Origin of the sequence: Micromonospora saelicesensis, from assembly GCF_900091575.1 — a bacterium.
Lineage (GTDB): Bacteria > Actinomycetota > Actinomycetes > Mycobacteriales > Micromonosporaceae > Micromonospora > Micromonospora saelicesensis.
Map to the genome: position 1 here is coordinate 56,120 of NZ_FMCR01000005.1, position 56,563 is coordinate 112,682.

Consider the following 56,563-nt stretch of genomic DNA (forward strand, 5'->3'; position numbering starts at 1 on the left):
TGCCGGTGCTGCTCTGCGACGCCCGGCAGCGTGAGTCCAGCAAGGAAGTGCTCGTCACGCTGATGGAGCACGCCATGAAGACCCGCGAGGCCCGTCGCCGCGCTGCCAGCGGAGACTGACCGAAGTTTTTCGGGGGAGGGTGTCCGGAACACCGCGGGCCGATCGTCATGCTGGCGACACCCCGAGAAACCAGGGAGCGACCAGATGAAGTACATGATGTTCGTTTGCAGCGACACCCAGCCGGACACCGACCCCACCGAGCTACCCGACATCGAGAAGTGGGTGGCGGAGAACGACTCTCGGGGCCGCCGCCTGACCGGCAACGTCTTCGCGTCGCCCAGCGCGGCCACCACCGTCCGTGTTCGCGACGGTGAGCTGCTCGTGTCCGAGGGGCCGTTCGCGGAGACCGCCGAGGTGATCGTGGGCTTCGACCTGCTCGACTGCGCCGACCTGGACGAGGCGATCGAGGTGGCCCGCACCCACCCGATGGCCCGCAACGGGCGACTGGAACTGCGTCCGTTCGCGGACCTGTCCGACTGACGAGGTTGTCCACCTCGCAGCGCCGGTCGGTGCGCAACCCGGCACCGGCCGGCGCGGCGGCGGCGGAGGCCGTCGCGGAAGCCAGCCTCGAGGCGTACCCCCGGATCGTCGCGACCCTGATCCGGGTGACCGGGGACTGGGCGTTGGCCGAGGACTGCGCTCAGGAGTCGTTGACCGTCGCGCTGGAGCGTTGGCCCACCGACGGTGTGCCGGCCAACCCGGGCGGCTGGCTCATGACGGTGGCGCGCAACCGGGCGATCGACGTGCTGCGCCGGGCCACAGTGGAGCGGCGCAAGCTGCACGACCTGGCGTTGCTCACGCCAGACGAGGCGCAGCCCGAGCCCGAGGCGGGGCAGGACGTGGTGGACGACCGGCTGCGTCTCATCTTCACCTGCTGCCATCCGGCGCTCGCGATCGAGGCCCGGGTGGCGTTGACGCTGCGAACGGTCTGCGGCGTGCCCACCGCCGACATCGCGCGCCTGCTGCTGGTCAGCGAGTCGACGATGACCCGCCGGTTGACCCGGGCGCGCACCCGCATCGCCCAGGCCGGCATCCCGTACCGGGTGCCGAGCGGGCCGGCGCTGACCGAGCGGCTGCCCGGCGTCCTCGCCGTGCTGTACCTGCTGTTCACCCGGGGCTACGTCGCCGACGGCGAACCGGCCTTCGCCGACGAGGCGGTCCGGCTGGCCCGGCTGCTCGACCGGCTGATGCCCGACCAGTCCGAGGTCGCCGCGTTACTGGCGCTGTGCCTGTTCCAACACTCCCGTCGGGACGCCCGCCGCGACGCTGCCGGCAACCTGCTCACCCTGGAGCGGCAGGACCGTGACCGGTGGGACCGCGCCGCCATCGCCGAGGGCCTGGCCGCCCTCGATCGGGTACGCCACGACGGGCCGTACGCGTGGCAGGCCCGGATCGCCGCCTGCCACGCCACCGCCGCCTCGGCCGACGAGACCGACTGGCCGACGATCGCGCGAGCCTACGACGCGCTCGCCGACCTCCGCCCCTCACCGGTGATCGCGCTCAACCGTGCGGTCGCACACGGGTACGCGTACGGGCCGGCCGCCGGGTTGGTAGTGCTCGACGCGGCGCGCGCCGGGGGCGGCCTGGATGGCTATCCGCTCGCCGTGGCGGTGCAGGCCGATCTGGTGGCCCGGCAGGGCGACCGCCTGCGTGCGGAAGGGCTGTTCCGGGAGGCGGCGGCAGCGGTGGGCTCAACCGCCGAGCGCCGTGCGCTGCTCGACCGGGCCGACGAACTCGCCCGGTAGGGCAGTGGGGGGTCAGCCGCGCTTGGCCAACACCAGGAACCGGGCCCAGGCCGCCGGGTCGAAGGCGAGCGCCGGACCGGCCGGGTCCTTCGAGTCACGTACGCCGATGACGCCCGCGAGGTTGTCGGCCACCTCGACGCAGTCGCCGCCGTTGTTGCCACTCTTGCTGCTCTTGCGCCACCGAGCGCCGGTCAGGTCCATGATGCCGCCGCTTCCCTGATGAGATTGAGGGACTGCGCGCGCGACAGGGCGCCGTCGCGAATGCGTTCCCACCGTCGGTCGAATGTAGCAACGTCGGCTACCTTGTCGATGAGCTGTGCTTGGGCCTGGCTGTCGACGTGCGCGACCCGCGCTCCGTCCGGCATCTCGGCCACTGTGAACGGGCCACCGAGGCCCGGATACATGCCGACGTCGGCGGGCACGACGAACAGCGACACGTTCGGCAGCGCGGCCTGCTCGGCCAGCCGCTCGCACTGCTCCCGCATCATGGCCCGGTCGCCGCCGAGGGTGCGCCGCAGGACTCCCTCGTCGAGGACCGCGACGAGCAGCGGCGGGCGTTCCCGGCGCAGGATTGCCTGCCGGCTCAGCCGCGCCTCGGCGAGGTCGTCGGCCTCGGCCGGTGTCAGCGCCTCACCGACCAGTGTCGCCAGCGCGTACGCCTTGGTCTGAAGGAGGCCCGGTATCCACGCGAGCTGAAACGACCGCAGCGACAGTGCCTCGCGCTCGATCTCGGCCCAGGGCCGGAACCAGGCCGGCGTCCGGCGCTTCAGCGCGTCCGGCCACAGCTCATCGACGTTCCGGCCGAGCAGCTCGGCGACCCGCGCGCGATGACGAGTCTGCGGAATTCGTCCCGTGCTCGCCCACTTGGCGGCCGTCTTCGGATCGACACCAATCTGAGCAGCGAGACTGTCCGCCGTGTGGCCCCTCTCGGCCATCGCCGCCTGTACGGCTCGATTCATCTCCAGCCCCTCCAGAACGTTCCAGACGTCGGAAGGAAATACTTCTACGCGGTGTGATCGTTTGGCAACCCTCGGCAGGGTGCTGTGTAGACAGCATCGACGAGGGAGCACCGGATGGCCGAGGACAGGTCCTGCAACCGCCCACACCGGCCGGGCAATCGACCGGGCCAGCCGGCCTCGCTCCGCGCGAACGTCACCGGCCCGACCGGGCCACGACACCCTCCGTACCGTGGTCCCGGTCGCGCGGAGAACGTCGTACCCGAATCACGCTGGCGGTCCCGGTGCGTCCCGCCGGTCGCGCACACCGCCGACGGCCCGCTGTGGACGTGCGACGCCTGCGGTCAGGACTGCCCTGCCCGGCGCTGCGAGCGACCCCGACGGACGCTGCCCGTCGCGCGACCCTGATCCCCGAGTTCTCCCGGATCACCCGCCGGGCGATCCGCGACCTGCGCGGCCAGCCGGGCGGCCCCGATCCGGTCGCGATCGTCCGCCGCTTCCTCTGGTTCCTACCGCTCACCGACGAGGAGGCCCGAGCGGTCGCGCTGCGGCTGCGCTGAGCGCTCACCCCTGTCCCGCACCCCTGCCGGCGCAGCGGCTATCGATATGGTGGCCGCATGGCGTTGCCGTTCGTCGTTGCCCTGCGCGGTTATGACATGCGTCAGGTCGAGACTCTCTTCGCCGAGGTCGATGGGGCTCTGGTCGCCGAAAGCGCTGCGTCACGGGCTGCCGCGCGAGACGCGCTTCGGGCGACCACCCTGCGGCGGCGGATACGGGGTTACGCTCCCCGGGACGTGGATGCGGCGATAGCCCAACGGCTGGCTGCACTCGCGCTCCCGGCACCCCGGAGCGGCGCGGTACGACCACCTGCCATCACGCCGTTGTCGTTCGTGGTGACTCTGCGCGGTTACGACATGCGTCAGGTCGAAAGTCTCTTCGCCGAGGTCGATGGGGCTCTGGCTACTGACAGCGCTGTGTCACGGGCTGCCGCGCGAGACGCGCTGCGGGCGGTCAGCCTGCGACGACGGTTACGTGGCTACGAAGTCCAGCAGGTAGATGCGGCGATAGGCGAGCGACTCCGGGCGCTCTGACCGCAAGCCCTCTTCGGTGGACGGCGAAGGCCGCCCCCGCCGAAGCGGGAGCGGCCCTCGACCAGCCGTACGCGATCAGTTGGCGATCATGCGGCGCAGCACGTACTGCAGGATGCCGCCGTGCCGGTAGTAGTCCGCCTCACCGGGGGTGTCGATCCGCACCACGGCGTCGAACTCCACGCCGGTGTCAGTGCTGACCTGCACGGTGCGCGGGGTCTCACCGTCGTTCAGGGCGGTCACCCCGGTGATGGTGAACGTCTCGGTGCCGGTCAGGCCGAGCGACTCCGCGGTGACGTCCACCGGGAACTGGAGCGGCAGCACGCCCATCCCGATCAGGTTGGAGCGGTGGATCCGCTCGTACGACTCGGCGATGACCGCCCGGACGCCCAGCAGCATCGTGCCCTTGGCCGCCCAGTCGCGCGACGAGCCCGAGCCGTACTCCTTGCCGGCCAGCACGACCAGCGGGATGCCGGCCTCCTGGTAGGCCACCGAGGCGTCGTAGATCGAGGTCTGCTCGCCGGTGAGGTGGTTGACGGTGAAGCCGCCCTCCACCCCGGGCACCAGCTGGTTGCGCAGCCGGATGTTGGCGAAGGTGCCCCGGATCATCACCTCATGGTTACCCCGGCGGGAACCGTACGAGTTGAACTCGTGGCGCGGCACGCCGTGCTCGGCCAGGTACGAGCCGGCCGGGGAGTCCGCCTTGATCGCGCCGGCCGGCGAGATGTGGTCGGTGGTCACCGAGTCACCCAGCTTGGCCAGCACCCGGGCAGCGGAGATGTCGACGACCGGGCTCGGCTCCTGCTGCATCCCCTCGAAGTACGGGGGCTTGCGCACGTAGGTGGAGTCGTTCTCCCAGGCGAAGGTGTCGCCGGTCGGGGTCGGCAGCGACTGCCACCGCTCGTCGCCGGCGAAGACATCGGCGTACGCGGCGCTGAAACCGGTGGCGCCGATCGCCTGGGCGATGACGTCCTGGATCTCGGCGCTGTTCGGCCAGATCTCGCGCAGGTAGACCGGGTTGCCCTCGGAGTCCTCACCGATCGGCTCGTTGGCCAGGTCGATGTCCATGGTGCCGGCCAGGGCGTAGGCGACCACCAGCGGCGGCGACGCCAGGTAGTTCATCTTGACGTCCGGGTTGATCCGGCCCTCGAAGTTCCGGTTGCCCGAGAGCACCGAGACCACCGACAGGTCGTGCTCGTTGACCGCGGCGGATACCTCCTCGGGCAGCGGGCCCGAGTTGCCGATGCAGGTGGTGCAGCCGTAGCCGACCAGGTTGAAGCCGAGCTTGTTCAGGTACGGCGTGAGGGCGGCCCGCTCGTAGTAGTCCATGACGACCTTCGACCCGGGCGCCAGGGTGGTCTTCACCCACGGCTTGCGGGTCAGGCCCTTCTCCACAGCGTTGCGGGCCAGCAGCGCGGCACCGATCATCACCTGCGGGTTGGACGTGTTGGTGCAGGAGGTGATCGCGGCGATCACCACGGCGCCGTGGTCCAGCTCGTACTCGACGCCGTCCGCGCCGGTGACGCGGACCGGGTTGCTGGCCCGGCCACCCGCGCCGACCGCGGCGGTCTCCAGGTCACGCGGCTCGTCGGCCGGGTCGCTGAACTCGTTGGCCGGCGGGTCGCTGGCCGGGAAGGACTCGGCGCTGGCCTCGTCGGCCGGGCCGTTGGCGCCGCGCGGCAGCTCCTCGCGGGGGACACCCGGCTTGAGGTCGCGCTCGCCGACGGAGTCGTCGGCCACGTAGTCGGTCAACGCGGAGCGGAACAGCGTCTTCGCAGCACCCAGCGGCACCCGGTCCTGCGGGCGCTTCGGGCCGGCGAGCGACGGCTCGATGGAGCCGAGGTCCAGCTCCAGGCGCTCGGAGTAGTCCGGCTCGGCGTCCGGGTCGTGCCAGAGGCCCTGCTCCTTGGCGTACGCCTCGACGAGCGCGACCTGCGCCGCGTCGCGGCCGGTCAGCTCCAGGTAGCGGATCGTCTCCGCGTCGATCGGGAAGATCGCCACGGTGGAGCCGTACTCCGGGGACATGTTGCCGATGGTGGCGCGGTTGGCCAGCGGCACTGCGCCCACGCCGGGGCCGTAGAACTCGACGAACTTGCCGACCACACCGTGCTTGCGCAGCATCTCGGTGATGGTCAGCACCAGGTCGGTGGCGGTGGTGCCGGCCGGCATCTCACCGGAGAGCTTGAAGCCCACCACCCGGGGGATCAGCATGCTGACCGGCTGGCCGAGCATCGCGGCCTCGGCCTCGATGCCGCCGACGCCCCAGCCCAGCACACCCAGGCCGTTGACCATGGTGGTGTGCGAGTCGGTGCCGACCACCGTGTCCGGGTACGCCTGGCCGTTGCGCTCCATGATCGTGCGGGCCAGGTACTCGATGTTGACCTGGTGCACGATGCCGGTGCCCGGCGGGACGACCTTGAACTCGTTGAACGCGGTCTGACCCCAGCGCAGGAACTGGTAGCGCTCCTTGTTGCGCTCGTACTCCAGCTCGACGTTGCGGGCGAACGCGTCCTCGCGGCCGAACAGGTCGGCGATGACCGAGTGGTCGATGACCAGCTCGGCCGGGGCGAGGGGGTTGACCTTGCTGGCGTCGCCGCCCAGGTCACGTACGGCCTCGCGCATGGTGGCCAGGTCGACCACGCAGGGCACGCCGGTGAAGTCCTGCATCAGGACCCGCGCCGGGGTGAACTGGATCTCCACGCTCGGGGCGGCGGTGGAGTCCCACCCGCCGAGCTGGCGGATGTGGTCGGCGGTGATGTTCGCGCCGTCCTCGGTCCGCAGCAGGTTCTCCAGCAGGATCTTTAGGCTGTACGGCAACCGCGCGTGGCCGTCCACCTTGTCGATCTTGAAAATCTCGTAGCTCGCGTCTCCGACGCGTAGCTGGGTCTTCGCACCGAAGGTGTCGAGGCTCGCCACGTCGTACTCCTTCACACCAGCGACCGTGAGTAGTCCTGAGCAGTCTGTCGCACCGGTCGGGGTGCCGCCGAGGTTAGGTGACACTTACCGCCCGATTCCGCTTCCAACAAAACCGTACGTCCGTCTTGCTATCTACGCAACCTGGCGTCACGGGTCGGGTGACCCACGACCGCGCCGCGCCGTCGGCTCGGCGGGGTAGGGTCGGGGCCGATTCGGAAGGGGTGCCGAGTGATCGACGTTCAGCACTGGCTCTCGGCGCTGCCTCCGGGCGTGGTCTACCTGCTCGTCGCCGGCGTGATCGGCGTGGAGAGCATGGGCGTCCCGCTGCCCGGCGAGATCGTCCTGGTCAGCTCCGCCCTGCTCGCCGCCACCGGAGTGGTGGAGCCGGAGTGGGTGGCCAGCGCTGCGGCGTTCGGCGCCATCGTCGGCGACTCCGTCGGGTACGCCGTCGGCCGACGCGGCGGTCGCCCGCTGCTCGCCCGGCTGGGCAGACGGTTCCCCAAGCACCTGGGCCCGGCGCAGCTCGCCCGTGCCGAACAGAGCTTCGCGCGGCACGGAGTCTGGGCGGTCTTCTTCGGTCGGTTCGTGGCACTGCTGCGGATCCTGGCCGGGCCGCTCGCCGGGGCGCTGCACGTGCCGTACCGCCGCTTCCTGGTGGCGAACGCGGCCGGCGGGTTGGTCTGGGCCTTCGGCACGACATACCTGCTCTACTCCGTTGGCCGGGCGGCCGAACACTGGCTGAAGGACATCTCCTGGGCCGGGCTGGTCCTCGCGGTGCTCGCCGGGCTCGGCAGCACCTGGTGGCTGCGCCGCCGCGCGCACCGCGTCGCGTCGGCCGACGGCGCTGCCGACATGACGGCGGCCGAGGTGCCTTCCGGCGGTCAGTCTGCCGGGGCGGCTTCGGTCGGTCAGTCTGCTGCGGCGCCTTCCGGCGGTCAGGCGGCTGTGGTGGCCCCCGGCGTTGAGCCGACCCGCGCGGGCGAGCACTGACCTAGGCATGCCGAAGGGCCGGGCCCCGTGGTGGGGTCCGGCCCTTCGGTGTGTGCTGGTGTGGGGTCAGCTGGTGGCGTAGCCGCGGGTGGCGATCCAGTCGGCGAGGTGCTCGACGCTGATCTGGTAGGAGGCCTGGTTGGGGTCGGCGGAGTCGGCGATGGTGACGGTGTTGCCGTTGTCGCGGTAGCCGACGACGCTGATGTAGTGCCCGCCCTCGTAGGAGTGGGCGACACCGTCGGTGTCGACGCTGGTGCCGGCGATGTTCGCGACCACAGCCCGGCCGTCGTCAACGGTCTGGACGATGTCGGCGCGCAGGGTGTCGGTCTGCTTGGCGTCGGCGTCGGGGGTGCTGATTTCCACGGACCGGTAGGCGTCGTTCTTACCGGTTTCCTTGTTCAGCACGGGGGTGATGTCGTTGATGGAGTTGGTGCCGGCCTCGGTGGTGCCCATTTCCTTGGCCATGTCATCGACGTTGATGTTCTTACCCTGCACACACAGGGCGTTACGGGTCGCGGCGGGCCCGCAGTAGTAGAAGTTCGGCTGCGCCTCGTAGCGCACACCCAGCTCGCGCTCGCTGTGGCCCTTGCGGTCGGTCTGGGTCTGCGTGGTCGGCTTGCCGGTGGTGGGTGCGGCGAAGGCGGTGGTGACGGGGCCGGCGATGGCGCCGCCGGTGAAGGCGAGCCCGGCGGCGGTCAGGGCGGTCTTACGGATCAGATCGGTACGCATGATGGCGTGCTCCTCTGCATCGGGGGTGTGTCCGCACGGCACTCAACGGGGGGTCAGTGCGTGCGGGGAAGTTCGAAGGGGTCCTGCCCGGTGACCCGCGACGAGGGGGTCGGCGTCGGGACAGGGTGTAACCGGTGCCGGTGGCAGGTCATTCCGCCAACCCGGGGTCGGCCTGTCGTGGTGCTCGGCCGTTCGGGGGTGTAACCGGGGCGGCCTGCCGGATGTTCCCGGCCACTGCCACGCACCATGACCTGGGCTGCTGCGGTGGTCTGCCAGGTATAACGACCCGGCCCGGCCGCCGATTCCGCCGCCGGGGTGGCCCCGACCACCCGACAGTCGAGGCAAAACCTGACAAAACACCCACCCTGCCCGGCCGGCGAACCCGACACGGAGGCCAGGGCGGCGTGATCCACTCGGGTTCCTGAACGTCGCGGTGTCCGGGCGCCGAGGATGCCCCGACACCATGAAAGCCGAGCGGATCATGCCGGTCGCGGGGCCCGGATTGAAGCGAGCTGCGCGGTCCAACACGCATCACGTCCCCAAGATCGTGCTAGATCCAGGAAAGAGGCCCCTCGCCGCGCTCAGGAGGCCACTACAACAAGGATCGAGCACGATCATGGGGGCCGCGACGCCTCCACCGTCTTTGCGGGCCGACGGTGCGGGGTGGGCGCGGCCGATGGTGCGGGTGGGCGGTGCGGCCCGACGGTGCGGGGTGGGCGTTGTGGGGCGACGGTGCGGGGTGGGCGGTGCAGGTCGACCGTGCGGGGTGGGCGTTGTGGGGCGACGGTGCTGGCTGGGCGTTTGGGGCGAGAGCGGTCAGGTTGCGCTGAGTAGCTTCACCACCGCGTCGCGGGCGGCCAGGACGGCTGCCTCGGATTGCGGGCCGTGGTTGAGGATCTCGAAGGAGTGCTGGCCATCCGGCACCTCGATCACCTGCATCGGCCAGCCCTGGGCGGTCGCTGCGGGGAGGAACGCGTCGATGCCGGCAAGGACCGGCGGGATGTCCTGGCCGGCGCGGGTCAGCACCAGTGGCACGCCGGTGCCGGAGCTGAGCGCCTCGACCGGTAGGAACCGAGCGTCGACCTCCCAGCCGGGGAACGGGATGAGCAGCGGGTACGTCAGTGCGATCCCGCGTAGCCATGGCGGCGGGACGCGCAACCAGTCGGCCGCGAAGAGGCCGCCACCGGAGAAGAACCACAGCACAACCCGCTCGGGGTCGACCCGCGGATCGGCGCGGACCTGCTCGACCATGGCGGCGATGTCGTCCGCTGCGGCGGGCAGCGCCGACAGGTCGGACACCTGGTAGCTGACCAGCGCGGTGACCACGCCGCTCGCGGCGAGCAGCGCGCCGTAGCCGCGGTAGAGCAACCAGTCGCGGGGGTCGGGCGCGTCGGGTGGCAGCGGAGCGCCGTGCACCACCACGACGGCGGGCGCGGGGCCGGCGTCGGTGGGCAGGTGCAGGTCGACGTTGCCGTGTCGTTCGACCGGCGCGGCCGGGATGGACAGGACGAAGGGCCGCTGTGCGACGGGCGTCGTCATGGCCTCATCGTATCGATCATCAACCTGCCCGGCTGCCCCGATGATGATCTACAAAGGACGGTGGGTCAGGTCGGGTCGCTGGGTTTCGCGGCGTCGCCGGCCTGGGCGTGCCGTTCCAGCAGGCGCTGCCGGATCTCCTCGGGGGTGTACGCGCGCCGACGCCGTTCGGCCCGCGCGATGACCACACCGGAGGCCGCGACGCCGGCGAGCCCGGCCAGCCCGAGAACCTTCCACCACCGCATTCGTTGCCGCATCGGCCTAGGCTAGACCCTCATGAGCATCAGCCTGGATGAGGCCGTCGAGTTGACCCGCACCGGTGACGTGTGGGTGTTCCGGGGTCGTAGCGTGCCGGACCGGGCGATCCAGTTCACCACCAACAGCCCGGTGAACCACGTCGGGATGGCGGTGGTGCTGGACGACATGCCGCCGCTGATGTGGCACGCGGAGTTGGGCAGGTCATTGCCGGACCTGTGGTCGGGCAGCCACCAACGCGGCGTCCAGCTGCACGACCTGCGGGACGCGGTCTGCGTCTGGGCCAACCGGTACGGCCAACGGGCCTGGCTGCGGCAGCTCGACCCGCCGGCCGACGCGGAGATGGAGCGGGCGGTGCTGCGGACGATCGCGCGATTGGACGGCACGCCGTTCCCGTCTACCGCCCAGTTGGCGTGGCGCTGGGTGCGGGGTCGGGTGCCGGCGCTGCCGCGCCCCGGCCGGCTTCCCGCGCTGCCGCATCTCGGTCGGCTGTCGGCGCTGTCACGCCTCGGCCAGCCGACATCTCGACCAACCCCGGGCGACCGCGCCAACCCGACCGACCGTGCCAACCCGGCCGACCGCGTCAACCCGGGCGACCGCGTCAACCCGGGCGACCGCGTCAACCCCTCCAGCTCGGCCCGGTCGGCGGGGGAGCGGGACCGGGCGCTGGAGACGGCGTACTGCGCCGAGGTGGTGGCGGTGACCTATGAGGCAATGGGGTTGCTGCCGGCGGGCCGGCGTCCGAACTGGTATGACCCGGGGCGGTTCTGGAGTGGGGACGACCTGGGTCTGGCCGCTGACGCCCGGTTGGGTTCCGAGATCGAGGTTCAGGTACCGCCGCGCTGAGGTTTGACCTGGGCGGTGACCGGCAATTGCTGTGACCGTGAACGCCTCCACGGATCTTGACACGTTGGCCGACTTCTTCGACCGGTACGGCGTGGCGTTGACCTCCGGCGACCTGCCGGCCATCGCCGGCTGTTACGCCCTGCCGGGGCTGGTGGTGGCCGACACCTACAGCTTCTCGTTCACGTCCGCTGCGGCGGTGGCGCTGTCCTTCGTGGGCGCCGCACCCGACTACCAGGACCGGGAGTTGGTCGCGGCCCACGCCCGGATCGAGGACGTGCAGCCGGTGTCCGCGCTGTTGACGATGGTGGCGGTGGAGTGGGAGTTCCTGGACAGTCGGGGGCAGGCGGTGCCGGGGGAGCGGTACCGGTACCTGCTGCGTATCTCGGATGGCGGACCACTGATCTGCACGGTCGTCCGGACGGGCTGACCGACGGGGGCCGGTCGGCCCGATCCGTACCCGCCCGGTTCCCGGTCCGTGCGGCGCTGGCTACGCTGTCGCGTCGGTGGGGACGAGGGGAGACCTGATGGCGGTGCGGCCGGACGGTGCGGCAGCTTCGCGGGCGGCGCGGGTGTTGGCGTCGGTGCCGTGGATCGTGGTGCTGCTCGGTGTGTGCGCGCTGGTGGTGCTCCTGGTGATCGCGCTGTTGTCGTTCCGGACCAGGGAGCGGGACGCGCCACCGCAGGCCGCGCCTCCGGCGTTCCTGCCGACCCTGCCGGCCGCCGCGTCGGCCACCGGCGGGCCGACTCCCGCCGCTGTGGAGCGGCGCTCGGTGTCGCCACGACCGTCGCGCAGTAGTCGGACGCCGTCACCGCGGGCCACCGTCACCGGCTCGCCGACTTCGGGGCGGACGAGCGTCCTGATGGCGCCATCGGCGGACACGGTCAGCGCCCGCTACCAGGTCGGTACGAATGGCTGGGACGGGGAGGCGGCGGTGCTGGCGATCGCCAACGAGTCGAGTCGGTCGGTGGACTGGCAGGTGGAGTTGGTGTTCGACGACGACACCTGGACTCTGCGAGTGAGTGATGACTCGGGCATCTCGGTGCGGGGGCGCGGGGACGGGGAGTTCGTGTTGCGGGGCACCAGTTCGATGGATGCGGGTGACTCTCGGACGCTGCGGCTGCGCGTCGGCTGGGGTGACTCGGCGCAGCGACCGGTCAAGTGCACGATCAACGGGGCCGACTGCCGGATCGGCTGAGCCAGCGCCGAACCGCTGCACCGCTAGACCGCTGCACCGCTAGACCGTTGCACCGCTGCACCGCTGCACCGCTAAACCGTTGCACCGCTAGACCGTCGCGCCGCTGGACCGCCGCGCCGCCAAGGCTTTCCGGGCCGGGCCGCCGGTCGCTACGCTGCGCGGACGGTCCGCTGAAGGAGGTACATGTCCGGCATGCGCCGTGTTCCGCGCCCGCCACACGGTCCGGTGGCGATCGCCACGTCGCCCTGGATCGTGGTCGGCGCCGGTGTCGTCGTGATGGTGGTCCTGCTCATCGTGGCCCTGGGCGCGTACCGGGGACGTAGCCCTGCGCCGGACGGCGCGCAACCGCCGGCGCTGCCGGTGCCGTCCGCGGTGGTGGCACCGAGCGTGCCCACCTCGGTGCCGTCTCCGGCGCCGGTGCTGCCGGGGATATCCGGCCGTGCGAGCGGGCTGCCGCCGAGCACCGCGGCCGGTTCACCATCGGCCGACCCGACGCTCGGTCCGGTCGGGAGGCCGACGGCGACGCGGTCGCCGAGCCGGGCCGCGCCGGAGCAGCCGGCGATGACCGGGCGGTACCGGGTGGTGCAGAGCTTCGACGGGGGTTTCATCGGCGAGGTGGCGATGGTCAACACATCCTCCCGGAGCCGTGGTTGGACGGTGCGGTTGGAGTTCTCCGGTGGACGGCTGGTGACCGCCTGGGTGGAGGGCGTCCCACAGGGGACGGTCCGCCAGTCCGATGACGGCTTCACGTACGTCAGCGGGGTCGAGGTGTCGCCCGGCGGTTCGGTGTCGTTGCGGTTCCACATGGAGCGGGCGCCCAGCACGCCGAGGGAGTGCACTGTGGATGGGGTCCGCTGCAACGGGCTCTGAGCGGCGCTTCCGCAAGGATGCTGCTTTGTTGCGACCATGTTTGCAAGGTATTGCAGAATGTTTCGGCAAGCGTTAGCGTGCGGCCAATCAGCGACCAGAGGAAGGCGTCGATGAAACCCCCGCCGATACCGCGCACTGCCCTGCTGGCCCTTGCTTCCCTGCTCACCGTCACGCTCGTCGGTGCTCCGGTCGCCGTGCACCCCGCCGCCGCGGGCCCCCGACCGTCCGACGGCGCCCCACTCGCGATCGGCGGCGCGACCCAGTGGCGTGACGAACCCACCGCCGAGGCGCTGCTGAGGGCCGGCGGCAACTCCGCCCGAGCCGAGCAGTTCTACTTCGTCCTGCCGGACCGGTTCGCCAACGGAGACCCCCGCAACGACCGGGGCGGCCTCACCGGCGACCGGCTGCGGACCGGCCTCGACCCGACCGACAAGGGCTTCTACCACGGCGGCGACCTCAAGGGCGTCATCGACAAGTTGGACTACATCCAGGGGATGGGCACCACTGCCATCTGGCTCGCCCCGATCTTCAAGAACCGGCCGGTGCAGGGTGCCGGCAACGACATCTCGGCCGGCTACCACGGCTACTGGATCACCGACTTCACCCAGGTGGACCCGCACTTCGGCACGATGGAAGAGATGAAGCGGCTGGTCAAGCTCGCCCACCAGCGCGGCCTCAAGATCTACCTCGACGTGATCGTCAACCACACCGCCGACGTGATCAAGTACGCCGAGGACAAGTACGCGTACGTGGACAAGGCGACCTCGCCGTACACCGACGCGCAGGGCCGGGCGTTCGAGGACCGCAACTACGCCGATGGCTCCCGGGCGTTCCCGCCGGTCGACAAGGAGTCCTTCCCGTACACGCCGACGTTCGCCGAACCGAAGGACGCGAGCGTCAAGGTCCCCGCCTGGCTCAACGACGCCACCATGTACCACAACCGGGGTGACTCCACCTTCGCCGGTGAGAACAGCGAGTACGGCGACTTCTTCGGCCTCGACGACCTGTGGACCGAGCGTCCCGAGGTGGTGCGGGGCCTGACCAAGGCGTACGGGGACTGGATCGGCGCGACCGGCGTCGACGGCTTCCGGCTGGACACCGTGAAGCACGTCAACATGGACTTCTGGCCGCAGTTCAGCCAGGGTATCGAGCGGGCCGCCGAGAAGGCCGGCAAGAAGGACTTCTTCATGTTCGGCGAGGTGTACAGCGCCGACCCGGAGATCAGCTCCAGCTACGTCCGGCAGGGTGGCCTGCCGGCCACCCTCGACTTCGCCTTCCAGGAGGCCGCGCGGGGCTTCACCGCCGGCGCCGGGTCCGCGAAGGCGCTCGCCGACGTGTACGCCCGCGACGACCTCTACGCGGCCCGGGACACGGACGCCGGCCGGTTGACCACGTTCCTCGGCAACCACGACATGGGCCGGATCGGCTCGTTCATCGCCGGTGGCGGCACCGACCCGGCCAGCCACCTGCGTCGCGACCAGCTCGCGCACCAGTTGATGTTCCTGACCCGTGGCCAGCCGGTGGTCTACTCCGGCGACGAGCAGGGCTTTACCGGCCCGGGTGGGGACAAGGACGCCCGCCAGGACATGTTCGCGTCGAAGGTTCCCGACTACCTCGACGACGACCTGCTCGGCACCGACCGCACCCACGCCAGCGACCAGTTCGACAGGGCCCACCCGCTGTACCGGACCATCGCCGACCTGGGCCGGCTGCGCCAGGCCCACCCGGCGCTGCGCGACGGTGTGCAGGTCACCCGGTACGCGGCCGACGGGCCGGGCGTCTTCGCCGCCTCCCGGATCTCCCCGGCCGACCGCACCGAGTACGTGGTGGCCGTGAACAACGCCGACACCCCGCAGACTGTCACGGTGGACACCTGGTCGGCCGGCGCCACCTTCACCGGCATCTACGGCGGCTCCGGCGAGGAACAGGCCAGCGGTGACGGGGAACTGACCCTCACCGTGCCGGCGCTGTCGGCGCTGGTGTACCGCGCCGGCAGCCCCATCGCACCGTCGGCCGACAAGCCGACCATCACCATCACCAGCCCGGCTCCGGACGCGTCGGTCGCCACCCGGGCGGCGGTCACCGCCCGGGTGACCGGCGACCCGCTGGCCACCGTCACCGTCGCGGCCCGGGTGGCCGGCGGCCGGTGGACGCTGCTGGGCAGCGCCGATCACGCCCCGTACACAGTGCAGCACGACCTGACCGGCCTGGCCGGCGGTACCCCTGTCGAGTACAAGGCGGTGGTCCGCGACGGCCGAGGCCGTACCGCCACCTCCCGGTCCACCGCGGTGGTGGGGACCCCGGCGCAGGGCAGCTCCCGGGAGTGGGCGGTGGTGCACTACCAGCGCCCGGCCGGGGGGTACGACGACTGGGGGCTGTACGCCTGGGGGGACATCGACCCGGCGTACGTCACCGAGTGGCCGAAGGGGCAGCCGTTCGCCGGGGAGGACTCCTACGGCCGGTTCGCCTGGGTGAAACTCAAGCCGGGCGCGACGTCGGTGAACTTCCTGGTTGTCGACAAGGCTGGTACGAAGGACGTCGCCCAGGACCGCAGCATCGACGTCACCCAGACCGGCGAGATCTGGCTCAAGCAGGGCGACCCGGCGATCTACCCGAGCCGGCAGGCGGCCGCCGGTGAACCGGAGCCGCCGGTCGAGGAGGGCACCGCCGTACTCCACTATCGGCGAGCCGACGGCAACTACGACGGCTGGGGCCTGCACCTGTGGGACGGCGCGGCAAACCCGACCGAGTGGTCCGCCCCGCTGCGGCCGACCTCGGTCGACGCGTTCGGGGCGGTGTTCCGGGTGCCGCTGGCGGCCGGTGCCACCGGCCTGAACTACATCATCCACCAGGGCGACACCAAGGACCTGCCCGACGACCAGCGGCTCGACTTCGCCAGCGTCGGCCGGGAGGTGTGGCTGCTCGCCGCCACGCCGGGCCGCCTGCTGCCGTCGACGGCCACCACGGCCAGCGGGGACACCGACATCGGCAAGCAGAAGGCGCACTGGATCGACCGGTCCACAGTGGCGTGGCAGACCCCGCCGACCGACGGCAAGACGTACGCGCTGGTCACCGCGCCGACCGGCGGGGTCAGCGTGGTCGACGGCGAGCTGACCGGCACGTACACCACGTTGCCGCTGCGGGCGCAGCGCAACGGGCTCACCGAGGCCCAACGCGACAGGTTCCCGCACCTGTGGTCGTACCGTAGCTTCGCCCTGGACCGGTCGGACCTGGCCAAGGTCCCGGCGGCGCTGCGGGGGCAGCTGCTGGTCACCGAGCGCGACGCCGAGGGCGGGCTGCTCGCCGCGACCGGCGTGCAGATCCCCGGCGTGCTCGACGACGTGTACTCCCGGGCGACCGACGCCACCCTCGGGCCCACGTACGCGGGGCGGACGCCGAGCCTCGCGCTCTGGGCGCCGACCGCCCACAGCGTGCGCCTGCACCTGTTCGACTCGCCCACCGCCGCGCCGAAGACGGTGCCGATGCGCCGCGACGACCGCACCGGCGTCTGGTCGGTGCGCGGCGACCACACCTGGACCGGCAAGTTCTACCGGTACGAGGTGCGGGCGTGGCAGCCGGCGGCGCAGCGGATGGTCACCGCGTCGGTGACCGACCCGTACTCGGTGGCCCTCGCCGCCGACTCCACGCACAGCCGGCTCGTCGACCTGAACGACCCGGCGCTGGCCCCGACTGGCTGGCGCACGCTGCGCAAACCGGCACCGGTGCCGGCCGCGAAGGCGCAGATCACCGAGCTGTCCGTGCGGGACTTCTCCATCGCCGACGACACCGTGCCGGCCGAGCGGCGGGGGACCTTCCTCGCGTTCACCGACCCGGGAACCGCCGGCATGACCCACCTGCGGGCACTCGGCGACGCCGGGGTCACCCACCTGCACCTGCTGCCGGCGTTCGACTTCGCGACGATCCCGGAGAAGCGGGCCGACCAGCGGCAGCCGGCCTGCGACCTGGCGGCGCTGCCGCCGGACTCGGCCGAGCAGCAGAAGTGCGTGGCGGCGGTCGCCGAGAGCGACGGCTACAACTGGGGGTACGACCCGCTGCACTACACCGTGCCCGAGGGCGGCTACGCCGTCGACCCGGTCGGGGCGGCGCGGACCACCGAGTTCCGGCGGATGGTCGCCGGGGTGAACGACGCCGGGCTGCGGGTGGTCATGGACGTGGTCTACAACCACACGTCGGCGGCCGGCACCGACGCGAAGTCGGTGCTCGACCAGATCGTGCCGGGCTACTACCACCGGCTGCTGGAGGACGGCACGGTGGCGAACTCCACCTGCTGCGCCAACACTGCCCCCGAGCACGCCATGATGGGCAAGCTGGTGGTCGACTCGCTGGTCACCTGGGCCCGGCAGTACAAGGTGGACGGCTTCCGCTTCGACCTGATGGGTCACCACCCGAAGGCGAACATCCTGGCCGTCCGGGCGGCCCTGGACCGGCTCACCGTCGCTCGCGACGGCGTGGACGGCAAGGCGATCATGCTCTACGGCGAGGGCTGGAACTTCGGCGAGGTCGCCAACGACGCCCGTTTCGTCCAGGCCACCCAGGCCAACATGGCCGGCACCGGCATCGGCACCTTCAACGACCGGCTGCGCGACGCGGTGCGCGGCGGCGGACCGTTCGACGAGAACCCGAGAGTGCAGGGTTTCGCCTCGGGGCTCTACACCGACCCGAACGGCGACGCGGTCAACGGGTCACCGGCCGAGCAGAAGGCCCGGTTGCTGCACGCCCACGACCTGATCAAGGTGGGGCTCACCGGCAACCTGCGCGGCTACCGGTTCACCGACACCGCCGGGCGTGAGGTCACCGGGGCGCAGGTGGACTACAACGGCTCCCCGGCCGGCTACACCGCAGCGCCGGGGGAGGCCGTCACCTACGCCGACGCGCACGACAACGAGATCCTGTACGACGCGTTGGCGTACAAACTGCCGCAGGCCACGACGGCGGTGGACCGCTCCCGGATGCAGGTGCTGGCGCTGGGCACTGTGGTGCTGGGACAGGGCACCGGGTTCGTCACCGCCGGCACCGAACGGCTGCGGTCGAAGTCGCTGGACCGCAACTCGTACAACTCCGGTGACTGGTTCAACCAGATCCGCTGGGGCTGTGAACGGGGCAACGGGTTCGGTGCCGGTCTGCCGCCCGCGCCCGACAACGAGGACAAGTGGTCGTACGCGAAGCCGCTGCTGGCCGACCCGGCGCTGGTGCCGGACTGTGCAGCGATCAACACGACAGACGCCCGGTACGCCGAGTTGCTGCGCATCCGGGCATCGTCGCCGGTGTTCGGGCTGGCCACCGCCGAGCAGGTACAGCGGAGGGTGGCGTTCCCGCTGTCCGGTGCGCAGGAGACACCGGGTGTGCTGACCATGACCCTGGACGCTCGTGGGCTGGGCGGGCCGTGGAAGTCGCTGGCCGTCGTCTTCAACAGCACCCCGTCGGCGGCCAACCAGACGGTGACCGCACTGCGCGGAGCCGACGTGGCACTGCACCCGGTGCTGGTCGACTCGGCCGACCCGGTGCTGCGTACCGCCTCGTTCGAGCGGGCGGCCGGCACGTTCACCGTACCGGCGCGCAGCGTGGCGGTGTTCGTCCAGAAGTGACGTGAACCGGCCCCCTCCCGCGTCTCGCGGAAGGGGGCCGGTCCGTTGTGCTGGCGCTACGCCGTCGTCACCCGAGGGTGAGCGATCAGGCGAAGCAGTTCTCGATCGTGCCGCCCGGAATGGCCAGGCAGTTGGTCGGACGGTTCGCGGTGATGGCGGACTTGTCGTCCACGTTCACGTCTCCGAAGAAGCTGAAGACACCGCCCGGCTCGAAGGTGGAGAAGTTGTGGGCGACCTTCGTCTTCGACAGGTTGACCTCGCCGAAGATGTTGAAGATGCCGCCGCCGACCCCGATCGGGCCGATGGCCCGGTTGCCGACAACCTCGCTGTCGCGCAGCGTGGTGACGCTGCCGACGTTGAAGAGCCCGCCGCCGAAGAAGCCGGCGGTGTTGTCCTTGATGCTGCTCTTCTCGAACGTGACCGCGCTGTCGAAGGCGATGGCCACACCGCCACCGACACCGGCGGTGCTGTTGCGCTCCACAGTGACGTTGTGCAGGTTCAGCTGGCTGTCCGCCGCAGCGATACCGCCACCAGCGAGAACCGCGGTGTTCGAGACGAACTTGGTCTCGTACGCCGTGGTGTTGCCCTCGATGTCGAGGTAGCCACCACCGAAGCCGAGCGTCTCGTTGTCGGTGATCTCGGCCTTCTTGAGCTCGACCGTTCCGCCGTCGACGTCGTCGGTGAAGATCCGCGCGGCACCGTTGGAGATACCGCCACCACCGATGATGGCGGTGTTGTCCTTGATCTTCGACTCCTCGACCTTGAGCAGGCCGGCGTTGAACACACCGCCACCGAAGAAGAAGGCGGTGTTACGGGTGACGGTGCTGTGCCAGATCTTCGTGGTGCCGAAGTTGGCCACGCCACCGCCGTTGCCGCCCGACTGGTTCAGGACGACCTCGGACTCCAGGATCTCGGCCGTGCCGCCCGGCTGCACCAGGATGCCGGCGCCGTCGGTGGCGTCCGGGTACTCCACGAGCGGCGTGACGACACCCGCCTTCGCGGTCGGCGCGGCCTTGGGCGTCACCTTCGGCGTCGCCGTCAGGCCCGCCTTCGGGTTGGCCTGACGGGCGGTGAGCGCCTGGTTCAGCGGGACGCCCGCCTTCACCTGCGCCGCGATCGCCTCGGAGTCCGAGTACGACGCCCAGACGGCCGCCGGCTCGACGCTGTTGTACAGCTCCAGGGTCTGGCCACCCTTGATGGTCAGGCCCTTGATGGTGAGGTGACCACCGGCGCCGACGTTGAGGATGCGGAAGTAGTCCGCCGTGGCTTCCCGAGAGATCGTGGTGTGCTCGCCCTTGAGCGTGATCCGCTCGGTGATGACCGGCAGGCCGTTGCCCTCGTAGTCGTTGCGGGTCAGGTTGTAGGTGCAGCCCTTGGCCAGCTCCAGCACACCGCCGTGCTTGTTGTTGGCGAACACGATCGCCTGAATCAGCTTGTCGGTGTCGCAGGGCACCTCCTTCCCGCGCTCGTGGTCCTTGTCGCGGTCCTTGTCCCGGTCCTTGTCGTCCCGGTTCTTGTCCTTGTCCCAGTCGCGCGCCTCGTCACCCCGCTGGTCGCCGTCCTTGCTGACCTGCGCGGTGTTCCAGTTCAAGCCGACCGCTCCGGCGCTGCCCGCGACGCCAACCGCCGCGAGACTGATCACGCCCGTCAAACCGGCCACGCCACTGGCGAGCCAGAGCTTGCGGCGGCTCTTGGCCGTCGCCCGCCCGGAGGCTTCGTTGTTCGTTAGGTAGTTGGACATCGGAGCTCTCTGCCCTCTCCTCGTACCAGACAGGGTCGCCGCCGTCAGACGGGCGTCCCCTGCTACAAATCGGTTGTAGCTCCCAAAACCACCGTATGAGAAGGTTCCTCGCCTCGCGGGCTTATCCGAGAGAAGCCCACATTCGGTTCATGTTGCCCCCAGCGGGGCCCGGACCGACACACCGCCGCCCAAGCCGGCCTGCACGCGCCTGACCTGCCCAAATGGGTACGCCCCTCCGAGCCGGTCACGGCTCGAAGGGGCGCGCCCTCTATGTGTTTCGGCCCCACCCGATCAGGCGAAGCAGTCCAAAACGTTGAAGCAGTTGGTCGGGCGGTTGGCAGTGACGGCGGACTCGTCGTCCAGCGTCACGGTGCCGCCGATGCTGTTGAAGATGCCCCCCGGCTCAAGGGTGGAGAAGTTGTGCGCCACCTTCGTCCGGTGGAGCGTGACCTCGCCGCCCTCGGTGTTGAGGATGCCGCCGCCGCGGCCGAACGGACCGACGGCCCGGTTGCCCGACACCTCGCTGTCGCGCAGCGTGGTGACGCTCTCCTCGTTGAAGAGGCCGGCGCCGGAGAAGCCCGCGGTGTTGTCGTTGATCCTGCTGTTCTCGATCGTCGCAACGCTGTCGTCGGTCACGGCCAGGCCACCACCCGAGCGACCGGCGCTGTTCTTGACCACCGTGGCGTCCTTGAGGGTGAGCTGGCTGTCGACCACCGCGACGCCACCACCGTCGAGCAGCGCGGTGTTGTCACTGACAGTCGTCTGGTGCAACGTCGTGGTGCCCTCGACATCCAGGACGCCGCCGCCGAAGCCGAGCGTCTCGTTGTCGGTGACCTCGCTCTTGTAAACCCAGACGGAGCCGCCGTCGACGTCCTCCGTGAAGATCCGCGCCGCACCGTTGGAGATGCCGCCGCCGCCGATGATCCCGGTGTTGTCCTTGATCTTCGACTCGTCGACCTGGAGTACACCGGCGTTGAAGATGCCGCCGCCGAAGAAGAAGGCGGTGTTGTGCGCAACCGTCGTCTTGCTGAGCCTGGTGCTGCCGAAGTTGGCCAACCCGCCGCCGTTGCCGCCGGACTGGTTGTAGAGCAACTCGCTGTCCAGAATCTCCGCGCGACCACCGGGCTGCACCAGCACCCCGGCGCCGTCGGTGAACCCGGGCTGCTCGACCAGCGGCACCACCGCCGTACCGGCACCCACCGGCTTCGCCGCCGCTACCGGCTTGGCCGTGGCGGCCTTGGTGGCAGTCGGGGCGGCCTTTGTTGCTGCCGCTGCGGGCTTGGCTGGCGCTGCCTTGGCGGGCGCTGCCTTGGCGGGCGCTGCCTTGGCGGTGCCCTTCGCTGCCGGCTTCGCTGCCGGCTTCGCTGCCGGCTTCGCTCCCGGTGACTCGGCCACGGTCGAGCGGACCTGGACCGAGTACGGCGCCCAGACCGTTGCCGGGTCGGCGGTTATCGGGGACTGAAGGGTCTGGCCACCCCTGATGCTCAGGCCCTTGAGAGTGAGGTGCCCGCCAGCGCCGACGTTGAGAATGCGGAAGTAGTCGGCCGTGGCCTCGCGACCGATGGTGGTGTGCTCACCCTTGAGGGTGATGTGCTCGGTGATCACCGGGAGGGCGTTGCCGTCCTGGTTGCGAGTCAGGGTGTAGGTGCAGCCCTTGGCCAGCTCCAGCACGCCGCCGTTTTCGTTGTTGGCGAACGTGATCGCCTGGATCAGCTTGTCGGAGTCGCACGGGACCTGCTTGGTGCGGTCCTTCTCGTCGTGCTTGCCGTCCTTGCCGTCCTTACGGTCCTTGCCATCCTCGCCGGACCGGTCGTCGAAGCCGCTCCAGTCGCCGCCGCTCCACTCGTCGTCCTGACCGCCGTCGTCCTTGGCGCCGCCCTTGTCCGCGCCGCCGTCGTCGCTGACGTTCTGCCGGTTGGTCGACGGCTGCGCGTCGGACACCTGGTCGGACTTCGGCTTGTCGTCCCGAGCGGCGACGCCGCCGAGGGCCGCCAGGCCGACCACGCCCGTCAGCCCGGCCACGCCGGCGACCCAGAGCGCCCGCCTTCGCCGTGTTGGCGGAGCTGTCGAGGCCCCGCCGTCGGTACTCGTTACGTCGTTGGACATCAGAGCCTTCCGCCCTTTCCTGCTACCAGACGGGATCGCACCGCCCGAGGCGCCACGACCAGCTACAAATGGGTTGTAGCCTCTGATCCTCACCGTATGAGAACTATCTTCGCGATGCGGACTTATCTGAGATAACCACGCATTCGGCGCAGGTCAGGTGAGGGTGGCCAACCGGTCCGGGTCGGTAGAAAGGTCCCGAGCAGCACGAACACCGGCCGTTGCCGGCCCTCGGGGGATCACGAAAGAAACCCCTGGCCCGCCAGCCCTCAAGAAGGGGCAGGCGGACCAGGGGCGGGTGGGCCAGGGGCGGGGCTTGATCCGGCAGCCCCGGCAGACAGCCGGCTCAGCTGGGCAGGCGGGGGCCAGCTTCGCGCTGCTCGGCCAGCCAGGTCTCCACCTCGTCGGAGGTGCGGGGCAGCCCGGCCGACAGGTTGACCGCGCCGGTGGCGGTGACCAGTACGTCGTCCTCGATCCGAATGCCCATACCGCGCAGCTCGGCGGGGACCAGCTCGTCCTCCGGCTGGAAGTACAGACCGGGCTCGACGGTGAGCACGTAGCCCTCGCCCAGCGCGCCGTCGCGGTAGGTCTCCTTGCGGGCGTTGGAGCAGTCGTGCACGTCGATGCCGAGCATGTGGCCGAAGCCGTGCAGCGTCCACCGTCGGTAGACGGTCGACTTCTCGTCCATCGCCTCGTCCACGCTCACCGGCAGCAAACCCAGATCGGACAGGCCCTCGGCGAGCACCCGCATGCAGGTCAGGTGGACGTCCTTGAACTTCACCCCGGGGCGGATGGCCTCGATGCCGGCCTGCTGCGAGGCGTACACGATGTCGTAGACCTGGCGTTGCAGGGCGGTGAACCGCCCGCTCACCGGCAGCACCCGGGTGACGTCGGCGGTGTAGAGGTTTCGGCCCTCGACACCCATGTCCATCAGCAGCAGGTCACCCGGCCGGGTGGCGCCGTGGTTGTGCACCCAGTGCAGGATCGTGGCGTGCTCGCCGGCGCCGACGATCGAGCTGTACCCGACGTCGTTGCCGTCGTGCCGGGCCCGCAGCGCGAAGACGCCCTCCAGCAGCCGCTCGGAGACCGCCCGGTCGGCCGGGAGGATCCGGGCGACGTCCTCGAAGCCGCGTACGGTGGCGTCGATCGCGTCCTGGAGCTGGCCGATCTCCCACTCGTCCTTGACCAGCTTCATCTCCGAGATGGCGATGGCCAGCTCACGGTCCCGGGCCGGCTGGCCCTCGGTGCGAGGCCCGTCGTAGGGGCGGACGGCCGCGTCCACCTGGGCGTCGAAACCGCGCAATACCCGGGTACGCCCCGGAGCCAGGTCGGCGAGCGTCGCCTCCAGGCCGGTCAGGTCGGCGGTGGGCAGACCCAGCTCGGTCGACTTCTCGCCGAGGGTGTGCCGCCGGCCTACCCACAGCTCACCGTTGCGGCTGCGGAAGAACTCGTCGGTCTCCCGGGAGGACCGGGGCCGCATGTACAGCGTCGCGTCGTGCCCCGAGCCGTTCGGGCGCAGCACCAGCACGCTGTCGGCGTCGTGGTCGCCGGTCAGGTAGGCGAAGTCGCTGCCCGGCCGGAACGGGTAGTCGGTGTCGTTGGCCCGGACCTTCTCGGTGCCGGTGGGGATCACCAGCGTCTCGCCGGGGAAGGCCGCCGAGAGGGCCGCCCGCCGCTTGGCGTAGTTGGGCGTCTCCGGTCGGGGCGTCACGGGGAGCGCGGTGTCGCTCCAGCCCTGCCGCATGAAGGACAGGAAAGCCTCCGGGAAGTCCGGATCGTGCGATTCCGTACCGTCCGTCGGCGTACCGTCGGTCTGTCCCTCGGTCATTGCGCCGCTCCCTCCGCTTCGTTGCTGGTCCCGACGGTACCGCGCGTCCGGTTGGCGGTAACGCCCCCTGGGAGTCGGGTGGATCGACGGACGGCTGCAAGGGCCGACAGCGCGCGTGGAAAGATGGCCACCATGTGCGGACTTCTGGCCTTCTTCAGCGCGAACGGCAACGCCGCAGCGCATCGCGACCACATCGCCGGAGCGTTGGAATGCCTGCACCACCGCGGCCCCGACGAGACCGGGGTCGAGGTGGTCGGCGACGCCTCCGGCCGGTACGCGGACGGCGTGTTCGCCCACAAGCGGCTGGCCATCATCGACGTCGCGTCGAGCCACGAGCCACTGCCCTACGCGAACGGCCGTTACCTGCTGACCTTCAACGGCGAGATCTACAACTACATCGAGCTGCGCGAGGAGTTGATCAGAAACTTCGGTGCCCAGTTCGCCACCGCCGGTGACGGCGAGGTGATCGTCGCGGGCTACCACTTCTGGGGTGAGCAGGTGCTCACCCGACTGCGGGGCATGTTCGCCTTCGTCATCTGGGACCGGCAGGAGCGCCGGGCGTTCGGTGCCCGCGACTACTTCGGCATCAAGCCGATGCACTACCTGGAGACCGCCGACGGCCTCTACCTGGCCTCGGAGAAGAAGGCGCTGCTGCCGTTCGCGCACAGCAACTACCAGGGCGACGCGGGCGTCGACACGGCGAACCTGAGCCACTACCTGACCCTGCAGTACGTCCCCGAGCCCGGCACCCTGCACAAGGGCATCAGCCGGATCGGCTCCGGGGAGTACCTGAACTGGACCCCGGGCGGCCGGATCGACGTACGCCGGTGGTACCGGCCGGTGTTCCGGCCGGCGCCGGTCGACGACGAGCAGAAGCTCTACCACGAGATCCGCGAGACGCTGCGGGAGAGCGTGCGCATGCACATGCGCTCCGACGTGCCGGTCGGCTCGTTCCTGTCCAGTGGCATCGACTCCACAGCGGTGGTGGCGCTGGCGCGGGAGTTCAACCCGAACATCCTCACCTTCACCGTCGGCTACGACGTGCCGGGTTACTCGGAGATCGACGTCGCCCAGGATTCGGCCCGGCACCTCGACGTCACCACGATCCCCACCAAGATCGGTCCGCAGGACATGATCGACGCGCTGCCGAAGATCGTCTGGCACCTGGACGACCCGGTGGCCGACCCGGCGCTGGTGCCGCTCTACTTCGTGGCCAAGAAGGCCGCCGAGCACGTCACTGTGGTGCTCTCCGGTGAGGGCGCGGACGAGTTCTTCGGCGGTTACACGATCTACCGGGAGCCGCTGTCGCTGGGCACCGTCAACGGTCTGCCCGGCGGTGTGCAGAAGGGGCTGCGCGCGGTCTCCAAGGCGATCCCGCAGGGGGTCAAGGGCAAGAGCTTCCTGGAGCGTGGCACCACCCCGATCGAGGAGCGTTACTACGGCAACGCCCGGATGTTCACCGAGGAGGAGAAGCAGCACCTGATGCGCCGCTACGACCCCTCGGTGCGCTACACGGACGTCACCGCCCCGATCTACGCCGAGTGCACCGAGCTGGACGACGTCACCAAGATGCAGTACGTCGACCTCTACACCTGGCTGCGCGGCGACATCCTGGTCAAGGCCGACCGGATCTCGATGTCGCACTCGCTGGAGGTGCGGGTGCCGTTCCTCGACCGGGAGGTCTTCGACGTCGCGGCGAAGATTCCGGTCGACCTGAAGCTGCCGCCGCGCTCCGACGCCACCAAGTACGCGATGCGTCAGGCGTTGCAGGGTGTCGTGCCGCCGGCCATCGTCAACCGCAAGAAGCTGGGCTTCCCGACCCCCACCCGGGTCTGGCTGCGGGGCGAGATGTACGAGTGGGCCCGGCACGTGCTCAGCACCTCGGGTGCGGGTGACCTGCTCGACCTGTCGTACGCGCTGCGCCTGCTCGACGAGCACAAGCGGGAGGAGGCCGACCACTCCCGCAAGGTGTGGACGGTGCTGATCTTCTGCATCTGGCACGCGATCTTCGTGGCCAAGACCCTCGACCCGGGTATCCAGCGCAACCAGTCCGCCCTGCTCACGAAGCCGGTGGTCGGCTCCATGGTCCGCTGACCCCCTGCCCCACCCTGTTGATCAAGAGGTTTGCGTCATCCGGAGCGTTTCCGGTGACGCAAACCTCTTGATCATTTCAGGGGGTGGTGGTGGTTAGCGGCGGGCGCAGGTGACTGTGGGGAGCCCGTTGGTTCCTGTGGAACTCGCTAGGAAGCCGAACGTTGTGGTGCCTTCCGGTGCGACAGTGCCGTTGTAGGCGACGTTCGTCGCCGTCACCGTCGAGCCGGACGATGTCTGGGTGGCACCCCAGATCTGACTGATCGCCTGCCCGTTGGGCCAGGTCCAGCTCGCTGTCCAACCGGCGAACGGCGTACTGCCGTGGTTCATGATCGTGACCTCGCCCTGGAAGCCGCCCTGCCAGGTGCTGCTCACCTTGTAGGCGGCCATGCAGTCACCGCCCGGCGGCGGGGTGGTGGGCGGCGGGGTGGTCGGCGGCGGGGTGGTGGGCGGCGGGTCGGTGGGCGGCGGGGTGGTGGGCGGCGGGTCGGTCGGCGTGCCACCCGGACCCACGCCGGTGACCTGGCCGTTGCCGCCGTCGAAGGTCACGTCGGAGCAGCCGAAGAAGTTCTCCTGCGAGTCCGAGCGGACCCAGCGGGAGTAGATGATGTGCCGGCCACTCTTACCCGACGGCAGATTGCCGCTGAAGTAGTAGTGCCCGTCGTTGCTGCCGACCGAGCCGCGCTGCGGCGGGTTGGTCACCGTCAGGAACGGCTCCTCCAGGTCACTCCAGGCCAGGGCCCGGGTCGGGCTCCAGCTGTTCTTCGTGACGTAGAAGTAGAACGTGCCCGGGTGGTGCGCCCAGTTGCTGTACTTGAAGTCCAGCCGCGCCCCGGCGGTCAGGTGGGTCAGCGGCCAGTCGGTGCGGGGCAGGTCGTAGCCGCGGAAACCGGTTGCGCCGCCGCTGCACAGTTGCCCGTCCGGAATGAAGCCGGTGGTCCGGCCGCCAGCGTCGGAGCGCAGCACGCTGAACCAGTTGTACAGCGAGTTCGCCCCGCTCTGCGCCACGGCGGCAGAGCACGCGGGGTTGTTCGGCTTGATCTCACCGGTCTGGCTGCGGCCGTCCTGCCAGCACAGGTAGGTGCGGCTGCCCGGCGTCATCGCCGCGCCGTGCGCGGCGGCCGGCTGAGGATTGGACGCCAGGGCGACAGCGCCCAGCGCGAGGGTCATGGCCGCGGTGAGCAAGGCGGCCGTACGGGAACGGTTCACGGGTTCTCCTGACTCGCGAGGGGCGCTGCCTGAGCCGCCCCGCCGCAATCGGGTGGGATGTGGCGTGATCGCCCCGCTGTGGTGAGCGGTCGACGATCACGGCGACGTGCCCCGGCGGAAAACAGCCAGTGGACGTGCGCCGTCGACGGTCCTGTCCTGGACCGGTGCCCTCGCGTCTAACCAACCCGGCAACCGGCGGTGCCGCAGCCCTCGCACCCCCGGTACGCGTCATCCCACCACGCCGCAGGGCCGAGCGCAATAGGCCTTCCTCGATGCATGAGAAGACCCGCCGGCCGCCGCTGGACGCCATATCCTGCGTACGGGGAGCGGGAACGGAGAGGCGGCAGCCGGTGCCGGACGTGTTCGACGAGGTGCACCGCCGCTGCCGCGACGGCGAGCCGATCGCGTTGGCCACAGTGGTGGCCACCTGGCACTCCGCCCCGCAGCCACCCGGTGCCGCCATGGTGGTCGCGACCGACGGCACTGTCATCGGCAGCGTCTCCGGCGGCTGCGTCGAGGCGGATCTCTACGAACGGGCCCGCCGTGTGCTCGACACCGGCCAACCCGAGCTGTGCCGCTACGGGATCAGCGACGACGACGCGTACGCCGTGGGCCTGACCTGCGGCGGCATCCTCGACGTGTTCGTGGAGCGCGTCGACGCGAGCGCCCTGCCGGCGCTGGACGCGGTCGCCGTCGCCCGGCGCAGCGGCCACCCGGCGGCGATCGTCACCTGCGTGGCCGCCGACGTCAACGACGGTCCACCCGCCGACGCCGGCAGTTCTCCCGGCACCGGGCCGACCGACCCCGCCCGGCGGCTTGGCCGGCGGCTGGTGTTGACCGGCCAGCGGTCCGTCGGCTCGCTCGGCGACGACCGTCTCGACGACGCCGTCAGCGCCGACGCCCTCGGGCTGCTCGCCGCCGGACGCAGCGGCATGCTCCGGTACGGGTACCACGGGCAGCGCCGAGGCGGCGGCATCAGCCTCTTCGTGACCGCGTACGCCACCCCGCCCCGGATGATCGTCTTCGGGGCGATCGACTTCGCCGCCGCGGTGGCCCGAATCGGCGCCTTCCTCGGGTACCGGGTGACCGTCTGCGACGCCCGGCCGGTCTTCGCCACCGCGCGGCGCTTTCCCGAGGCGGACGAGGTCGTGGTGCAGTGGCCGCACCGCTACCTGCGTAGCGAGTTGGCGGCCGATCGGCTCGACGAGCGGACGGTGCTGTGCGTGCTCACCCACGACCCCAGGTTCGACGTGCCGTTGCTGGAGTTGGCGCTGCGCCACCCGCTGGCGTACGTCGGCGCGATGGGCTCACGACGCACCCACGACGAGCGACACAAGCTGCTGAGCGAGGCGGGGCTCAGCCCGGCTCAGCTCGCCCGGCTCGCCTCCCCGATCGGGTTGGACCTCGGTGGTCGTACCCCCGAGGAGACCGCCGTGAGTGTGGCCGCGCAGATCGTCGCGGCCCGGTGGGGCGGCACCGGTCGCCCTCTCGCGGTACTCGACGGGCCGATACACCAGCCGGGGTAGCGCGCACGTCGGTGCGTGGCCTTCGGCGCCCATCGGGCCGTGCGCTGTGCCAGCCTGGTGCCACGGAGATCGGCTCGGCGATCGGCGGCCGGTGGCGACGACGAGAGGATCGGCATGGGATACGCGGTGGTGCTCGGTGAAGCGCTCGTCGACCTGCTCGACAGCGAACTCGACGGGGAGCGGGTCTATCGGCAGGCCATCGGCGGCGGGCCACTGAACGTCGCCGTCGGGGTGGCCCGACTCGGCGGTGCGGCACAGTTCGTCGGCTCGCTCGGTGACGACGCGCTGGGCGGCCGGATCCGTGCCTTCCTCACCGCTGCCGACGTCGGGGTGGCCGGTGCGATCACGGTCCCGGCGCCGACCACGCTCGCGGTGGTCACGTACGCCGGGCCGGAGCCGGACTTCCGTTTCTACGGCGAGCCAGCCTCCTACGGACTGCTCGGCCCCGACGATCTGGACCTGGCGCTGCTGGAGGGCGCCGACGTGCTCTACTGCGGCTCGATCGTGCTGCTCCGACCCGACACGCTGGCCGCCGCCCGCCGGGCCTGGGGGCTCGCCACCGGTCTGCGGGTCTTCGACCCGAACGTACGTCCCCGGCTGCTGAACGGGCCGGCCGCGCTGGAAGGGCTGCGCGAGGTGGTGGCCGAGTTCGCCGCCGGCGCGCACCTGGTCAAGCTGAGCGCCGCCGATGCGGTGCTGCTCTATCCCGGCGAGCCGGTCGAGGGGGTGGCGGCGTACCTGCGTGAACTGGGGGCGGCCACTGTGGTGGTGACGCTCGGCGCGGCCGGTGCGGTGCTGGCCGCCGCCGACGCCGACCCGGTCCGGGTGCCGGCCCCCAAGGTCAACGCCATCGACGCCACCGGCGCGGGTGACTCCGTGATGGCCGCTCTGATCGCGGACCTGCTCGTCGACGGTGAGCCGGAGGGCCCGTCGGGCTGGACCGACCGGGTCGCCTTCGCGCTGCGGGTTGCCGGCCTGGTCTGCGAATCCCCGGGTGGCGCCACCGCCATGCCCACCCGCACCGCAGTAAAAAACCGCTTCAACACCTAACCCCTCCACCCCGCGCCACCCCGCGCCACCCCGCGCCACCCCGCGCCACCCCGCGCCACCCCCGCGCCGATCTTGCACTTTCGGTCGTCGATTGATCCGCTTTTGTGCGGCTTTGACCCCACACAAAGTGCAAGATCGCGGCAGGGGTGAGGGTGGGGGTGAGGGCGAGGCCGGGGTTGACCTCGCGGTTTTGTGAGCGTTAACATCGACGGTGCACGATGGAAACATGGCGTCGTCGGGGAGGCTCTGATGCGGGTGGTTCTTGTACCTCTGGCGTTCCGCCGCGTCGCGGCCCTGCTGGCCATGCTGCTCGTGGCTGCCGGGATGGTCGTCGCCGACCCGCCGGAGCGGGCGGTCGCGTGGGACAACGGGGTGGCCGACACCCCACCGATGGGGTGGAACAGCTACGACTCGTTCAACTGGAGCGTCACCGAGGCCGACGTCCGGGCCAACGCCGACTACATGGCCACGAACCTGCGGCAGTTCGGCTGGGAGTACGTCGTGATCGACTGGGCGTGGTACTACCCCGGTCGGCACAACAACAGCCCCAACCAGGACGCGAACCTGCAACCCCGGCTCCGGATGGACGCCAACGGACGGCTGCTGCCGGACACCACCCGGTTCCCCTCCGCGGCCGGTGAGAACGGCTTCAAGCCGCTCGCCGACTACGTCCACGCGCAGGGGCTGAAGTTCGGCGTCCACCTGATGCGAGGCATTCCCCGCCAGGCGGTCGCCGACAACGTCCCGATCCTCGGCACCACCTGCCGCGCCAACCAGATCAACAGCACCAACACCGCGGCCTGGCTCAACCTGATGTGGGGCCTGAACATGTCCAACCCCTGCGCGCAGACCTACCTGGACTCGATGTTCCAGTTGCTGGCGTCCTGGGGGGTCGACTACGTGAAGGTGGACGACATCGCCGCCCCGACGTACCGGCAGTCGGAGGTCGAGGGATACCGACTGGCCATCCAGCGCAGCGGCCGCCCGATGGTGCTGAGCCTGTCACCCGGCCCGACCTCGCTGGCCAGCGGCGCACACGTTCAGGCCAACGCGCACATGTGGCGGATCGTCAACGATCTGTGGGACAACTGGTCGTCCGTGGACGCGCTCTTCGACCAACTGCGCAACTGGACGCCGTACCGCACCACCGGCGCCTGGCCCGACGCCGACATGATCCCGATCGGCCGGCTGTCCAGGAACGGGCCGGTTGGCTCGCCGCGATACTCCAACCTGACCCCGGACGAGCAGCGCACCCTGATGTCACTGTGGGCGATCAACCGGGCGCCACTGATGTGGGGCGGCAACCTGGTCGAGAACCGCGCCGCGGAGCTGGCGTTGATGACCAACGCCGCGGTCATCGGGGTCAACCAGAACAGCACGAACAACCGTCAGCTCTACGGCGGCAGCCGGCAGGCGTGGGTCGCCGACGTGCCGGGCAGCAACGATCGGTACGTCGCCCTGTTCAACCGGGACGGCGCCGCGGCGCAGGTGTCGGTGAACCTCGCCGACCTCGGGATCGGGTCGGCCGCCGTGACCGACGTGTGGTCCGGCGCGGCCCTCGGCACGGTGACCGGCACCCTCACCCGGTCACTCCCGGCCCACGGGGCCGGGCTGTACCGGCTGACCCCGGACACCACAGTGCCGGTGCCGACCACCTACACCCTCACCGCGCGACACAGCGGCAAGCTGCTGGACGTCTACAACAACGCGACCACCGACGGTGCCGAGATGGTGCAGTGGGCCGCGAACGGTCAGCCCAACCAGCGGTGGCGCTTCCAGGACGCGGATGGCGGTTACCAGACGGTGGTCAGCGTGCACAGCGGCAAGTGCCTCGACGTCTTCGGCGGCGCGAGCGCCACCGCCGACGGGGTCCGCGTGATCCAGTGGAGCTGCAACGGCGGCACCAACCAGCAGTGGCGCGTCCAGGATGTCGGCTCGGGGTACGTGCAGCTCGTCGCCCGGCACAGCGGCAAGTGCCTGGAGGTGCTCAACGCCGCCACCACCGACGGTGCCCGCCTGGCCCAGTGGACGTGTGGCACCGGCACCCACCAGCAGTGGCGGCGTACCCAGGCGTAGCTGCGCCGGGTGGGTCAGGCCGTGCCGGTCAGTTCCAGGTAGCCGCGGTGGGCGGCGACCAGGGCCGGGCGGGCCCCGAAGGGAGCCTCGGCGGCCACCCGCTCCGGCGGGGCGCTGCCGGTGTGCGCGGCCCGGATCAGCCAGGCCAGCTTCGCCAGCTCCGCGTGCTGGGCCCGGACGAAGTCGACGTCCACCGGGTCGCCGTGGCCCGGGATCACCACAGTGCGCGCGGTGGTCAGCCGCAGCAGGTCCGCGACCGCGTCCGGCCACTGCAAGGGGTACGAGTCCTCGAAGGCGGGCGGACCGCTCTGCTCCACCAGGTCCCCGGCCACCAACACGTCGGCGTCCGGCACGTGCACCACCAGGTCGGCCTCGGTGTGCCCCCGCCCCGGGTGGCGCAGCAGCACCCGTCGACCGCCCAGGTCGAGGACCGTCTCGACGTGCACGGTGTGCGTGGGGGCGAGCAGCGGGGTATCGGCCAGCTCGGCGGCGAGCGCCGGGTGCTCCGTGCGCAACTCCTCGTACGCCTCCCGGCGCAGCCGCTCCGGCTCCTCGCGGAGGGCGGTGGCGGCCAGTTCGTGCGCGTACACCGGGCGGGGTGGGTCGCCGGCCAGGACGGCGTTGCCGAAGCAGTGGTCGTAGTGGTGGTGGGTGTTGACCAGCGTCAACGGACGGTCGGTGACCGCCCGGACGGCCGCGGCCAGCTCGGTGGCCTGGGCGGCCGACGAGAGCGTGTCCACCAGTAGCGCCTCGTCGTCGCCGACGACCAGTGTGACGTTGACCCGCAGCAGTGGTTCGGCCAGCACGTGCACCCGGTCGGCGACCTCGACGAAACCGGCGTTCACGACGCCCGCCCGGCCCGTTCGACGAAGCGCGCCCGGTCGACCAGGATCCGGTCCACCCGGCCCCGGGCCACCGTCTGGTCACCGTCGCTGACCGTGACCTCGAACGACAGCCGGCGACCGTCGACGGTCGCCAGCAGCGCCTGCGCGCGGACCGTCCGGCCGACCACGGTCGGCGCCAGGTGCTCCAACTCGACCCGGGTGCCCACTGTCGTCGAACCGGGTGGCATCCCGGTCGCCGTCGCCGCGACGGTGGCCGCCTCGGCCAGCGCCAGCACCCGGGGAGTGCCGAGCACCGGTACGTCCCCGGAACCGACCGCCTGGGCGGTGTCCGCGTCGGTGACGGTCAACTCGACCTGGGCGGTCAGACCCGGCGCGAAGGCCGGCTCGGGCTGCTCCTGCATGGTCGTCAGCCTAGGTGCTCGCTGGACGCGTCGAGCACGCGCCCGACGATCCGGGCGCGGCCATCCCCGACGGCCAACGGGTGGTCCCCGTCGGTCGATGCCGTCCCCGTCGTTAACCTTGACCACGATGGCCGTCGTGACTGACCCCCAGCCCCCCGCCCGGACCGACCCGCCCGCGTCCCCGGACGGGGGTCGTCGGCGCGTCGTCGCCATGACCGTCTGGGCGGTCGCCTTCGTCGCCGCGTGGCTGGCCATCGGGCTGCCCACCGACCCGGCGTACGCCTTCGTCTGGATCTGGCTGGCGACCATCGCCTGGAACAGCGAGCGGCCGTGGCGCAGCCACCTGCGCTTCGCCCGGGACTGGGTGCCGGTGGTGCTGCTGTTCGTGATCTACAACCTCTCGCGCGGGTTCGCCGACAACGGGGCCACGCCGCACGCGATGGAGTTGATCGTCGCCGACCGGTTCATGTTCGGCTGGGCCACCGGCGGTGAGGTGCCCACCGTCTGGTTGCAGCAGCACCTCTACCACCCGCAGGTGCACTGGTGGGATGTCGCGGCGAGCTGGGTGTACTTCTCCCACTTCGTGGTGGCGCTGACCGCCGCCGCGGTGCTCTGGCTGCGTGACCGGCACCGCTGGGCCGCGTACATGAGGCGCTGGGGTTTCCTCTGCGCGGCCGGCCTGGTCACCTACTTCATCTACCCGGCCGCCCCGCCCTGGTGGGCGGCGCAGAACGGCCTGCTCACCGAGGTCGCCCGGATCTCGACCCGGGGTTGGAAGGCGTTCGGCATGCACGGCGCCGGAAACGTCCTCAACTCCGGTCAGATCGCCTCCAACCCGGTCGCCGCGATGCCGTCGCTGCACACCGCGTGGGCGTTGTTCGTGGTGCTGTTCTTCCTGACCGCGACCCGTCGTCGCTGGTGGCCGCTGCTGCTCGCGTACCCGCTGGCGATGACCTTCACCCTGGTCTACTCGGGTGAGCACTACGTGATCGACGTGCTGGTCGGCTGGGCCTACGTGGGGCTGACGTTCCTGGTGGTCGGTCTGGCGGAGCGCGGCTGGGCGGCGTGGCGCGTCCGGCACCCGAGCGCCAAGTCGGAACCGGCCACGGAACTTCCACCGACGCCCACCGACCCCCCGCCCGGCGAGCCCGAGCCCCCCACACCACGGGAACCGGACACCACCACCCACCCCGCGATCCCCGCCGACCGCTAACTCCCACCCCGCCCCCGGAGTTGGTGTTCAGCGCAGCACGGGTTCGTCGGGTGGTAGCGACCGCACCTCGGGCCTGAGGCGACGGGTGAGGCGATTGATGCCGGCCATGGCGGCGGCGATCACCGTGATGAGGATCGCCAGCGGCAGCGGCTGACCGTCGAAGTGCCGCATCGCCGCATTGGAGAGCAGCGGGTCGGGGACGAGCCATCCGGCGATGAAGCCGGAGAGTCCGACACCGATGATGACGGCGGGCCGGTGGCGGCGGACTGCGAAGGCGGCTCCGACAGCGACGGCGGCGGCGGTGAGGATCCCGATGACGGTCGGCACGGCGTCGGGAACGTAGACGCCGTGGCGCCCCCACTCTCCGGTGCCCTTCCAGGCGAGGATCCCGAGCGGGACGAGGGCCCACCAGAACAGGCGCGGCCGGGGCACGGCCCACCGCTCGCGGGCGGCGATCGCGAGCAGGACGAGGGTCAGGGCCGGTGGGGCGGCGGACGCCACGAGTTGCTGGCCGGGGTTGATTCCCAGGCCGGCGCCGCTGACCACGTCGATGACGAGCCAACCTACGGTGGCCGTCAGGAATATCGCCTGCAGGGTGAGGGCGGTCCGGGTCGCGCCGCACAGCCAGGCGATCAGCGGTGCGAGGGGCAGCAGGCCGAGAGCGACAAGCTGCGGCCAGCCGGCGATGACGGCCGACATGTCGGTGGCGAGGACGGCACCGGTGAACAGATCCAGTGTGTGACCGGCGGGCTGGGTTCCGGCGGCGACGAGCAGGGCGGTGAGCCCGGTGGTCAGGGCCGTGGTGGTGACGGGCGTGGTGAGTCGCAGCCGGATCGCCAGGGCGATGATGTGCAGTGTCTCGTGTCGGCTGGGGCGCTGGCGGCCGTCGTCGAGGTCGAGCAGCAGCCCGAGCAGTTCCTCGCCGCGGGTGGTGCGGTGCGTGGCCGGCAGCAGGCGCAGCAGCCGCCGATATCGTCGTTCCAGGGGGCTGATGTCCGGGCTCATCCGATGGCCCCGAGGCGCGGGGCGTTGCGGGCGGCACGCTTGTTGAGGCGCTCCTCGGCGAGCCGGACCGCGGTGGCCATCCGCTGGCTCTCGTTGCGGATGGCGTCTGCCCCCGCGTCGGTCAGTTTGTAGAAACGGCGCAGCCGGCCCTTCTCCACCTCGTCGTGGTCGGGGGCGATGAGCCCCTGGGTGACGAGGCGGTCGAGGGCCCCGTAGAGCGTGCCGGCGCGTAACCGGATCCTGCCGTCGGTCATCTCGTCGACCTCTGTCACCACCGCGTAGCCGTGGCGGGGTTGGTCGGCGAGGGCGGAGAGGATCAGGAACGTCTGCTCACTGATGTCCATGGGCTATATATACCGCACGACGATATATATAGCAATGACGTCGACCGTGGCGGGTCAGGGTTGGGTGCGGGCCTGGTGGGCTCTCGTGGTCAGCTCGGCTGCCAGGGCCCATGCCTCTGCCAGATCGCGGTCCTGGGCGGTGGCGCCGGAACCCCCTGCGGTGTCCGCGTGTACGGAGGCCAACCCCAGCCGGCGCTGGATGGGCCCCTGGACCACTCGCACGCTCTGGATCCGGGCGTACGGCACGATCACCAACTGCCGGGTGAGCCGGCCGGACCGGGTGGCGAACACCCGCTCGAACAGCCCCGCGCCGAACGCGGCACGGCCCAGCGGGTGCAGCCAACGGGTCCGGCGCGGCGGCGGGCTCAGCGTGAGCGTGTCGAGTCGTACCCCGGGAAGCACCTCGGCGACGATCATCGTCGCCGTCGGCAGGTCGCCGACCGGCAGCAGCCGGTCGGGCCGGTTGCGGTCGTCGGCCTCCGCGACGGAGTAGCCGGCCACCTCCAGCCGCAGCCGCAGCCAGCCTTTCATCCGCCACAGCAACGGCCAGGTGGCCCGCACGGTCTGCACCCGCTCCAGCGGCACGGTCTGCGCCCGCGTCTCCAGCAGGCCGTTGTGCACTCGCAGCGTGCCGCCGTCGCGGGCCAGCCGGAAGTTCCAGTCGTCGAGGACCCGGCGGATCGGTTGCAGCAGTACACCCGCCATCGCGGTCAGGGTGCTCGCCACCGCGACGAACGACCACGAACCGGCGGTGAGGAACTGCACCACGACGAAGGCCACACCGAACGGGAGCAGGAACGCCTGCGGCGTGAGCAGTTGGCTGATCAGCAGGTTCTGGTTGCGTACCGCGTGCAGTGGCCGGCCCGGCACGGCCGCCGGTGGCGCCGTCGCACCCGGGGCCACCGGGGCCGCCGCGTCGCCGGGCGCGGGCTGCTGCGCCACCCGCCCGGCCAGCGCCAGCAGACGCTCGCGCAGCACTGCCGCGTCGGCCACCCCGAGGTACGCCAGTGGCGCCTCGGTCTTGCCTCCGCCGACCACTTCCAGGCGCAGCTCGGCCAGGCCGGTGAGCTGGGCGAGCAGCGGCCGGACCACCTCCACGGCCTGCAACCGCTCCAACGGGATGGCCCGGGTACGCCGCCAGAGCAGCCCCTCGTACACCCGTAGTTCCCGGCCGACGACGTGGTAGCCGGTGTTGTACCAGCTGACCACCGACAGCACTGTCGCGCCGAGCGCCAGCACCGCCACCATGGCGGCGAACCAGCCGAAGCCCACCCGGGACAGCGTCGACCAGGACAGCCCGGCGATCACCACGACCAGGGACTTGGCGCCGTGCAGCACCGGGCTGAGCGGGTGCAGTCGCTGCCGGGGCTCGCCCTCGCCGCCGCCCGGTGGTGCCGGCCACGGCGCGGGCGCTCCCGGCGGCCCAGGGGGAGCCGCGTCGGTGGCTGCCGTGCCAGCGGGCAGCACCGGCCCCGGTGGCGTCGGGCCGGTGGGTGGCACGGTGCTCGGCTCGGCGGGCCCGTCGCTCATCGGAGCGGCCCTCGGCGCGGTCGGCGGCTGCCCGCGCGGGTGCTCACAGCCCCTCCGCCCGGTCCTCGCCGAGCGCGGTGAGCCGATCGCGCAGCCGGGACGCCTCCGCCGGACGCAGCCCGGGCACCCGGGCGTCGCTCGCGGCCGCCGCGGTGTGCAACTGCACGGTGGCCAGGTCGAAGGCGCGCTCCAACGGCCCGGCGCTCACGTCGACGAACTGCATCCGCGAGTACGGCACGATGGAGAGCCGGCGGACCAGCAGCCCGTGCCGGACCAGCAGGTCGTTCTCCCGCTCGGCGTACCCCCAGGCCCGGACCGCGCGGACGATCGCGACGGCCCGCCACGCGCCGAGCACCAGCACGACGGCCACGGCGAGCCCGAACAACCAGTGGCCGCTGAACGCCCAGCCGGCTCCGGTCACCGCCAGCCCGATGGCGACCACGATCGCCAGCCGGATCAGCTCCACCCAGATCAGGTCGGTGGAGATCGGCTGCCAGTTGACCGTGTCCGGCCAGGGCTCCAGCGGACCCCGGCCACCCGGCGCAGCCGTCAGCAGCGCGCCGGGCTCGGGCGGCAGGAGGCCCGGGGGCGGCAGGTCGGGCGCGCGCTGGTCGGCGGCGGGTGCCGGCCGGTGGCCGGGCGGCAGCGCGCCCGGTGGCAGCGGGGCGGGCGTCGAGACGTCCGGCGCGGTGGGCTCCGGGCCGAGCGTGCCGGGTGCCGGGAACGCGCCGGGCGGCGGATCGACGCCGGGTGGTGCGGTGGCCGGGGTGGGCGGCCAGGACGGGGAGGTGGGGCCGGGGGAAGCCGGAGGGTCGCCGCTCACAGGTCGAGCGTAGGCGATCCGGGCACCGGAGTGACGGCACGCAGGAAGCCTCGAGCGTCGAGGAAGTCACCGAGGCTGCCCCGGTGCTGGGCGCAGGCCAACCAGGTCTTGCGCCGATCGGCGTCGTGCAGACGGGGATTGTTCCACTCCAGCGCCCAGATGGCGGCGGACCGGCAGCCCCGGGCCGAACAGACCAGGGCCTCGTCGGCGGGGGAGGGGATGCTCATCCCGGCCAGTCTAGGGCGGCGGGACGGAGAAGTTGAGCGCCGGGCGACCACGGGGGGAGCCGCCCGGCGACGGGGTGAATCGTACACGCGACGGGCCGCTCCGCGCATACCCGCGATGCGGGATTCGGCCGCTGGGGACGGCGCGGTCAAAATCGGCTTCTCCCCACCTCGACACTCAGCAAGGCGTGCGAGTCTTGATACCGCACGAGCCGCGACGACCGACAAACGCTGTGGAGGACCGGTGGCCCAGCCGACCATGCCCGACGCCCCGACGCCGAACGGAGCGGCACCTGCCCCGGTGACCACACCCGCACAGGACGCCAGCCTGCTGGAAAAGGGCCTGTTCGAGATCAAACGCGTGATCGTCGGGCAGGACCGGATGGTGGAGCGGATGTTCGTCGCGCTGCTCGCCCGCGGTCACTGCCTGCTCGAGGGCGTGCCCGGGGTGGCCAAGACCCTCGCGGTGGAGACCCTCGCCAAGGTCGTCGGTGGGTCCTTCGCCCGGGTCCAGTTCACCCCGGACCTGGTGCCCGCCGACATCATGGGCACCCGGATCTACCGGCAGTCGAGCGAGAAGTTCGACGTCGAGTTGGGCCCGGTCTTCGTCAACTTCCTGCTCGCCGACGAGATCAACCGGGCGCCGGCGAAGGTGCAGTCCGCGCTGCTGGAGGTCATGAGCGAGCGGCAGGTGTCCATCGGTGGGGAGAGCCACCGGGTGCCGGACCCGTTCCTGGTGATGGCCACCCAGAACCCGATCGAGCAGGAGGGCGTCTACCCGCTGCCGGAGGCGCAGCGGGACCGGTTCCTCATGAAGATCGTGGTGGGCTACCCGACCGACGCGGAGGAACGGGAGATCGTCTACCGGATGGGCGTGGCCGCGCCCGAGCCGACCGCGGTGTTCGACACCCCGGAGCTGATCGCCCTGCAACGCAAAGCGGACCAGGTCTTCGTCCACAACGCCCTGGTCGACTACGCGGTCCGGTTGGTGCTCGCCACCCGGGCCCCGGCCGAGCACGGCATGCCCGACGTCGCCCAACTGATCCAGTACGGGGCCAGTCCGCGCGCCTCGCTGGGTCTGGTCCGGGCCACCCGCGCCCTGGCGCTGCTGCGCGGGCGTGACTACGCGCTGCCGCAGGACGTGCAGGACATCGCGCCGGACATCCTGCGGCACCGGTTGGTGCTCAGCTACGACGCGCTCGCCGACGACGTGCCCGCCGACCACATCGTGCAGCGGGTGATGTCGACGATTCCGCTCCCGGCGGTCGCTCCCCGGCAGCAGGCCACCCCGCCGTCGATCGCGCCGCCGCCGGGCGCTGGCTGGCCCGGGCAGCGCCCGTGACCTCACCCACCCCTCGTCCGGCCCCCCTCGCCGACCGCAGCGAGGCCGTGCTGTCCCGGCTTCAGTTGCTCGTCACCCGCAAACTCGACGGTCTGCTTCAAGGCGACTACGCCGGCCTGCTGCCCGGACCGGGCAGTGAGGCGGGAGAGTCGCGGGAGTACCGCCCCGGCGACGACGTGCGCCGGATGGACTGGCCGGTCACGGCCCGGACCACCACACCGCACGTGCGGCGTACGGTCGCCGACCGGGAGCTGGAGACCTGGCTCGCTCTGGACCTCTCCGCCAGCCTGGACTTCGGGACCGGGCAGTGGCTCAAACGGGAGGTCGTGGTGGCCGCCGCGGCCGCCATCACCCACCTGACAGTGCGCGGGGGTAACCGGATCGGCGCCGTGATCGGCACCGGCGGCGGGGCGTCCGCCCCGGCCCGACGGTGGCGGGGCGGACCACCGCCGTCCGGGCCCGGGGTGTTCACCCGGCTGCCGGCCCGCTCCGGGCGCAAGGAGGCGCAGGGCCTGCTGCGTGCCGTCGCCGGCACCGCCATCCAGCCCGGCCGTGGTGATCTGGGCGCCCTGATCGAGATGCTCAACCGTCCGCCCCGCCGTCGCGGGGTGGCAGTGGTGGTCTCGGACTTCCTCGCGCCGGCCGAGCAGTGGGCGCGGCCGATGCGCAAGCTGCGCGTCCGCCACGACGTGCTGGCGATCGAGGTGGTCGACCCGCGTGAGCTGGAGCTGCCCGACGTGGGCGTGTTGCCGGTGGTCGACCCGGAGAGCGGTGAGCTGCACGAGGTGCAGACCGCCGACCCACGGCTGCGGCAGCGCTACGCCGAGGCCGCCGCCGCCCAACGGGCAACGATCGCCGCCGCCCTGCGCGGCGCCGGCGCGGCCCACCTGCGTCTGCGTACCGACCGAGACTGGCTGCTGGACATGGTGCGATTCGTGGCCGCGCAGCGGCACGCGCGTACCCGGGGGACGACACGATGATCCGTTTTCTGCAACCGTGGTGGCTGCTGGCTGTGCTGCCGGTCTTCGCCCTCGCCGCGTTCTACGTCTGGCGGCAGCTGCACCGCCGGGCGTACGCGATGCGGTTCACCAATGTGGACCTGCTGCGTACGGTCGCGCCGAAGGGCCTGGGCTGGCGTCGGCACGTCCCGGCGACCGCGTTCCTGCTCTGCCTGCTGGTGCTGGCCACCGCGCTGGCCCGTCCCGCTGTGGACACCAAGGAACCGCTGGAGCGGGCCACAGTGATGCTCGCCATCGACGTGTCGTTGTCGATGCAGGCCGACGACGTGGCGCCGAACCGGCTGGAGGCGGCCCAGGAGGCGGCCAAGCAGTTCGTCAGTGAGCTGCCGGAGAGCTACAACCTGGGCCTCGTGTCGTTCGCCAAGGCGGCCAACGTGCTGGTGCCGCCGGGCAAGGACCGGGACGCGGTGACCAGCGCCATCGACGGGCTGGTGCTGGCCGAGGCGACCGCGACCGGCGAGGCGGTGTTCACCTGTCTGGAGGCGATCCGGTCGGTGCCGACCGACGGCGCGGCGGGCATTCCGCCGGCCCGGATCGTGCTGCTCTCCGACGGCTTCCGGACCTCCGGTCGGGCGGTGGAGGAGGCGGCGGCGGCCGCGCAGGCCGCCAACGTTCCGGTCTCCACCATCGCCTTCGGCACCGACACCGGCCAGGTCGACATCGGCGGGCAGTTGCAGCGGGTGCCGGTGGACCGGTTGGCCCTCGCCGAGCTGGCCGAGACCACCGAGGGTTACTTCTACGAGGCGGCCTCGGTGAGCGAGCTGAAGCAGGTCTATCAGGACATGGGCAGCTCGATCGGGTTCCGCACCGAGCCGCGTGAGGTGACCCAGTGGTACGCCGGGGTGGCGTTGCTGCTGGCGCTCTGCGCGGGCGCGTTCAGTCTGCTCTGGTCGTCCCGGATGCTCTGAAGCTGGCTCAGGGTTTCATCAATGGGTCCAGGGCCAGGTGGGCGGGCAGGCTGAGCGCGGCGCGGGCCAGGACGGGTGGCGTGGGCCGGCGGGTAACCAGGTGAAGTATGAGCCGACCCGCCACCGCTACGGCCCCGAGCCGTTCCTGCGGTTCGGCGTAGGCGAGGCCCATTCCCCGGGGCAGGACGACCGGGCACCGCAGCAGACGGCCCATTCGTACGGCTGTTTCGGCGGTGGCTGCCGCGCGTGGTCGAGCACCCAGTTCGGAGAGCCGCCGGTGCAGCGCAGCCGTGGACATGTCGTAGGTGTACGCGATGACGTCGAGTCCGGCGAACGGCCGACGTCCGGCATGGAGCGTCACGTCCGGCGGGGTGAGTACGGCCAGCCTGTCGGCGCCGATGGGCAGCGCGCTCACGGTGCCGGGCAGCCGCATCTGATTGGCGATCGCGACGAAGGCCGCATCCAGTGAGCCCTCGCCGACCCAGTCGACCAGTCGGTCGCCATGGTCGGTGACCTGGTGCAGGTTTCTTCCGGCCAGCAACTCCTCCAGCGCCGGAAACAGCCAGGGGGCGAGGCTGCCGAAGGTGCCGATCGTGAGCGTCCCGGTGTGCGCTGCCACCCGGGTGCGATCGAAGATCTCTGCCAGATGGGCGAGGACGTGTGCCGCCTCTGCCGCGAGGGCCCTGCCGGCCGGGGTGGGCCGCGCCCCGGTGGTGTCCCGATCGAAGAGCCGTTCGCCGATCCGCCGTTCCAGCGCCGCCAGCCGGTTGCTGGCGGCCGGCTGGCTGATCAGCAGTTCCCGCCCCGCCGCTCCGAGCGAGCCGTGTCGAGCGAGCGCCTCGACGAGCCGAAGGTCCTCGACCGATGGCGATGAGTTCATAAGCCAAGGTTATGAGCTACTCCGCCGATCCGCGATCTACCCGACGGTGCCAGGCAAGATCAGGATTGGTTCCATGACCGCTCGACGTGACATCGCCGTCATGCTGACGACGACATTCCTGACCTGGATGGGGCAGCGTACGACAGCCCTCGCGCTGCCCCTCGTGGCGCTCGCCGAGACCGACTCCACCTGGGCCACCGGGCTGGTCGGCGGGGCGGTCGGGTTACCCATGCTCACCTCGGCCTGGTGGGCTCGCCGCATCCGGCAGCGGCTCACCACCGGCCGTGCGCTGGCCGGCGTGCTCGCCGTCCAGGTGATCGGGCTGTTGGTAGTGCCTGTCGGCGCCGTGCTCGGCACCGTCGGCCCGATCCACCTGATCGCCGCGGGCCTGATCACCGGCTGTGGCACCGCGCTCAGCGGCCCGGCCCAGCGGGCGTTGCTCGCCGACATCTGCGACGGACTGGGCACCGAACTCGCCGCCCGGATGCTCGCCTGGCAGGACTTCGCCCATCGCGCCACTATGATCCTGGCACCGCCGCTGGCTGGGTGGGCGATCACGCTTGACGGTCCGTTCCGGCTGCTCTGGGCCGAGGCGCTCGGCGTCGGGATTGGTGTGGTCGCGCTGCTGACCGTACGGGGCCGCGCCCCCGTCGCCCCGGGTGGGGCAACGAGCGACGCTCCTGCCCTGCGACACGTCCTGTCCCGACATCCGGATGTGCGTCGCGCTGTGGTCATGGGTGGGGTCGGAGGGCTCGCCTGGTTCGCCTTCACGCTCGGCCTGGCGATCCTCGGCGCCGAGACAGGTCGGCCGGGCCTACTCATCGCGGCCGGTATGACCGGGTACGGTGCGGGCTCCGTCGTCGGCGCACTGCTCGCGCCGATGCTCGTACCCCGGCTGCCGCCACTGGCGACCATCGCCGCCGGTTGGGTCGTTCTCGGTGCGACCTTCATGGTTCTGCCGCTGTTCACCGCGTCGCTGGCGTCGATCGCCTACCTGGCGGCGGTCGGCGGCTTCGCCATGCCTCTCGGTATCGCGGCGGTGAACCGGTTGATCAGTGTCCGCACCGACGGCGCGGAACGACGAGCGGCCTTCGCCGCAGAGAGCTTGGTGCACGACGGGGCTGTGTCGCTCGGCCTGCTCGCCGGCGGAACGATCATCGGCCTGGTCGGCACGGGAACAACGCTGGTCGTCGCTGGCGTCGCGCAGATCGGCGCCGCGCTCCTCGCCGGGCCCTGGCGGATTCCCGCACCGTTACGGGTCAGCCGAGCAGGCGCCCGCGGCGACGGGACACCTCCTGCCACGATTCGCCCCAGGTGGGCAATCGCGCGCAGGAGTCGTGGGTGAGCAATCGGTCCAGATACTCCCAGCGCTTCGTGTCGGTGACCAACTTCTACGCTTCGATGGCGTTGCGGCGCACCCACGCCGGCAACCGACAACCTCGGACGAGCGACGGTCAGTGACCGCCACCGGCGAGCACGAAGACGATGGCCACCCAGACGGCGGCGAGGGTGAAGCCCAGCGGGGCGACGTAGCGGCTCATGGACGGCTCCGGGTGGCGGCTGGACGGTCCGCGTGCGGGGGCGGACCGCAGGGGGTGGGGACGCGCACACGAAGTCGTGACCGGGCGGCTCCCGGCGACCGCCCGGGATCGGGCGGCGCGGCACACTCACCTCGGCAGTTGCCGACGTGGTGGGGAGCGGAGCGGGGTCAGCTCACCAGACTGAGTCGTGGCTCAGCGGGACTGACCATCGGCCCGGCCACGACTGGGAGGATCGCTATCTCGCACAGCGATCACCTCCTGCAAGTCGGGCGGGCCGGAACGTCGATGATCGTACACCTGCGGTGCCGGCGGAACGCACTCGGCCGACCGGCCGGCGACCCCTCCACCGCCCGGTTGGCGACGCCGCTCGCCACCAGCGCGTACGCCCCGCCGTAACGACCTCGGCTGCCCGACCCGCACCACAGTGACCAGCACCACGGCGAGCAACGGCAGCCAGCAGCAGCGCGCCAGCACCCACCCCGGGCCGTCCGGGGCGGTGTGCAGACCGGGCAGGGCCAGCCCGCTGCGGGCGGTGAGCGCGGTCACCGCCACCAGTACCGGCTGGTGCCACAGGTAGATCCGGACCGCGGACCGGTTCACAGCGGTCACCGCTGCGCCCGGCAGCGGCCGGGTCAGCAGCCGGTGCAGTGCCGGCCGGGCGAGCAGCCCCAGCCCGACCTGGGTCACCGCCAGCGCCACGACCAGCAGTGACGGCGGGTTCAGGTTGGACACCCCGGCCCCGGGCACGCCGACCGCGCTCACCGGGTAGCCCAGCGCCAGCAGCGCCGCCAGCGCGACCGCCCCACCGGTCGCCAACGTGCCGCCCGCCCGCCGGCCGTCCAGCCGCCCGTCGGCGTGCGCCACACCCAGCAGGTACGGCACCGACCAGGCCGCCAGCACGGTGACCGGGGGCAGGTCGGTGCCGGACGGCAGCAGCCGGACGGCCAGGTCGACCGCGGCCACCACGGCCACCGCCGGCGCCCCGCACCGCGCCACCCCCCACCGGCGTACGGCGACGCGCAGCGGGCCGGTCACCGCGACCAGGATCACCAGCGGTAGCAGGAACCACAGCGGGCTGACCGCCAGCCGCAGCGCGACGGCGAGCGTGTCGTCCGAGGTGCCGAGGACGGTGGCGGCGAGCAGCACGGCGGCACCCACACCGAGCAGCGCCACGGTGGGCAGCAGCAGCCGGCGCAGCCGCCCGGCCAGCCAGCCGCCCGCGCTGCCCGGGTAACGGGCCAGCGACCGGGTCGAGCCGAACCCGGCGGTGAAGAAGAACAACCCGAGCGTCTGCAACACCCAGGTCATCGGGGCCAGGTCGGGCAGGGCGGTCAGCGGGCTTGCCTGGTGCAGCCCGCCGTCGCCGGCCAACACCAACCCGGTGACCAGCCAGTGCCCCAGCACCACCCCGCCGATGGCGTACGCCCGCAGCGCGTCGACGGCACGGTCCCGGCTCACCGGGCGTCCCCGATCCGGTCGGCGTCGACGCCGCCCAGCACGACCGTCGCCACCGCGACCAGCGCGGCGCTGCCCGGCGTGAGGTAGCCGTCGTGCCCCGCCACCCCACCCACCGGCAGGGGTCGGGCACCGAACGCCGGGTCGCCGGGTCGCCGGCCGAAACCCAGGCCGGGCAGGCGCACCTGCGGTACCCGACGGATCCAGTCGGTCGGCGCCTCGGCCGCCCAGAACCGCCGCCCGCCGGGCAGGTCGTCGGCGCGCTGCACTCCGGCGCCGACACCGCCGAGGCTGACCACGTCGGTGACCTGGGACGGTGCGTCCGCCGCCGCCAGCGACACCACCAGCGACCCGTAGCTGTGCCCGACCAGCGTGATCGTCGCCGCCGGACGCCGCCCGGCCAGCTCCCTCAGCAGGGTGGCCAGCCCGGCCGCGCCGCGCCGCGCGCTGACGCCACCGGCGGCGGTCAACACCCCGTCGGGCGGGTCGTAGCCGAGCCAGGCCAGCACCGCGACCCGCGCCGCCGGGTCGGTCGCCCGCAGCTCCCGGTAGAGCTGCCCGGCCTGCACCGCCGGCGCCCGCCGGGCCACCCCGCCCAACCCCCTGTCGAAGTCGGCGAGGGTGCTGCCGACCCCCGGCACCAGCACCGCGATCCGGTCCGCGTCGGCGAGGTCGCCGAACACCTCGACCGCGCGGCCGTCACCGCGCTCGTCGAACAGCAGGAACCGGCGTCCGTCGGCCGCCCAGTCCGCGTACGGGGGGCCGGCCGCGCGCATCGCCGCCGCCATCACGGGGTACGCCTCGACGAACCCCGCCGCCGTGGCCGGCTCGGGTCGGGTCGGCAGGACCAGGTTCACGCCGAGCAGCGCGGCCATCGCCACCCGGCTGGCACCTCGTCGTCGCATCACGTTCTCCCTCCGGAATGTCGTCCGGAGGGAGAGTGCGCCCAGGGGCGGGGCCCGGTCGTCGTCCCGCAGAGCCGTTCCCGGGCTGGCTCCACAGGGCTACTCGCCGGCGGCCACCAGACCCGTCTCGTAGGCCAGCACCACGGCCTGGGCCCGGTCGCGCAGACCCAGCTTGGCCAGGATCCGTCCGACGTGCGTCTTCACTGTCTGCTCGGCCACCACCAGGTCACCCGCGATCTCCGCGTTGTTGCGGCCCCGGGCGATCAACCGCAGCACCTCGGTCTCGCGCGGGGTGAGCCCGGCCAGGTCGGTGGGGCGCGGGCGGCGGCGGTCCGGACGGGCCGCGAACTCGGCGATCAGCCGACGGGTGACCCCGGGGGCGAGCAGCGCGTCCCCGGCCGCCACCACCCGCACCGCCTGCACCAGGTCGGCGGCCGGGGCGTCCTTGAGCAGGAAGCCGCTGGCCCCGGCGCGCAGCGCCTCGTACACGTAGTCGTCCAGGTCGAAGGTGGTGAGGATGAGTACCCGGGGTCGCTGCGTCGACCGGTCACCGAGCAGCTTGCGGGTGGCCTCCAGCCCGTCCATGACCGGCATCCGCACGTCCATCAGCACCACGTCCGGGTCGAGGTGGCGGGCGGCGGCCACCGCCTGCGCGCCGTCGGCGGCGTCACCCACGACCAGCAGATCCGGTTGGGCGGCGAGCAGCGCGCCGAAACCCTGCCGGACCATCGCCTGGTCGTCGGCGATCAGCACCCGGATCATCGGTCCCCGCCCTCCGCGTCGTACGGCAACTCGGCCGCCACCGCGTAACCCCCGTCGGGCAGCGGCCCGGCGGTGAACGTACCGCCCAGCGAGGTGGCCCGCTCCCGCATGCCGGTCAGCCCGTGCCCGGAGCCGCCGTCGGCGGTCGGTCGGACCTCGGCCGGTGAGTTCTCGACGCGTACCCCCAGGCCGGATCGACCGGTGCGGACGGTGACCCGCACCGCGGCGCCGGCAGCGTGGCGGGCCGCGTTGGCCAGGCCCTCCTGGACGATGCGGTACGCGGCCAGCCCGACCGGCGCGGGCACCCGGTCGTCGTCCACCGGCTCGACGTCCAGGGTCACCGGCAGCCCGGCCCGGCGTGCCGCGTCCACCATCGCGCCCAGGTCGGTGAGGTCCGGCTGCGGCGCGGTCTGCGGCCCGCTCGTCTCGCTGCGCAGCACTCCCAACAGCCGCCGCATGTCGGTGAGCGCGTTGCGGGCCGACGCGGCGATGGCGACGAACTCCGCGGCTGCCGGGGCCGGCACGTCCGTCAGCCGGTACGGGGCGGTCTCTGCCTGCACCGCGATCAGTGACATGTGGTGGGCCACCACGTCGTGCATCTCCCGCGCGATGCGGGTGCGTTCCTCCAGCACCGCGCGGCGCTCCTGCTCCCGCTCGCTCAGCTCGGCCTGCGCCGCCAGCGCGTGCCGGGACAGCCGGTTGCGGCGGATCAGGTCGCCGACGATCGCCAGCGCGCCGAGCAGCAGCAGGACGGGGACCCGGTTGTCGGGATGGACCAGGGTGAGCACCGGCACCGTGCTGATCGCCACCACCCAGACCAGCACCGGCCGGTCGACACGTGCGACGACCACCGCCAGCACCGCGATCGACCCGAGCGCCAGCGGCGGGGTCCACGGCCAGGCCTGGTCGTCCGGGGCGTTGAACGTGCAGATCAGCAGGGCCAGCACCGTCAGCCGCCAGGCCAGCAGCGGACGTCGGGGCAGCGCCAGCAGCGGCGCCACCGTCATCGCCGCGAACAGCAGCGCGATCGGCGGAGCCAGGCCCCAGTCGCTCTCCACCGTCAACGTGATCAGGAAGAGGCCGAGCGCGGCGAGCAGGCCGACCGGCGCGGCGTAGCGGGCCGGCCCGGGCCAACGGGCCAGCAGCGGCCGTTCGGGCCGGGCGTCCGGGCCGAGCACTGTCTGCCGCAGGGCCCGCAGGGCCACCGCGATCGGATGCCGGTTCACCACCCGGAGGCTACGGGCCGACCCCGCCACGAGGCGTGCCACCAGGGGTTGATCCCGGTGTCGTACCCCAGTGTGACGCGACTCCCGTTAGCGCTTACCTGCCGGTAACGCCTAGGCTCCGACGCGTCCGTGCTGACCATTCGCAAGGGGGAACAGTGGCCCGTACCGTGCTGGTGACCGGGGGCAACCGGGGAATCGGCCTGGCCATCGCGCAGGCCTTCGCCAAGCAGGGCGACCGGGTGGCGGTCACCCACCGCAGCGGCGAGGCACCCGACGGGCTGTTCGGCGTACGCGCCGACGTCACCGACGCCGCCTCGATCGACGCCGCGTTCGCCGCCGTCGAGGCCGAGCTGGGTCCGGTCGAGGTGCTGGTCGCCAACGCCGGCATGACCGCCGACACGCTGCTGCTGCGGATGTCCGAGGAGCAGTTCACCGACGTGGTGGACACCAACCTCACCGGCGCGTTCCGGGTCGCGAAGCGGGCCTCCGGCAAGATGCTCCGCGCCAAGTGGGGCCGCATGATCTTCATCTCCTCGGTGGTCGGCCTCGCCGGCGGCGCCGGGCAGGTCAACTACGCCGCCAGCAAGGCCGGCCTCGTCGGCGTCGCCCGCTCGATCACCCGGGAGCTGGGCAGCCGCAACATCACCGCGAACGTGGTGGCACCCGGCTTCATCGACACCGACATGACCGCCGGCCTCTCCGGCGACCGCAAGGCGGAGATCCTCAAGTCCATCCCGGCCGGCCGGATGGCCAGCCCGGACGAGGTCGCCGCCGTGGTCACCTGGCTGGCCTCGGACAGCGCCGGGTACGTCTCCGGCGCCGTCATCCCGGTCGACGGCGGCCTCGGCATGGGCCACTAACCCTTTTGACTACGGAGGAAATCAGCGATGTCCGGACTGCTCGCCGGTAAGCGACTGCTCGTCACCGGTGTCATCACCGACGCCTCGATCGCCTTCTCGGTGGCGAAGCTCGCTCAGGAAAATGGCGCGCAGGTCGTGCTCACCGGCTACGGCCGGCTCTCCCTGGTCGAGCGCATCGCCAAGCGGCTGCCCGAGCCGGCGCCGGTCATCGAGGTGGACGTCACCAACACCGAGCACCTGGCCGGCCTCGCCGACCGGGTACGCGAGCACGTCGACGGCCTCGACGGTGTCGTGCACTCGATCGGCTTCGCCCCGCAGAGCTGCCTGGGTGGCGGCTTCCTCGACGCGCCCTGGGAGGACGTGGCGACCGCCCTGCACGTGTCCACCTTCTCGTACAAGTCGCTGGCCATGGCGGCGCTGCCGCTGATGTCGCCCGGCGGCGCGGTGGTCGGCCTGACCTTCGACGCGACGAAGGCGTGGCCGGTCTACGACTGGATGGGTGTGGCCAAGGCCGGCCTGGAGTCCGCGTCCCGCTACCTGGCGCTGCACCTGGGCAAGCAGGGCATCCGCAGCAACCTGGTCGCCGCCGGGCCGCTGCGCACCATCGCCGCGAAGTCGATCCCCGGCTTCGACCAGTTCGAGGACGCCTGGGCCGAGCGGGCCCCGCTGGGTTGGAGCCTCACCGACCAGGAGCCCGCCGCGCGGGCCTGCCTGGCGCTGCTCTCCGACTGGTTCCCGGCCACCACCGGCGAGATCGTCCACGTCGACGGCGGCTACCACGCCATCGGCTCCTGACGCCGCACCTTGACGCTCCCTGGTCACCGTCCACGTGATCTACGCGTCCGGACCAGGGGGCGTCGCCGGGACGTCCCGGCCGAGGGGCAAGAATGACCCCATGTCGTACGACGCGCTGGTGCTGGTGTCCTTCGGCGGGCCCGAACGGCCCGAGGACGTGATGCCGTTTCTGCAGAACGTGACCCGGGGTCGGGGTGTGCCTCCCGAACGACTGGTCGAGGTCGCCGAGCACTACCAGCACTTCGGTGGGGTGTCCCCGATCAACCAGCAGTGCCGGGACCTGCTCGCCGCCGTCCGCGCCGACTTCGCCGCGCACGGTGTCGACCTGCCCGTCTACTGGGGCAACCGCAACTGGGACCCGATGCTCGCCGACACCATGACCCAGATGCGCGACGACGGGATCACCCGGGCGCTGGCCTTCGTCACCAGCGCGTACGGCGGCTACTCGTCCTGCCGGCAGTACCAGGAGGACATCGCCGCCGCCCGTGCCGCCGTCGGCCCGGACGCCCCGGTGATCGAGAAGCTGCGTCAGTTCTGGGACCACCCCGGCTTCGTCGAGCCGCACGTCGACGCGGTCCGGGCGGCGCTGGGTCAGCTCGACCCGGCGAAGCGGGACACCACCCGGCTGGTCTTCACCGCCCACTCCATCCCCAACTCGATGGCGGCGAACGCCGGCCCGCACGGCGGCCGGTACGAGGCGCAGCTGCACGAGACCGCCCGGCTCGTCGCCGCGGCCGCCGCACCCGACCTGGCGTACGACCTGGTCTGGCAGAGCCGCTCCGGCCCGCCGCAGGTGCCGTGGCTGGAACCGGACATCAACGACCACCTGGCCGCCCTGGCGCAGGGCGGCACCACCGCTGTGGTGGTCAGCCCGATCGGGTTCGTCTCCGATCACCTGGAGGTCGTGTGGGACCTGGACACCGAAGCGCTGGAGACGGCGAAGCAGCTCGGCCTGGACTTCGTCCGGGCCGGCACGCCGGGCACCGACCCGCGCTTCGTGACCATGGTGCGTGAGCTGGTCACCGAGCGGACCGACCCGGACGGCGCGCAGCTACGCCGCCGCCTGGGCGAGCTGCCCATGTGGGACACCTGCCCCACCGTCTGTTGCGTGCCGACCCGTCGCCCCTGACCTCTGAGGATCATCATGCATGACCGTAAGCCCGTGCAGAGTTGGCTGACCGACATGGACGGCGTGCTGGTGCACGAGGGCCAGCCGGTGCCCGGCGCGCCGGAGTTCATCAACCGGATGCGCGCCTCCGGCAAGCCGTTCCTGGTGCTGACCAACAACTCGATCTACACCCCGCGGGACCTGACGGCCCGGCTCAGCCGGATGGGGCTGGACGTGCCGGAGGAGTCGATCTGGTCCTCCGCCCTGGCCACCGGCCAGTTCCTCGCCGACCAGCGGCCGGGTGGCACCGCGTACGTCATCGGTGAGGCCGGGTTGACCACGGCACTGCACGCCGTCGGCTACGTGTTGACCGACTTCGCCCCCGACTACGTGGTGCTCGGCGAGACCCGCACCTACAGCTTCGAGGCGATCACCAAGGCCGTCCGCCTGATCAACGACGGCGCCCGGTTCATCTGCACCAACCCCGACGTGACCGGCCCGTCCGTGGAGGGCGCGCTACCCGCCGCCGGCTCGGTCGCCGCCATGATCTCCAAGGCGACCGGGGTCGAGCCGTACTTCGTCGGCAAGCCCAACCCGATGATGATGCGCTCGGCGCTCAACACCATCAACGCGCACTCGGAGAGCACCGCGATGATCGGTGACCGGATGGACACCGACATCCTGTGTGGCCTGGAGGCTGGGCTGGAGACCATCCTGGTGCTCACCGGGATCAGCAGTCGCACCGAGGCGGAGCGTTACCCGTACCGCCCGTCCCGGATCATCAACTCGGTCGCGGACCTGCTCGACGAGATCTGACCAGCCCGGTCGCCTCCGTGCCGGCGGTGGTGATCGTGCCGTCCCGGCGGCGCTCCGTGCGGAGGCCGGTCAGGGGCGCAGGGGGGCGTTGCAGGCGGCCACCAGCGCCTGCCGGCAGGCAGCGGTCAGGGGGCGAAGTGCCGCGTCCCGTTGCTGCGCCTCGTAGTTGTTGATCGCGCCGCCCGGGGCGGCGTGCCCGGCCAACGCCAGCACCCGGTCGAGCACCGCGGCCCGGGCGAAGAGCCGGCGGGCCCGCGGGTCGAAGCCCGGTGGGAGATCGGTGGTGCCGTCCGGGCGGCGGAGCGCGGCCAGCGCACCGGCCAGCTCGGGCCGCCACTGGGCCACGTCGAGGCGGGTCAGCACGGCGGTCGTCTCGGCCAGCGCGGCGGCCAACTCGGCCTCCGCCTCGGCGGCGCCAGGCAACGAGAGTGACGCGGCGGCTGCGTTGGCCGGCAGCGGGTAGACCCGCCAGAGCACCGTCTCGAAACAGTCTCCCGAGCCGGAGGTGTGCAGCCGCACCTGGGGGATCAGCCCGAGCCCGCCGGCGACCACCGCCTCGCCCGTGACCAGCGCCGCACCGGCGAAGTCGCCGGGGCCGGGCAGACCCCTCGGGTCGCCCGGCGCGGGCAGCACCAGGCGGATCTCGTCCGGGGAGAGCTTGGCCAGGGTGGGCAGCGCGGCGCCCAGCGGGACGTCGGTCCAGGTGCCCGGGGCGTCCGCAACGAGGTGTTCCTCGTCGCCGGCGATGGCGTCGGCGACCTCGTCGTAGGGCACCAACCCGGCGCGCCACGCGCGCACCCAGGCAACGAACCGGCTGGACCGGCGCGGCGCGAGTGTGGCCGCGCCCGTTGCGGGGGTGGACATGCCGAAAGGGTACGTGGTCACGACCGGCCCTGTCTCGGCTGCCGCTCCGGTCGCCCGGCCTGCCCCCAACTGCCCTGTTCGCCCCAATCCCCGCCCCCTGTGGTCTGCGGTCAGAGGGCGGGGCGGTGTGTCGGGGGCCGGGGTGGGCGCGGGCTGGGTTTAGCGTGATCGACATGGCGGGGCGATACGGCGAGGACGTGTTGGCGGGCGACTGGCGACGGCGCAAGGTCACCCCCGAGGTGGACGCCGAACCGGATCTCGTGGTCGAGGATGCCGACTCCGGGTTCTGCGGAGCGGTGGTGGGCTTCGAGGCCGGCGCGGTGGTGTTGGAGGACCGGCACGGTAAACGGCGTAACTTCCCGCTGCTGCCGGCGGCGTTCCTGCTCGACGGCCGCCCGGTGACGCTGCGCCGTCCGACCCGGGCTGCGGTGCCGACGGCCCGTCGGCGGACCGCGTCCGGCTCGGTCGCTGTGGACAACGTCCGGGCCCAGGTGGCGAAGGCCAGTCGAATCTGGGTGGAGGGCATCCACGACGCCGCGCTGGTCGAGCGGATCTGGGGCGACGACCTACGGATCGAGGGCGTGGTGGTCGAGCCGTTGGACGGCATCGACGCCCTCGACGCCGAGGTACGCGACTTCGGCCCCGGCCCGACCCGACGGCTCGGCGTGCTCGTCGACCACCTGGTGCCGGGCAGCAAGGAGAGCCGGATCGTCGCCCGGGTGAACTCGCCGCACGTGCTGGTGACCGGGCACCCCTACGTGGACGTGTGGCAGGCGGTCAAGCCGGCCGCGTTGGGCATCGCGGCCTGGCCGGTGGTGCCGCCGGGGCGGCCGTGGAAGGAGGGGGTCTGCGCGGCCCTCGGGGTGGCCGAGCCGGCCGACATGTGGCGGCACATCCTGTCCCGGGTGAACAGCTTCGCCGACGTGGAGACCCCTCTGATCAACGCCATGGAACGCCTCATCGACTTCGTCACCGAGCCGGCCTGACCGCACCCGTTCCTTCCCGCGGGTCAGGGGACCTCGTCCGGGCTGCGGGTGAAGACGAACGTGGCGATGTCGACCGCCTGCGCCCGTCCGTTGTCGTCGCGCAGCACCGACAGGATCTCGCCGTTCTCCGGGCCGGAACGTCCCCGCCAGCGGTCCGTCCCCTCGGCGGTGAACCGGCTCACCCGCTCACCGCGTACGTGGGCCACCAGGTCACCCGCGTCCCAGCTCAGGTCCAGCGACGTGCCCATCCACCACCAGCGGCCGGTCAGCTCGCCCGACTCGGCATCCGGCGCGGCGGTGGCCGGCCGCCACGGCTGCGGGAACGCCGGCTCGGCGTCCAGCACGGTGGTCAGCAGTTGACGGCCGAGCCCGGTGATCGGAAAGCCGTACGAGTTGGCGAAGCCGACCACGGCGGTACGGGTGGACCGGTGCACCAGGAGGGCGGCCACGTACCCGGGCATCGAGCCGCCGTGCCCGACGTACACGCGCTCGCCGTCGCGGTAGAGCTCCAGCCCCAGGCCGTGCCCGCCGGTCCAGGAGTCGAGGTCGCTGATCACCACGGGGGCACACATCTCGGTCAGCGTCTCGGCGGCCAGCACCGCCGGGTCGGGGTCGGCCAGGAACGCGGCCCAGCGGCCCAGGTCCTCGATCGTCGACCAGAGCTGCCCGGCGGGGGCCATGGCGCCGGTGTCGGTGCGGGGTTCCTCGCGCAACGTGCCGTGCCAGGGATGGACGACGTAGCCGCGGGCGTACGGCTCGGTGGCCGCGTAGGTGGTGCGACGCAGGCCCAGCGGCGTGAGGATCCGTTCGTCGAGCAGATCGGCCCAGGGTGTCCCGGTGAGCCGTTCGAGCAACCCGCCGAGCAGCCCGTACGCCAGGTTGGAGTAGTGGTACGCGCGGTGCGGCGGGTAAGCGATCTTGTCGGCATCGACCTCGGCGAGCAGGGTGGTGAAATCGACGCCCGCCGCGCGCTCCCACCAGTCGCCCTCGGGTTCGCGTTGGATGCCGCTGGCGTGGCCGAGCAGTTGGCGCACTGTGAGCGCGCCCACACCGGTGCCCGGCAGGTGCTGCTCCAGCCGGTCGTCCAGGGCCAGTCGGCCGGCGTCGCGTAACTGCATGATCAGGGTGGCGGTCATCGTCTTGCTGATCGAGCCCACGCGGTACTGCAGGTCGACATCCGGGCGGGGGTGTTCGCCGGCGACGGCCACGTGCGCCAGCGTGCCGTCGCGGACCACGCCCACCACCAGCGACGGGGTGTGACCGTCGGCCTGTGCCTGGGCGACCCGGGTGTCGATCTGTCGGGCGGTCTCGGGGAGCACTGTCAACGGGATCTCCTCGGGTCGGGCCGCCGATTCGTGGTGTTTCTGACGGGCCGGAAAGGGTCTCGCAGAGCCTACTGATCTTCGCGGGAAGGTCGCGCGTGCATTTGCGTGTCACGATTGGGTGGTGGACGCCGTGGTGTGGATCGTTTTGGGTGTACTGCTGGCCGTCGCCGAGATCTTCACGACGACGCTATTTCTGATCATGTTCGGGGCCGGTGCGTTCGCCGCCGCCGGTGCGGCCGCCCTGGGCGCGCCGGTCGCCGTGCAGGCGCTGGTCTTCGCGGTGGTGTCGGCGTTGAGCCTGGTGGTGGTCCGACCGGTTATCCGGCGGCACAGCCGCTCCGCGCTGGAGAGCGGCGAGCAGCCGTTCGGCGTGGAGGCGATCGAGGGCTCCACGGCGCTGGTGCTGGAACGGGTGGACGCCGAGCAGGGTCTCGTCAAGATCGACGGTGAGCTGTGGAGCGCCCGGTCGTACGACACGACACAGGTCTACGACCCCGGTCAACGGGTTCGGGTGATAAAGGTCCGGGGCGCTACCGCCCTGGTGTGGCAGGACGATGTTTCTTCCGCCGGCGAGCTGCCGGAATCGAGAGGGTGAACGTAATGACCTTAATCGGGGTGGTGGTGATCGCGGTGGCGTTGATCGCCGTGATAACGCTGGCCAAGGCTGTGCGGATCGTGCCGCAGCAACGTCAGGACGTGGTGGAACGGCTCGGCAAGTACAAGCGCACCCTCAGCCCCGGCCTCAACCTGCTGGTGCCGTTCATCGACGCGGTCCGTACCAAGGTCGACATGCGGGAGCAGGTGGTCAGCTTCCCGCCGCAGCCGGTGATCACCTCGGACAACCTGGTGGTCTCGATCGACACGGTCCTCTACTTCAAGGTGGTCGACTCGGTCCGGGCGACCTACGAGATCTCCAGCTTCCTCCAGGCCATCGAGCAGCTGACCGTCACCACGTTGCGTAACGTGATC

At 71.5% G+C, this 56,563-nt stretch carries 51 protein-coding genes (2 of these 51 cut by a window edge); 27 read left to right on the top strand and 24 right to left on the bottom strand.

Annotation, left to right across the window (positions count from 1 at the left end):
• The 3 genes from GA0070561_RS21530 to GA0070561_RS21540 all read left to right on the top strand — a co-directional run.
• Positions 1-119: the end of a GTP-binding protein gene (locus GA0070561_RS21530; protein WP_030491535.1), read on the top strand. 493 nt of this gene lie to the left of the window's left edge; the window shows 119 of its 612 coding nt (coding positions 494-612); the start codon falls outside the window, past its left edge; it ends in the stop codon at positions 117-119.
• 85 nt (positions 120-204) lie between these two features.
• Positions 205-540 carry a YciI family protein gene (locus GA0070561_RS21535; protein WP_091403763.1) on the top strand — a complete coding sequence of 112 codons (336 nt, stop codon included), beginning with the start codon at positions 205-207 and terminating at the stop codon, positions 538-540.
• 5 nt (positions 541-545) lie between these two features.
• The gene (locus GA0070561_RS21540; protein ID WP_244166364.1) at positions 546-1,805 is read left to right on the top strand and encodes an RNA polymerase sigma factor; all 1,260 of its coding nucleotides are present in this window, start codon (positions 546-548) and stop codon (positions 1,803-1,805) included.
• A 12-nt stretch (positions 1,806-1,817) separates the two neighbouring features.
• Here GA0070561_RS21540 and GA0070561_RS21545 read toward each other — a convergent pair whose 3' ends face one another.
• Both GA0070561_RS21545 and GA0070561_RS21550 read right to left on the bottom strand, forming a co-directional pair.
• On the bottom strand, positions 1,818-2,006 hold the full coding sequence (locus GA0070561_RS21545) for a DUF397 domain-containing protein (RefSeq protein WP_091403772.1): 189 nt from the start codon (positions 2,004-2,006) through the stop codon (positions 1,818-1,820).
• The gene (locus GA0070561_RS21550; RefSeq protein ID WP_091403773.1) at positions 1,997-2,764 is read right to left on the bottom strand and encodes a DUF5753 domain-containing protein; all 768 of its coding nucleotides are present in this window, start codon (positions 2,762-2,764) and stop codon (positions 1,997-1,999) included. The genes GA0070561_RS21545 and GA0070561_RS21550 overlap by 10 nt, the downstream gene beginning before the upstream one ends.
• 326 nt (positions 2,765-3,090) lie before the next feature.
• On the opposite strand from GA0070561_RS21550, the gene GA0070561_RS21555 reads away from it, so the two are divergent.
• Entirely contained in the window at positions 3,091-3,321 is a 231-nt protein-coding gene (locus GA0070561_RS21555) for a hypothetical protein (protein WP_244166365.1), read from the top strand.
• A 57-nt stretch (positions 3,322-3,378) separates the two neighbouring features.
• Positions 3,379-3,852, top strand: a complete 474-nt coding sequence (locus GA0070561_RS21560; RefSeq protein WP_091403777.1) for a hypothetical protein — start codon at positions 3,379-3,381, stop codon at positions 3,850-3,852.
• Positions 3,853-3,927: 75 nt separating this feature from the next.
• Here GA0070561_RS21560 and GA0070561_RS21565 read toward each other — a convergent pair whose 3' ends face one another.
• On the bottom strand, positions 3,928-6,780 hold the full coding sequence (locus tag GA0070561_RS21565; protein ID WP_091403779.1) for an aconitate hydratase: 2,853 nt from the start codon (positions 6,778-6,780) through the stop codon (positions 3,928-3,930).
• 213 nt (positions 6,781-6,993) lie between these two features.
• Here GA0070561_RS21565 and GA0070561_RS21570 point away from each other — a divergent pair, with 213 nt between their 5' ends.
• Positions 6,994-7,755, top strand: coding sequence for a DedA family protein (locus GA0070561_RS21570; RefSeq protein ID WP_244166366.1), 762 nt, complete (start codon positions 6,994-6,996; stop codon positions 7,753-7,755).
• A 66-nt stretch (positions 7,756-7,821) separates the two neighbouring features.
• Here GA0070561_RS21570 and GA0070561_RS21575 read toward each other — a convergent pair whose 3' ends face one another.
• The 3 genes from GA0070561_RS21575 to GA0070561_RS21585 form a co-directional block, all read right to left on the bottom strand.
• Positions 7,822-8,484, bottom strand: a complete 663-nt coding sequence (locus GA0070561_RS21575) for a C39 family peptidase (protein WP_091403782.1) — start codon at positions 8,482-8,484, stop codon at positions 7,822-7,824.
• Between the two features lie 816 nt (positions 8,485-9,300).
• Positions 9,301-10,023, bottom strand: coding sequence for an alpha/beta hydrolase (locus tag GA0070561_RS21580; RefSeq protein ID WP_091403785.1), 723 nt, complete (start codon positions 10,021-10,023; stop codon positions 9,301-9,303).
• A gap of 65 nt (positions 10,024-10,088) precedes the next feature.
• On the bottom strand, positions 10,089-10,277 hold the full coding sequence (locus GA0070561_RS21585; protein ID WP_091403788.1) for a hypothetical protein: 189 nt from the start codon (positions 10,275-10,277) through the stop codon (positions 10,089-10,091).
• Positions 10,278-10,296: 19 nt separating this feature from the next.
• Here GA0070561_RS21585 and GA0070561_RS21590 point away from each other — a divergent pair, with 19 nt between their 5' ends.
• The 5 genes from GA0070561_RS21590 to pulA all read left to right on the top strand — a co-directional run bounded on the left by GA0070561_RS21590 (position 10,297) and on the right by pulA (position 18,793).
• Positions 10,297-11,121, top strand: a complete 825-nt coding sequence (locus tag GA0070561_RS21590) for a hypothetical protein (protein ID WP_091403791.1) — start codon at positions 10,297-10,299, stop codon at positions 11,119-11,121.
• 37 nt (positions 11,122-11,158) lie between these two features.
• Positions 11,159-11,548, top strand: coding sequence for a hypothetical protein (locus GA0070561_RS21595; RefSeq protein ID WP_091405227.1), 390 nt, complete (start codon positions 11,159-11,161; stop codon positions 11,546-11,548).
• Between the two features lie 97 nt (positions 11,549-11,645).
• Positions 11,646-12,317: a hypothetical protein gene (locus GA0070561_RS21600; RefSeq protein ID WP_091403795.1), complete on the top strand. Its 672-nt coding sequence runs from the start codon at positions 11,646-11,648 to the stop codon at positions 12,315-12,317.
• A 183-nt stretch (positions 12,318-12,500) separates the two neighbouring features.
• Positions 12,501-13,187 carry a cellulose binding domain-containing protein gene (locus GA0070561_RS21605; protein WP_244166367.1) on the top strand — a complete coding sequence of 229 codons (687 nt, stop codon included), beginning with the start codon at positions 12,501-12,503 and terminating at the stop codon, positions 13,185-13,187.
• A gap of 110 nt (positions 13,188-13,297) precedes the next feature.
• Positions 13,298-18,793 carry a pullulanase-type alpha-1,6-glucosidase gene (gene pulA / locus GA0070561_RS21610; protein WP_091403798.1) on the top strand — a complete coding sequence of 1,832 codons (5,496 nt, stop codon included), beginning with the start codon at positions 13,298-13,300 and terminating at the stop codon, positions 18,791-18,793.
• Positions 18,794-18,878: 85 nt separating this feature from the next.
• Here the strand turns inward: pulA and GA0070561_RS21615 are convergent, their stop codons facing one another.
• The 3 genes from GA0070561_RS21615 to GA0070561_RS21625 all read right to left on the bottom strand — a co-directional run bounded on the left by GA0070561_RS21615 (position 18,879) and on the right by GA0070561_RS21625 (position 24,465).
• Entirely contained in the window at positions 18,879-20,534 is a 1,656-nt protein-coding gene (locus GA0070561_RS21615; protein ID WP_091403799.1) for a hypothetical protein, read from the bottom strand.
• A gap of 291 nt (positions 20,535-20,825) precedes the next feature.
• Positions 20,826-22,556, bottom strand: a complete 1,731-nt coding sequence (locus GA0070561_RS21620; RefSeq protein WP_244166368.1) for a right-handed parallel beta-helix repeat-containing protein — start codon at positions 22,554-22,556, stop codon at positions 20,826-20,828.
• A 427-nt stretch (positions 22,557-22,983) separates the two neighbouring features.
• On the bottom strand, positions 22,984-24,465 hold the full coding sequence (locus GA0070561_RS21625) for an aminopeptidase P family protein (protein ID WP_091403805.1): 1,482 nt from the start codon (positions 24,463-24,465) through the stop codon (positions 22,984-22,986).
• A 132-nt stretch (positions 24,466-24,597) separates the two neighbouring features.
• On the opposite strand from GA0070561_RS21625, the gene asnB reads away from it, so the two are divergent.
• Positions 24,598-26,559, top strand: a complete 1,962-nt coding sequence (gene asnB, locus GA0070561_RS21630) for an asparagine synthase (glutamine-hydrolyzing) (RefSeq protein ID WP_091405235.1) — start codon at positions 24,598-24,600, stop codon at positions 26,557-26,559.
• A 93-nt stretch (positions 26,560-26,652) separates the two neighbouring features.
• On the opposite strand, the gene GA0070561_RS21635 is transcribed toward asnB, so the two are convergent.
• Positions 26,653-27,726 carry a lytic polysaccharide monooxygenase gene (locus tag GA0070561_RS21635; protein WP_091405239.1) on the bottom strand — a complete coding sequence of 358 codons (1,074 nt, stop codon included), beginning with the start codon at positions 27,724-27,726 and terminating at the stop codon, positions 26,653-26,655.
• A gap of 311 nt (positions 27,727-28,037) precedes the next feature.
• Between GA0070561_RS21635 and GA0070561_RS21640 the strand changes: the two genes are divergently transcribed.
• From GA0070561_RS21640 to GA0070561_RS21650, 3 genes are all read left to right on the top strand, one after another.
• Positions 28,038-29,291 (top strand): XdhC family protein, encoded by a 1,254-nt coding sequence (locus GA0070561_RS21640; protein ID WP_208603822.1) that lies wholly within the window; start codon positions 28,038-28,040, stop codon positions 29,289-29,291.
• A gap of 114 nt (positions 29,292-29,405) precedes the next feature.
• Positions 29,406-30,341, top strand: coding sequence for a carbohydrate kinase family protein (locus GA0070561_RS21645; RefSeq protein WP_091403810.1), 936 nt, complete (start codon positions 29,406-29,408; stop codon positions 30,339-30,341).
• Between the two features lie 249 nt (positions 30,342-30,590).
• Entirely contained in the window at positions 30,591-32,417 is a 1,827-nt protein-coding gene (locus GA0070561_RS21650) for an alpha-galactosidase (protein ID WP_091403813.1), read from the top strand.
• Between the two features lie 14 nt (positions 32,418-32,431).
• On the opposite strand, the gene GA0070561_RS21655 is transcribed toward GA0070561_RS21650, so the two are convergent.
• Both GA0070561_RS21655 and GA0070561_RS21660 read right to left on the bottom strand, forming a co-directional pair.
• Positions 32,432-33,262, bottom strand: a complete 831-nt coding sequence (locus tag GA0070561_RS21655) for an MBL fold metallo-hydrolase (protein ID WP_091403816.1) — start codon at positions 33,260-33,262, stop codon at positions 32,432-32,434.
• The gene (locus GA0070561_RS21660) at positions 33,259-33,663 is read right to left on the bottom strand and encodes a thioesterase family protein (RefSeq protein WP_091403819.1); all 405 of its coding nucleotides are present in this window, start codon (positions 33,661-33,663) and stop codon (positions 33,259-33,261) included. The genes GA0070561_RS21655 and GA0070561_RS21660 overlap by 4 nt, the downstream gene beginning before the upstream one ends.
• Before the next feature lie 127 nt (positions 33,664-33,790).
• Here GA0070561_RS21660 and GA0070561_RS21665 point away from each other — a divergent pair, with 127 nt between their 5' ends.
• Positions 33,791-34,876: a phosphatase PAP2 family protein gene (locus tag GA0070561_RS21665; RefSeq protein WP_244166369.1), complete on the top strand. Its 1,086-nt coding sequence runs from the start codon at positions 33,791-33,793 to the stop codon at positions 34,874-34,876.
• Between the two features lie 27 nt (positions 34,877-34,903).
• Here the strand turns inward: GA0070561_RS21665 and GA0070561_RS21670 are convergent, their stop codons facing one another.
• The 5 genes from GA0070561_RS21670 to GA0070561_RS21690 all read right to left on the bottom strand — a co-directional run bounded on the left by GA0070561_RS21670 (position 34,904) and on the right by GA0070561_RS21690 (position 38,805).
• Entirely contained in the window at positions 34,904-35,881 is a 978-nt protein-coding gene (locus GA0070561_RS21670; RefSeq protein ID WP_091403823.1) for a hypothetical protein, read from the bottom strand.
• Positions 35,878-36,225, bottom strand: a complete 348-nt coding sequence (locus tag GA0070561_RS21675) for a PadR family transcriptional regulator (protein WP_091403826.1) — start codon at positions 36,223-36,225, stop codon at positions 35,878-35,880. Before GA0070561_RS21675 ends, GA0070561_RS21670 begins: the two co-directional genes overlap by 4 nt.
• Before the next feature lie 54 nt (positions 36,226-36,279).
• A complete protein-coding gene (locus tag GA0070561_RS21680; protein WP_091403830.1) occupies positions 36,280-37,755 on the bottom strand; it encodes a PH domain-containing protein in 1,476 nt (491 codons plus the stop codon).
• A 43-nt stretch (positions 37,756-37,798) separates the two neighbouring features.
• Positions 37,799-38,350 (bottom strand): PH domain-containing protein, encoded by a 552-nt coding sequence (locus GA0070561_RS21685; RefSeq protein ID WP_373861620.1) that lies wholly within the window; start codon positions 38,348-38,350, stop codon positions 37,799-37,801.
• A gap of 224 nt (positions 38,351-38,574) precedes the next feature.
• Positions 38,575-38,805: a hypothetical protein gene (locus GA0070561_RS21690; RefSeq protein ID WP_091403832.1), complete on the bottom strand. Its 231-nt coding sequence runs from the start codon at positions 38,803-38,805 to the stop codon at positions 38,575-38,577.
• 241 nt (positions 38,806-39,046) lie between these two features.
• On the opposite strand from GA0070561_RS21690, the gene GA0070561_RS21695 reads away from it, so the two are divergent.
• From GA0070561_RS21695 to GA0070561_RS21705, 3 genes are read left to right on the top strand one after another with little or no spacing between them, the layout of a single operon-like run.
• Entirely contained in the window at positions 39,047-40,144 is a 1,098-nt protein-coding gene (locus GA0070561_RS21695; protein WP_091403835.1) for an AAA family ATPase, read from the top strand.
• Positions 40,123-41,124, top strand: a complete 1,002-nt coding sequence (locus GA0070561_RS21700) for a DUF58 domain-containing protein (protein ID WP_091403837.1) — start codon at positions 40,123-40,125, stop codon at positions 41,122-41,124. Before GA0070561_RS21695 ends, GA0070561_RS21700 begins: the two co-directional genes overlap by 22 nt.
• Positions 41,121-42,071, top strand: coding sequence for a VWA domain-containing protein (locus GA0070561_RS21705; RefSeq protein ID WP_091403838.1), 951 nt, complete (start codon positions 41,121-41,123; stop codon positions 42,069-42,071). The genes GA0070561_RS21700 and GA0070561_RS21705 overlap by 4 nt, the downstream gene beginning before the upstream one ends.
• Positions 42,072-42,078: 7 nt before the next feature.
• Here GA0070561_RS21705 and GA0070561_RS21710 read toward each other — a convergent pair whose 3' ends face one another.
• Positions 42,079-42,951: a LysR family transcriptional regulator gene (locus GA0070561_RS21710; RefSeq protein WP_091403840.1), complete on the bottom strand. Its 873-nt coding sequence runs from the start codon at positions 42,949-42,951 to the stop codon at positions 42,079-42,081.
• Positions 42,952-43,024: 73 nt separating this feature from the next.
• Here GA0070561_RS21710 and GA0070561_RS21715 point away from each other — a divergent pair, with 73 nt between their 5' ends.
• Positions 43,025-44,296, top strand: a complete 1,272-nt coding sequence (locus GA0070561_RS21715) for an MFS transporter (RefSeq protein WP_181541400.1) — start codon at positions 43,025-43,027, stop codon at positions 44,294-44,296.
• Between the two features lie 388 nt (positions 44,297-44,684).
• On the opposite strand, the gene GA0070561_RS21725 is transcribed toward GA0070561_RS21715, so the two are convergent.
• The 4 genes from GA0070561_RS21725 to GA0070561_RS21740 all read right to left on the bottom strand — a co-directional run bounded on the left by GA0070561_RS21725 (position 44,685) and on the right by GA0070561_RS21740 (position 48,840).
• The gene (locus GA0070561_RS21725) at positions 44,685-45,950 is read right to left on the bottom strand and encodes an acyltransferase family protein (protein ID WP_091403846.1); all 1,266 of its coding nucleotides are present in this window, start codon (positions 45,948-45,950) and stop codon (positions 44,685-44,687) included.
• Positions 45,947-46,852: an alpha/beta hydrolase gene (locus GA0070561_RS21730; RefSeq protein ID WP_091403848.1), complete on the bottom strand. Its 906-nt coding sequence runs from the start codon at positions 46,850-46,852 to the stop codon at positions 45,947-45,949. Before GA0070561_RS21730 ends, GA0070561_RS21725 begins: the two co-directional genes overlap by 4 nt.
• A 99-nt stretch (positions 46,853-46,951) precedes the next feature.
• Positions 46,952-47,614 carry a response regulator gene (locus GA0070561_RS21735; RefSeq protein WP_091403852.1) on the bottom strand — a complete coding sequence of 221 codons (663 nt, stop codon included), beginning with the start codon at positions 47,612-47,614 and terminating at the stop codon, positions 46,952-46,954.
• Complete coding sequence (locus tag GA0070561_RS21740) at positions 47,611-48,840, bottom strand: sensor histidine kinase (protein ID WP_141710417.1); 1,230 nt, start codon at positions 48,838-48,840, stop codon at positions 47,611-47,613. Before GA0070561_RS21740 ends, GA0070561_RS21735 begins: the two co-directional genes overlap by 4 nt.
• A 155-nt stretch (positions 48,841-48,995) precedes the next feature.
• Between GA0070561_RS21740 and fabG the strand changes: the two genes are divergently transcribed.
• The 4 genes from fabG (at position 48,996) to GA0070561_RS21760 (ending at position 52,419) form a co-directional block, all read left to right on the top strand.
• A complete protein-coding gene (gene fabG, locus GA0070561_RS21745) occupies positions 48,996-49,700 on the top strand; it encodes a 3-oxoacyl-ACP reductase FabG (protein ID WP_091403857.1) in 705 nt (234 codons plus the stop codon).
• A 27-nt stretch (positions 49,701-49,727) separates the two neighbouring features.
• The gene (fabI, locus tag GA0070561_RS21750; RefSeq protein ID WP_091403861.1) at positions 49,728-50,495 is read left to right on the top strand and encodes an enoyl-ACP reductase FabI; all 768 of its coding nucleotides are present in this window, start codon (positions 49,728-49,730) and stop codon (positions 50,493-50,495) included.
• 100 nt (positions 50,496-50,595) lie between these two features.
• On the top strand, positions 50,596-51,624 hold the full coding sequence (locus GA0070561_RS21755) for a ferrochelatase (RefSeq protein ID WP_091403864.1): 1,029 nt from the start codon (positions 50,596-50,598) through the stop codon (positions 51,622-51,624).
• A gap of 15 nt (positions 51,625-51,639) precedes the next feature.
• Complete coding sequence (locus GA0070561_RS21760; RefSeq protein WP_091403868.1) at positions 51,640-52,419, top strand: HAD-IIA family hydrolase; 780 nt, start codon at positions 51,640-51,642, stop codon at positions 52,417-52,419.
• A gap of 69 nt (positions 52,420-52,488) precedes the next feature.
• Here GA0070561_RS21760 and GA0070561_RS21765 read toward each other — a convergent pair whose 3' ends face one another.
• A complete protein-coding gene (locus GA0070561_RS21765; RefSeq protein ID WP_091403871.1) occupies positions 52,489-53,283 on the bottom strand; it encodes a hypothetical protein in 795 nt (264 codons plus the stop codon).
• 173 nt (positions 53,284-53,456) lie between these two features.
• Here GA0070561_RS21765 and GA0070561_RS21770 point away from each other — a divergent pair, with 173 nt between their 5' ends.
• Complete coding sequence (locus GA0070561_RS21770) at positions 53,457-54,269, top strand: DUF3097 domain-containing protein (RefSeq protein WP_091403874.1); 813 nt, start codon at positions 53,457-53,459, stop codon at positions 54,267-54,269.
• A gap of 23 nt (positions 54,270-54,292) precedes the next feature.
• Here the strand turns inward: GA0070561_RS21770 and GA0070561_RS21775 are convergent, their stop codons facing one another.
• Positions 54,293-55,594, bottom strand: coding sequence for a serine hydrolase domain-containing protein (locus tag GA0070561_RS21775; protein ID WP_091403877.1), 1,302 nt, complete (start codon positions 55,592-55,594; stop codon positions 54,293-54,295).
• Between the two features lie 121 nt (positions 55,595-55,715).
• On the opposite strand from GA0070561_RS21775, the gene GA0070561_RS21780 reads away from it, so the two are divergent.
• Both GA0070561_RS21780 and GA0070561_RS21785 read left to right on the top strand, forming a co-directional pair.
• Entirely contained in the window at positions 55,716-56,189 is a 474-nt protein-coding gene (locus GA0070561_RS21780) for an NfeD family protein (protein ID WP_091403880.1), read from the top strand.
• A 5-nt stretch (positions 56,190-56,194) separates the two neighbouring features.
• A protein-coding gene (locus GA0070561_RS21785; protein WP_091403883.1) for an SPFH domain-containing protein crosses the window boundary here: on the top strand, positions 56,195-56,563 show its beginning. The gene runs 738 nt beyond the window's last position; the window shows 369 of its 1,107 coding nt (coding positions 1-369); its start codon is at positions 56,195-56,197; the stop codon falls past the right edge of the window.

Bases quoted from the DNA above. Each gene is read 5' to 3' on its own strand.
- GA0070561_RS21535 (WP_091403763.1), top strand. From the start codon at position 205: ATGAAGTACATGATGTTCGTTTGCAGCGACACCCAGCCGGACACCGAC.
- GA0070561_RS21545 (WP_091403772.1), bottom strand. From the start codon at position 2,006: ATGGACCTGACCGGCGCTCGGTGGCGCAAGAGCAGCAAGAGTGGCAAC.
- GA0070561_RS21550 (WP_091403773.1), bottom strand. From the start codon at position 2,764: ATGAATCGAGCCGTACAGGCGGCGATGGCCGAGAGGGGCCACACGGCG.
- GA0070561_RS21560 (WP_091403777.1), top strand. From the start codon at position 3,379: ATGGCGTTGCCGTTCGTCGTTGCCCTGCGCGGTTATGACATGCGTCAG.
- GA0070561_RS21575 (WP_091403782.1), bottom strand. From the start codon at position 8,484: ATGCGTACCGATCTGATCCGTAAGACCGCCCTGACCGCCGCCGGGCTC.
- GA0070561_RS21580 (WP_091403785.1), bottom strand. From the start codon at position 10,023: ATGACGACGCCCGTCGCACAGCGGCCCTTCGTCCTGTCCATCCCGGCC.
- GA0070561_RS21585 (WP_091403788.1), bottom strand. From the start codon at position 10,277: ATGCGGCAACGAATGCGGTGGTGGAAGGTTCTCGGGCTGGCCGGGCTC.
- GA0070561_RS21590 (WP_091403791.1), top strand. From the start codon at position 10,297: ATGAGCATCAGCCTGGATGAGGCCGTCGAGTTGACCCGCACCGGTGAC.
- GA0070561_RS21600 (WP_091403795.1), top strand. From the start codon at position 11,646: ATGGCGGTGCGGCCGGACGGTGCGGCAGCTTCGCGGGCGGCGCGGGTG.
- GA0070561_RS21605 (WP_244166367.1), top strand. From the start codon at position 12,501: ATGTCCGGCATGCGCCGTGTTCCGCGCCCGCCACACGGTCCGGTGGCG.
- pulA (WP_091403798.1), top strand. From the start codon at position 13,298: ATGAAACCCCCGCCGATACCGCGCACTGCCCTGCTGGCCCTTGCTTCC.
- GA0070561_RS21615 (WP_091403799.1), bottom strand. From the start codon at position 20,534: ATGTCCAACTACCTAACGAACAACGAAGCCTCCGGGCGGGCGACGGCC.
- GA0070561_RS21625 (WP_091403805.1), bottom strand. From the start codon at position 24,465: ATGACCGAGGGACAGACCGACGGTACGCCGACGGACGGTACGGAATCG.
- asnB (WP_091405235.1), top strand. From the start codon at position 24,598: ATGTGCGGACTTCTGGCCTTCTTCAGCGCGAACGGCAACGCCGCAGCG.
- GA0070561_RS21635 (WP_091405239.1), bottom strand. From the start codon at position 27,726: ATGACCCTCGCGCTGGGCGCTGTCGCCCTGGCGTCCAATCCTCAGCCG.
- GA0070561_RS21640 (WP_208603822.1), top strand. From the start codon at position 28,038: ATGCATGAGAAGACCCGCCGGCCGCCGCTGGACGCCATATCCTGCGTA.
- GA0070561_RS21645 (WP_091403810.1), top strand. From the start codon at position 29,406: ATGGGATACGCGGTGGTGCTCGGTGAAGCGCTCGTCGACCTGCTCGAC.
- GA0070561_RS21650 (WP_091403813.1), top strand. From the start codon at position 30,591: ATGCGGGTGGTTCTTGTACCTCTGGCGTTCCGCCGCGTCGCGGCCCTG.
- GA0070561_RS21660 (WP_091403819.1), bottom strand. From the start codon at position 33,663: ATGCAGGAGCAGCCCGAGCCGGCCTTCGCGCCGGGTCTGACCGCCCAG.
- GA0070561_RS21665 (WP_244166369.1), top strand. From the start codon at position 33,791: ATGGCCGTCGTGACTGACCCCCAGCCCCCCGCCCGGACCGACCCGCCC.
- GA0070561_RS21670 (WP_091403823.1), bottom strand. From the start codon at position 35,881: ATGAGCCCGGACATCAGCCCCCTGGAACGACGATATCGGCGGCTGCTG.
- GA0070561_RS21675 (WP_091403826.1), bottom strand. From the start codon at position 36,225: ATGGACATCAGTGAGCAGACGTTCCTGATCCTCTCCGCCCTCGCCGAC.
- GA0070561_RS21680 (WP_091403830.1), bottom strand. From the start codon at position 37,755: ATGAGCGACGGGCCCGCCGAGCCGAGCACCGTGCCACCCACCGGCCCG.
- GA0070561_RS21690 (WP_091403832.1), bottom strand. From the start codon at position 38,805: ATGAGCATCCCCTCCCCCGCCGACGAGGCCCTGGTCTGTTCGGCCCGG.
- GA0070561_RS21705 (WP_091403838.1), top strand. From the start codon at position 41,121: ATGATCCGTTTTCTGCAACCGTGGTGGCTGCTGGCTGTGCTGCCGGTC.
- GA0070561_RS21710 (WP_091403840.1), bottom strand. From the start codon at position 42,951: ATGAACTCATCGCCATCGGTCGAGGACCTTCGGCTCGTCGAGGCGCTC.
- GA0070561_RS21715 (WP_181541400.1), top strand. From the start codon at position 43,025: ATGACCGCTCGACGTGACATCGCCGTCATGCTGACGACGACATTCCTG.
- GA0070561_RS21730 (WP_091403848.1), bottom strand. From the start codon at position 46,852: ATGCGACGACGAGGTGCCAGCCGGGTGGCGATGGCCGCGCTGCTCGGC.
- GA0070561_RS21735 (WP_091403852.1), bottom strand. From the start codon at position 47,614: ATGATCCGGGTGCTGATCGCCGACGACCAGGCGATGGTCCGGCAGGGT.
- fabI (WP_091403861.1), top strand. From the start codon at position 49,728: ATGTCCGGACTGCTCGCCGGTAAGCGACTGCTCGTCACCGGTGTCATC.
- GA0070561_RS21755 (WP_091403864.1), top strand. From the start codon at position 50,596: ATGTCGTACGACGCGCTGGTGCTGGTGTCCTTCGGCGGGCCCGAACGG.
- GA0070561_RS21760 (WP_091403868.1), top strand. From the start codon at position 51,640: ATGCATGACCGTAAGCCCGTGCAGAGTTGGCTGACCGACATGGACGGC.
- GA0070561_RS21765 (WP_091403871.1), bottom strand. From the start codon at position 53,283: ATGTCCACCCCCGCAACGGGCGCGGCCACACTCGCGCCGCGCCGGTCC.
- GA0070561_RS21770 (WP_091403874.1), top strand. From the start codon at position 53,457: ATGGCGGGGCGATACGGCGAGGACGTGTTGGCGGGCGACTGGCGACGG.